Source organism: Pseudomonas sp. LB1P83 (assembly GCF_054897885.1).
The window spans coordinates 3,481,737-3,525,000 of the sequence record NZ_CM142709.1 but is presented as its reverse complement, the minus strand read 5'-3'; the positions used below and the strand labels follow the sequence as shown (position 1 = coordinate 3,525,000).

At 58.7% G+C, this 43,264-nt stretch carries 35 protein-coding genes, 2 rRNA genes and 1 pseudogene (2 of these 38 only partly in view); 13 read left to right on the top strand and 25 right to left on the bottom strand.

Translation table 11 applies throughout. The annotated features are described in order from the left end of the window. Positions 1 to 1,428, top strand: a 23S ribosomal RNA gene (locus ACYZTY_RS16140) (it extends 1,464 nt beyond the left edge of the window). Between the two features lie 154 nt (positions 1,429 to 1,582). After that, positions 1,583 to 1,698 (top strand): 5S ribosomal RNA (gene rrf, locus ACYZTY_RS16135). Between the two features lie 132 nt (positions 1,699 to 1,830). Here rrf and ACYZTY_RS16130 read toward each other — a convergent pair. The 13 genes from ACYZTY_RS16130 to ACYZTY_RS16070 form a co-directional block, all read right to left on the bottom strand. Then, positions 1,831 to 2,646: a DUF1206 domain-containing protein gene (locus ACYZTY_RS16130; protein WP_461954545.1), complete on the bottom strand. Its 816-nt coding sequence runs from the start codon at positions 2,644 to 2,646 to the stop codon at positions 1,831 to 1,833. A 143-nt stretch (positions 2,647 to 2,789) separates the two neighbouring features. Continuing rightward, positions 2,790 to 3,545, bottom strand: coding sequence for an ABC transporter ATP-binding protein (locus tag ACYZTY_RS16125; RefSeq protein ID WP_461954544.1), 756 nt, complete (start codon positions 3,543 to 3,545; stop codon positions 2,790 to 2,792). Continuing rightward, entirely contained in the window at positions 3,539 to 4,600 is a 1,062-nt protein-coding gene (locus ACYZTY_RS16120; protein WP_461954543.1) for a FecCD family ABC transporter permease, read from the bottom strand. The genes ACYZTY_RS16125 and ACYZTY_RS16120 overlap by 7 nt, the downstream gene beginning before the upstream one ends. Further along, positions 4,597 to 5,784, bottom strand: a complete 1,188-nt coding sequence (locus ACYZTY_RS16115; protein WP_461954542.1) for an ABC transporter substrate-binding protein — start codon at positions 5,782 to 5,784, stop codon at positions 4,597 to 4,599. The genes ACYZTY_RS16120 and ACYZTY_RS16115 overlap by 4 nt, the downstream gene beginning before the upstream one ends. A gap of 64 nt (positions 5,785 to 5,848) precedes the next feature. After that, positions 5,849 to 8,263 carry a TonB-dependent siderophore receptor gene (locus tag ACYZTY_RS16110; protein ID WP_461954541.1) on the bottom strand — a complete coding sequence of 805 codons (2,415 nt, stop codon included), beginning with the start codon at positions 8,261 to 8,263 and terminating at the stop codon, positions 5,849 to 5,851. Between the two features lie 99 nt (positions 8,264 to 8,362). Then, positions 8,363 to 9,340, bottom strand: coding sequence for a FecR domain-containing protein (locus ACYZTY_RS16105; protein WP_461954540.1), 978 nt, complete (start codon positions 9,338 to 9,340; stop codon positions 8,363 to 8,365). Next, positions 9,341 to 9,856, bottom strand: coding sequence for a sigma-70 family RNA polymerase sigma factor (locus ACYZTY_RS16100; RefSeq protein WP_461954539.1), 516 nt, complete (start codon positions 9,854 to 9,856; stop codon positions 9,341 to 9,343). Positions 9,857 to 9,941: 85 nt separating this feature from the next. Next, positions 9,942 to 11,126 (bottom strand): aminotransferase class V-fold PLP-dependent enzyme, encoded by a 1,185-nt coding sequence (locus ACYZTY_RS16095; protein WP_461954538.1) that lies wholly within the window; start codon positions 11,124 to 11,126, stop codon positions 9,942 to 9,944. Positions 11,127 to 11,141: 15 nt separating this feature from the next. Further along, positions 11,142 to 12,386, bottom strand: a complete 1,245-nt coding sequence (locus ACYZTY_RS16090) for an MFS transporter (protein ID WP_461954537.1) — start codon at positions 12,384 to 12,386, stop codon at positions 11,142 to 11,144. Positions 12,387 to 12,402: 16 nt separating this feature from the next. After that, positions 12,403 to 14,253: an IucA/IucC family protein gene (locus ACYZTY_RS16085; protein ID WP_461954536.1), complete on the bottom strand. Its 1,851-nt coding sequence runs from the start codon at positions 14,251 to 14,253 to the stop codon at positions 12,403 to 12,405. 48 nt (positions 14,254 to 14,301) lie between these two features. Further along, the gene (locus ACYZTY_RS16080) at positions 14,302 to 15,450 is read right to left on the bottom strand and encodes an NAD/NADP octopine/nopaline dehydrogenase family protein (RefSeq protein ID WP_461954535.1); all 1,149 of its coding nucleotides are present in this window, start codon (positions 15,448 to 15,450) and stop codon (positions 14,302 to 14,304) included. Between the two features lie 28 nt (positions 15,451 to 15,478). Continuing rightward, on the bottom strand, positions 15,479 to 16,522 hold the full coding sequence (locus ACYZTY_RS16075) for a PLP-dependent cysteine synthase family protein (RefSeq protein ID WP_461954534.1): 1,044 nt from the start codon (positions 16,520 to 16,522) through the stop codon (positions 15,479 to 15,481). Between the two features lie 14 nt (positions 16,523 to 16,536). Beyond that, the gene (locus ACYZTY_RS16070; protein WP_461954533.1) at positions 16,537 to 17,931 is read right to left on the bottom strand and encodes a Y4yA family PLP-dependent enzyme; all 1,395 of its coding nucleotides are present in this window, start codon (positions 17,929 to 17,931) and stop codon (positions 16,537 to 16,539) included. Between the two features lie 610 nt (positions 17,932 to 18,541). Here ACYZTY_RS16070 and ACYZTY_RS16065 point away from each other — a divergent pair. The 4 genes from ACYZTY_RS16065 (at position 18,542) to ACYZTY_RS16050 (ending at position 22,723) form a co-directional block, all read left to right on the top strand. Then, positions 18,542 to 19,432 carry an HpcH/HpaI aldolase/citrate lyase family protein gene (locus ACYZTY_RS16065; protein WP_461954532.1) on the top strand — a complete coding sequence of 297 codons (891 nt, stop codon included), beginning with the start codon at positions 18,542 to 18,544 and terminating at the stop codon, positions 19,430 to 19,432. A gap of 25 nt (positions 19,433 to 19,457) precedes the next feature. Continuing rightward, positions 19,458 to 19,859 (top strand): transcriptional regulator, encoded by a 402-nt coding sequence (locus ACYZTY_RS16060; RefSeq protein ID WP_461954531.1) that lies wholly within the window; start codon positions 19,458 to 19,460, stop codon positions 19,857 to 19,859. A 135-nt stretch (positions 19,860 to 19,994) separates the two neighbouring features. Beyond that, on the top strand, positions 19,995 to 22,223 hold the full coding sequence (locus tag ACYZTY_RS16055) for a TonB-dependent receptor (protein ID WP_461954530.1): 2,229 nt from the start codon (positions 19,995 to 19,997) through the stop codon (positions 22,221 to 22,223). Positions 22,224 to 22,348: 125 nt separating this feature from the next. Next, on the top strand, positions 22,349 to 22,723 hold the full coding sequence (locus ACYZTY_RS16050) for a fe2+ zn2+ uptake regulation protein (RefSeq protein WP_461954529.1): 375 nt from the start codon (positions 22,349 to 22,351) through the stop codon (positions 22,721 to 22,723). An 81-nt stretch (positions 22,724 to 22,804) separates the two neighbouring features. On the opposite strand, the gene katG is transcribed toward ACYZTY_RS16050, so the two are convergent. From katG to ACYZTY_RS16025, 5 genes are all read right to left on the bottom strand, one after another. Next, the gene (gene katG / locus ACYZTY_RS16045; protein WP_461954528.1) at positions 22,805 to 25,060 is read right to left on the bottom strand and encodes a catalase/peroxidase HPI; all 2,256 of its coding nucleotides are present in this window, start codon (positions 25,058 to 25,060) and stop codon (positions 22,805 to 22,807) included. A 391-nt stretch (positions 25,061 to 25,451) separates the two neighbouring features. Then, positions 25,452 to 27,488 (bottom strand): LTA synthase family protein, encoded by a 2,037-nt coding sequence (locus ACYZTY_RS16040; RefSeq protein WP_461954527.1) that lies wholly within the window; start codon positions 27,486 to 27,488, stop codon positions 25,452 to 25,454. A gap of 31 nt (positions 27,489 to 27,519) precedes the next feature. Continuing rightward, entirely contained in the window at positions 27,520 to 28,134 is a 615-nt protein-coding gene (locus tag ACYZTY_RS16035; RefSeq protein WP_461954526.1) for a hypothetical protein, read from the bottom strand. After that, positions 28,131 to 29,429: a sialidase family protein gene (locus ACYZTY_RS16030; RefSeq protein ID WP_461954525.1), complete on the bottom strand. Its 1,299-nt coding sequence runs from the start codon at positions 29,427 to 29,429 to the stop codon at positions 28,131 to 28,133. The genes ACYZTY_RS16035 and ACYZTY_RS16030 overlap by 4 nt, the downstream gene beginning before the upstream one ends. A 367-nt stretch (positions 29,430 to 29,796) precedes the next feature. Continuing rightward, positions 29,797 to 30,033 (bottom strand): hypothetical protein, encoded by a 237-nt coding sequence (locus tag ACYZTY_RS16025; protein WP_131061723.1) that lies wholly within the window; start codon positions 30,031 to 30,033, stop codon positions 29,797 to 29,799. A gap of 383 nt (positions 30,034 to 30,416) precedes the next feature. On the opposite strand from ACYZTY_RS16025, the gene ACYZTY_RS16020 reads away from it, so the two are divergent. Beyond that, positions 30,417 to 30,737, top strand: a complete 321-nt coding sequence (locus tag ACYZTY_RS16020) for a hypothetical protein (protein WP_461954524.1) — start codon at positions 30,417 to 30,419, stop codon at positions 30,735 to 30,737. On the opposite strand, the gene ACYZTY_RS16015 is transcribed toward ACYZTY_RS16020, so the two are convergent. Together ACYZTY_RS16015 and ACYZTY_RS16010 are read right to left on the bottom strand one after the other, a co-directional pair. Further along, the gene (locus ACYZTY_RS16015) at positions 30,670 to 30,948 is read right to left on the bottom strand and encodes a Rho-binding antiterminator (protein WP_461954523.1); all 279 of its coding nucleotides are present in this window, start codon (positions 30,946 to 30,948) and stop codon (positions 30,670 to 30,672) included. The two genes, ACYZTY_RS16020 and ACYZTY_RS16015, sit on opposite strands and share 68 nt — an antisense overlap. A 4-nt stretch (positions 30,949 to 30,952) precedes the next feature. Continuing rightward, complete coding sequence (locus ACYZTY_RS16010) at positions 30,953 to 31,213, bottom strand: DUF2024 family protein (RefSeq protein ID WP_461954522.1); 261 nt, start codon at positions 31,211 to 31,213, stop codon at positions 30,953 to 30,955. A gap of 143 nt (positions 31,214 to 31,356) precedes the next feature. Between ACYZTY_RS16010 and ACYZTY_RS16005 the strand changes: the two genes are divergently transcribed. Beyond that, positions 31,357 to 31,917 (top strand): MarR family winged helix-turn-helix transcriptional regulator, encoded by a 561-nt coding sequence (locus ACYZTY_RS16005; RefSeq protein WP_461954521.1) that lies wholly within the window; start codon positions 31,357 to 31,359, stop codon positions 31,915 to 31,917. 35 nt (positions 31,918 to 31,952) lie between these two features. After that, positions 31,953 to 32,312, top strand: a complete 360-nt coding sequence (locus ACYZTY_RS16000; protein ID WP_461954520.1) for a hypothetical protein — start codon at positions 31,953 to 31,955, stop codon at positions 32,310 to 32,312. A gap of 67 nt (positions 32,313 to 32,379) precedes the next feature. Here ACYZTY_RS16000 and ACYZTY_RS15995 read toward each other — a convergent pair whose 3' ends face one another. Continuing rightward, entirely contained in the window at positions 32,380 to 33,240 is an 861-nt protein-coding gene (locus ACYZTY_RS15995; RefSeq protein WP_461954519.1) for a CAP domain-containing protein, read from the bottom strand. 227 nt (positions 33,241 to 33,467) lie between these two features. Between ACYZTY_RS15995 and ACYZTY_RS15990 the strand changes: the two are divergent. Further along, a pseudogene (locus ACYZTY_RS15990) lies at positions 33,468 to 34,175 on the top strand (MCP four helix bundle domain-containing protein); the annotation flags it as partial. A gap of 42 nt (positions 34,176 to 34,217) precedes the next feature. Beyond that, positions 34,218 to 35,081, top strand: a complete 864-nt coding sequence (locus ACYZTY_RS15985; protein WP_461959331.1) for a methyl-accepting chemotaxis protein — start codon at positions 34,218 to 34,220, stop codon at positions 35,079 to 35,081. 184 nt (positions 35,082 to 35,265) lie between these two features. On the opposite strand, the gene ilvD is transcribed toward ACYZTY_RS15985, so the two are convergent. Together ilvD and ACYZTY_RS15975 are read right to left on the bottom strand one after the other, a co-directional pair. After that, a complete protein-coding gene (gene ilvD / locus ACYZTY_RS15980) occupies positions 35,266 to 36,948 on the bottom strand; it encodes a dihydroxy-acid dehydratase (RefSeq protein ID WP_461954518.1) in 1,683 nt (560 codons plus the stop codon). A gap of 119 nt (positions 36,949 to 37,067) precedes the next feature. Further along, entirely contained in the window at positions 37,068 to 37,967 is a 900-nt protein-coding gene (locus tag ACYZTY_RS15975; protein WP_461954517.1) for a LysR family transcriptional regulator, read from the bottom strand. Positions 37,968 to 38,096: 129 nt separating this feature from the next. Here ACYZTY_RS15975 and ACYZTY_RS15970 point away from each other — a divergent pair, with 129 nt between their 5' ends. Further along, positions 38,097 to 39,500, top strand: coding sequence for an MFS transporter (locus ACYZTY_RS15970; protein ID WP_461954516.1), 1,404 nt, complete (start codon positions 38,097 to 38,099; stop codon positions 39,498 to 39,500). Positions 39,501 to 39,655: 155 nt separating this feature from the next. Then, positions 39,656 to 41,722, top strand: coding sequence for a maltose alpha-D-glucosyltransferase (gene treS, locus ACYZTY_RS15965; protein WP_461954515.1), 2,067 nt, complete (start codon positions 39,656 to 39,658; stop codon positions 41,720 to 41,722). A gap of 148 nt (positions 41,723 to 41,870) precedes the next feature. On the opposite strand, the gene ACYZTY_RS15960 is transcribed toward treS, so the two are convergent. Beyond that, positions 41,871 to 42,926, bottom strand: coding sequence for an acyltransferase family protein (locus tag ACYZTY_RS15960; protein WP_461954514.1), 1,056 nt, complete (start codon positions 42,924 to 42,926; stop codon positions 41,871 to 41,873). Between the two features lie 92 nt (positions 42,927 to 43,018). Then, on the bottom strand, positions 43,019 to 43,264 hold the 3' portion of the coding sequence (locus tag ACYZTY_RS15955; RefSeq protein WP_461954513.1) for a family 16 glycosylhydrolase. 1,224 nt of this gene lie beyond the right edge of the window; only the last 246 of its 1,470 coding nucleotides appear in the window; the start codon falls outside the window, past its right edge — the gene reads right to left on this strand; its stop codon occupies positions 43,019 to 43,021.

Sequence of the window (43,264 nt, the reverse complement as noted above, 5' to 3'; positions counted from 1 at the left end):
AGGCTGGAATCTTAGGTAAATCCGGGATTCTAAGGCCGAGAGCTGATGACGAGTGTTCTTTTAGAACACGAAGTGGTTGATGCCATGCTTCCAAGAAAAGCTTCTAAGCTTCAGGTAACCAGGAACCGTACCCCAAACCGACACAGGTGGTTGGGTAGAGAATACCAAGGCGCTTGAGAGAACTCGGGTGAAGGAACTAGGCAAAATGGCACCGTAACTTCGGGAGAAGGTGCGCCGGTGAGGGTGAAGCATTTACTGCGTAAGCCCATGCCGGTCGAAGATACCAGGCCGCTGCGACTGTTTATTAAAAACACAGCACTCTGCAAACACGAAAGTGGACGTATAGGGTGTGACGCCTGCCCGGTGCCGGAAGGTTAATTGATGGGGTTAGCTAACGCGAAGCTCTTGATCGAAGCCCCGGTAAACGGCGGCCGTAACTATAACGGTCCTAAGGTAGCGAAATTCCTTGTCGGGTAAGTTCCGACCTGCACGAATGGCGTAACGATGGCGGCGCTGTCTCCACCCGAGACTCAGTGAAATTGAAATCGCTGTGAAGATGCAGTGTATCCGCGGCTAGACGGAAAGACCCCGTGAACCTTTACTATAGCTTTGCACTGGACTTTGAATTTGCTTGTGTAGGATAGGTGGGAGGCTTTGAAGCGTGGACGCCAGTTCGCGTGGAGCCAACCTTGAAATACCACCCTGGCAACTTTGAGGTTCTAACTCAGGTCCGTTATCCGGATCGAGGACAGTGTATGGTGGGTAGTTTGACTGGGGCGGTCTCCTCCTAAAGAGTAACGGAGGAGTACGAAGGTGCGCTCAGACCGGTCGGAAATCGGTCGTAGAGTATAAAGGCAAAAGCGCGCTTGACTGCGAGACAGACACGTCGAGCAGGTACGAAAGTAGGTCTTAGTGATCCGGTGGTTCTGTATGGAAGGGCCATCGCTCAACGGATAAAAGGTACTCCGGGGATAACAGGCTGATACCGCCCAAGAGTTCATATCGACGGCGGTGTTTGGCACCTCGATGTCGGCTCATCACATCCTGGGGCTGAAGCCGGTCCCAAGGGTATGGCTGTTCGCCATTTAAAGTGGTACGCGAGCTGGGTTTAGAACGTCGTGAGACAGTTCGGTCCCTATCTGCCGTGGACGTTTGAGATTTGAGAGGGGCTGCTCCTAGTACGAGAGGACCGGAGTGGACGAACCTCTGGTGTTCCGGTTGTCACGCCAGTGGCATTGCCGGGTAGCTATGTTCGGAATAGATAACCGCTGAAAGCATCTAAGCGGGAAACTAGCCTCAAGATGAGATCTCACTGGGACCTTGAGTCCCCTGAAGGGCCGTCGAAGACTACGACGTTGATAGGTTGGGTGTGTAAGCGCTGTGAGGCGTTGAGCTAACCAATACTAATTGCCCGTGAGGCTTGACCATATAACACCCAAGCAATTTGTGCGTAAAAGCCAGATTGCGGTGTGTGAAGACGAAACGAACCGAAAGTTCGAGATACTCGCAAAACACCAAACTATCGCATACCCATTCGCTGGAGCGTGACCTCGCAAGAGAGAACGACCCGGCTACCGAATTTCTTGACGACCATAGAGCATTGGAACCACCTGATCCCATCCCGAACTCAGCAGTGAAACGATGCATCGCCGATGGTAGTGTGGGGTTTCCCCATGTGAGAGTAGGTCATCGTCAAGATTAAATTCCGAAACCCCAATTGCGCAAGCAGTTGGGGTTTTGTTTTGTCCGCAGGAAAGTGACGTGACAAAAAAAGGGATAGTCCAGCGGCTATCCCAAGTTCCAGCAGCACCGTCAGTGAAACTTATACCGCTATGCTTTCTGTACTCCAGGCACATCCATGTTTATCTTGCGCCAAGCCGCTTCGGACAAGCTGTAAACCGAAAATGCGATCAACCCCAAGGCCATCACCATCAAAATCACGCCTCCGGCCGGCAGGTTCTGGAGAGCATCGAGAGCCTCCTTCATGCCTGGCGGATCCAAGGCTTTATAGCGGGAGCCACTGAATATCAGCAACACTGCGATCTCAATAAAGACAACTCCACGGGCTATAAGACCGAACCGAGACACCGGACGGACGTACCGCATGACGTCTTCGTCAGCTTCAAAATATTTCTCGAACGACGACTTCCACCCCTTGATGATGTGAGCAATGCCTACGCCGAGTGGGACGAGTGCGACGAGGTACACTAATACATTCGAGTGTTCCCAGGACAACAGATGCGCCAGTAAATCCTCGGTTTGTCCACCCCCGGACTTGCCCGAGGTTCTGATGCCGCTAATGAGTAAGCCCAACGCAAAAAACGCCAGCGCGCCGTTGACTACAGCTCCCGCCAACAACCCTGTCCGAATGACCAAACCCTTCATTTTGTTACCGTGATGATCCACATCGCGTATGGCTTGCAACACTCGCCAACCGGCGAAGGCAAACAGGCCCGCCACCACTAAACCGACTAAAACATAACCGAATGGCTGGCTTAACAAGGCTTCAAGGCTCCTGTGACCGTCCTTCGGTTTTGTCGAATCTTGAGCCGCCAGCAGCGCGAAGATACCAATGATCAGGTAAAGAACGCCTCGAGCGGCATAACCTCCCCGAGCGAGTACAACAAGGCTGTTGTGCGCAGACATGGCAGCTAATTCCGCAGAAGTAATAATAGAGCAGACCTTTTGAGTCGGGAGGGGTTCGATTGAAGGCAGGGTTGATCAACTCAATTTACGCTCACTTGAGGATTCCCTCTTCCGGCTACCCATCGGTTAGAGGGCTCCCGCGATCAAACGATATCGTCAATCAGGATATGGTGCTGTCCCCGACTGCAGGTTTCGATCCGCGCCTCGACCTTGTAGACGTTGCGCAGCATCAATTCGGTAATCACCTCGTTGCTCGGTCCGCTGCCTTGAGCTGTCCCATCGGCTATCACCAACACCTGGTCGGCAAAGCGCAACGCCTGGTTCAGATCGTGGATCGCGATGAACACGATAACCTCGCGTCTACGAGCGAGTGCCCTCATGAAATTCAGCACTTGCACCTGCCGGTGCATGTCCAGCGCGCTGGTCGGCTCATCCATCAGCAGGATCTCGGGTTCGCGCACCAGTGTTTGTGCGATGGACACCAGCTGTTGCTGGCCGCCGCTGAGTTCACCGAGGTTACGAAAGGACAATTCGGTAATCCCGAGCGCACCGAGGATCTCGTCGACCAGTTTCAATTCATCGTCGTGGACGACCCAGCCCGGTGTCAGTTGTTTACGCGCCAGCAGCACTGATTCGTAGACCGTCAGGCGCGCACTGGCATTCAGGCCTTGAGGCATATAGCTGATACCCTGATGGCCCTTTTTCGAGTCCTGCAGGATGACCTGGCCCGGCCCGTCAATCAGCCCGGCCATGCGTTTGAATAAGGTGGATTTACCCGCTGCGTTCGGCCCGACCACGGCAACCACCTGGCCCCCCTTGAAAGAGGCTGTGGTGACGCCTGAAATGATCTCGCGCTGCCCATAACGAGCGCCGAGGTTATCAAGCTGGATCTTCACCATGAGTTTTTCTTCCCGCTGAGAATCAGAGATATGAAGAACGGCACGCCGATCAGAGAGGTGACGACGCCGATGGGGAAAATCGCGCCCGGGATCAGGGTTTTGCTCACGACCGAACTGGCGGAAAGTATCAGCGAGCCCGTCAGTAAAGAGGCTGGCAGGAAGAACCGTTGATCCTCGCCAATCAGCATCCGTGCGATGTGCGGGCCGACCAGTCCGATAAACCCGATGGTGCCGACAAAGGCGACCGGGAACGAAGCGAGCAGGCTGACCATGATCAGCGTCTGAAAACGCAGGCTGCGTACGTTGATCCCGAAACTTGCGGCCTTGTCATCGCCCAGCCGCAGGGCCGTCAGTGCCCAGGCGCGTTTGGCAAAGATCGGCACGGTGATCAGGATGACCAGGCAAATGACCCCGAGTTTCGGCCACGTGGCTTTGGTCAGGCTGCCCATGGTCCAGAACACCACGGCCGCCACGGCTTGTTCGGTGGCAAAAAACTGCACCAGGGCCAACAGCGCATTAAAGGTAAACACCAAGGCAATACCGAGCAGCACGATGGTCTCGGCGGTGACCCCACGGCGCATGCTCAGGAAGTGGATCAGCAGCGCTGACAGCATGGCCATGATGAACGCATTCACCGGCACCATGTACTGCGCCGCCAGCGGGAATAGCGCCACGCCAAATGCCAGGCCCATGGCGGCGCCGAAACTGGCGGCGGCGGAAATGCCCAGCGTGAACGGACTGGCCAGCGGGTTGTTGAGGATCGTCTGCATCTGCGCGCCCGCCAACGACAACGCGGCACCCACTGCGACGGCCATCAGCGCCACGGGCAGACGGATTTCCCACATCACCACCCGTACTTGCGCTGAAGCGGTGTCCGGCGAGAACAGCGCGCCGAGCACTTCAGTGAGGCTGTAGCTCGCCGGCCCGAGGGCCAGATCAAGCAGCACGCTGCAAATCAGTAACACCATGAGCCCGCCAAGGATCAGGCGTTTGCGCAGCACCAATCGACGGTAGGTGTCGCGCTGAACGACCATTGCTTCGTTCAGTGAGCTCATTGCTTGACCTCAGGCTTGTCCAGACTGACGAAATAGCCGGGCTCGTAAGGCACCGGCAGAAATCGCTCATGCAGTTCGCGCAACGACGCGTCCGGATCCAGATCGGTAAACAGCGTCGGATGAAACCATTTCGCCAATTGCTGGATGGCCGCGAACTGGTAGGGACTGTTGTAGAACTGGTGCCAGATGGCATGAAAGGCTTGATCCTTCTGAGCCTTGATGCCCGCGTAGGCCGGGCGTTGTGTGTACCACGCCAGTTTGCGTCTGGCTTGATTCATGTCCGCACCCGGGCCGACGCCGACCCAATGGCCACCGGGTGCAAAGGCTTCCCAGTTGGCGCTGGTGACAACGACCTGGTCCGGGTCGGCGACGATGACTTGCTCAGGGTTCAGCTGGCCAAAGGTGCTGGGAATGATGCTTCGGGCAATGTTGTTGCCACCGGCCATGTCGACAAAAAGGCCGAAATTTTCATTGCCGAAACTCAGGCAGCAATCATCGGTATAGCCACCGATGCGTTCGATAAACACGCTGGGGCGCGAAGGATGGCGCGCCTCGATGACGTCGGTGACGCGATGGATCTGCTGGTTGCGAAAGTCGATAAAGGCTTCGGCGCGCTGTTCCTTGCCAAACAGCTGGCCGAACAGGCGCATGGTCGGCTCGGTGTTTTGCATCGGGTTGTTGCGAAAATCGACGTAAACCACGGGAATTCCCAGGGCGTCGAGTTTCTCGATGTAACGCGCATCTTCGGTGGCGTGCTGCGCCTCGATGTTGAGGATGATCACATCGGGTCGCTGGGAGATCGCTTGCTCGATGTCGAAGGTGCCGTCTTCAAACCCGCCAAACGTCGGGATCTTTGCGATGGCGGGAAACTTGCGCAGGTAGGCGCCGTAGGTGTCCGGGTCTGACTGGATCAAGTCCTTGCGCCAGCCGACGATGCGTTCAATGGGGTTTTGCGTATCCAGCGCAGCGACCAGGTACAACTGGCGCCCCTCACCGAGAATGACGCGCCTGACCGGGAGGTGCACCTTGACCTTGCGCCCCAGCAAATCGGTCACCGTGCCGAGCGCGGGGTCCGGATTCGCGGCGTGTGCGTTGCGTGGCGTCAGAGAACACAGCGACAGGCCCAGCAGTCCTGCGAACAGCAACGCAGCGAAGTCTTGGGGTCGTCGAAAAAAGGTAACCATGATGTATTCCTTTGCAGTAGCCAGACCGGACAACGGCTCAAGTCGCCGCGCCGGGGCGGACGTTTCAGAAATCGACGGTGGCCGACAGCAGCAGGGTGCGTGGTGAGCCTTGGGAGAACGCCCCGTAGGACGCGACGCCCGACCAATACTCGCGGTCGAACACGTTCTGCACGGTGGCGCGCAAGGTGGTCGGATGTTCCGCAATGCGGGTAGTAAAGCGTGCCCCGGCATCGAAGCGGGTCCAGGCATCGAGTTCCTGGGTGTTGGCCTGGTTCACGTACTGGCTGGCGGTGTAGATCGCGCCACTGGTCAGCGTCAGCCCCTTGACCCACGGGGTGTCCCATTCCGCCCAGAGGTTGGCTTGAACGTTCGGAACGCCGACCGGTTTATTGCCACGGTTGGCAGCAACACCGGTCTTGGTCAGCTCCCCATCGAGGAGGGTCACGCCACCGAGCAAACGCGTGCCTTGGGCAATTTCGCCAAACAGGCTCAACTCGATGCCACGATTGCGCTGCTCGCCCTGTACCGAGAACCTCCCGGACGACAGCTCGCCGCTGGGCTTCTGGATCTGGAACAGGGCCAGTGTGGACATGAAGCTGCCGTAGTCGACCTTGACGCCGACCTCCTGTTGCCGGGAGATGTAAGGTGAAAAAATCTCCCCTGCGTTCGAGGCGGAGGACGGTGCGATGTCTCCCTTGCTCAGGCCTTCGATGTAGTTGTAGTAGAACGACACGTGGTCCCAGGGTTTGGCAACGACGCCGAACAGCGGCGTGGTATCGCTTTTGTCGTAGGAGGTCGTGACCGTCCCGGCCGCGTTGTAGTTATCGGATTTGATGTTCTGTTTGCGCAAACCGACGGTGACTTGCAAACGCTCGTCCAGCACCGAAAGGGTATCGGCCAGGGCCACGCCTGACAGTTCGCTCTCGGAGATTTTCGGCGTATCCGGTTTGGCGATGGAGGGTTCCGGACGGTCGATCGGGTGGTAAATGTTCGACAGTATCGCCTGGCCGGAAATGATGCCTCGGGACAACTCATCGCGATAACGGGTGGCCTGCAGGACGGTGCTGTGACTCACCGGCCCGGTGTCGAAACGCAGGCGGGCTCCGGCGTCGACCGTGTAACGCTGGACTTCGAATTTGTAGTAACCGGGGATTGAAGACGTGTCACCCGCAGCGTTGATGATGGTCGGGGTCTGATCGGACATGCGCGCCACATCCGATTTGCCGCCACCGGCGTGGGCAAATACGGTCAGGGTATCGTCAACGTCGTATTCGCCACCGAACAACGCCGACTGGTCACGGGTTTCTGACCAACCCCAGTCCTGGCTCACGCTGGTACGGCCGTTGGCCGCAGAGGGAATCGGTACGCCCGGTGCGATGAGGAACGGTCGAGACGCGGCGTCGAATTGTTCTTTCTGGCTGATCAGATCCAGGGTGGTCCGCAGGCGATCACCCTCATAATCCAGGGAGATGGCGCCGATGTCGACGTCCCGGGATTGCTTGTCGATGACCGTGTCGCCTTGCTGGACACTGCCGTTGATCCGTACACCGAACCGGCGTTCCTCACCAAACCGGCGACTGACGTCGATGTGGCCACCGAGCTGCGAATCCATGCCGTAACTGGCGGTGAACCGGGTCAAGTCCTTGTCAAGGGAGCGTTTGGGTACGACGTTGATCACGCCGCCAACGGCGCTGTTGGGCGACATGCCGTAGAGCAGGGCGCCGGGGCCTTTCACCACTTCGATGCGTTCGACGTACTCGGTGAACACCCGGTAGTTGGATGCGACACCGTACACGCCGTCGAACGCCAGCTCACCGAGATTGCCTTCGCCGACGGGAAATCCACGGATGAAAAACGAATCGACGATACCGCCGGTCTGGCCCGTGGAGCGCACCGAGGAGTCACGCTCCAGCACATCGCCCACGGTGACCGCCTGCTGATCCTTGATCAACGTCGAGGTGTAGGTGCTGATGCTGAAAGGCGCGTCCATCACATCGGTATTGCCCAGTATGCCGAGGCGTCCGCCGCTGGCGACCTGGCCCCCCGGGTACACGGGGGGCAGGTTGTCGGTACGTCGGTCGGTGCCATTGATCGCGGTTTCGTCCAGGGTCAACTGGCGTACTACCAAGGTGTAACTGCCGTCGTCGCGTAACACCATTTCCAGGCCACTTCCGGCCAGCAAGCGTGTGATTGCGTCCTGCGTGGAGTAAGTGCCGGACAACCCTGGACTGATCAAGCCTTCGGTGATCGAAGGCTGGAATGACAAGGCAATATCGGCATCCACGGCAAAGCTCGACAGGGTTGCGCCGAGCGGCCCGGGGGCAATGGTGTAAGCACGGACCACGGAAGCGTCCTGTTGCGCGGGTACGGCGGCCAAGGCAAGCGGACAGGCGGCTGCAGCCAGGGCAAGGCTGAGCAACACACTGCAAATCATTGGCTTGAGCGGACGATCCGGGCGCAGGGGTCGTGCAACGAGCATTAATGGATGACCCTAAAGACGAGAGGGAAAGGTTCTTCCTCTCCTTGCCAGTTGAAATCAAAAAAAGTATCACCCTGCGGCCACTTTTTTTGCACGAGGTCAGGCGGGAGAGAGCGTCACCCAGTAACCGCTCAAGTGACCGGTGACGAGTACCGGGTAGGTTTGCACCAGCATGTTCAGCGTGCGCTGGGTATCGCTGATGGGGAAGGCGCCAGAAATGAGCAGGTCGGCAATGGCCGGATCACACCGCACGAAGCCTTTGCGATAACGCGCCAGCTCGGCGACGAAATCCGCAAGCCGCATCTTGTCGGCCATGAGCATGCCTCGGGTCCAGGCACCGACGTAGCGGTCTGTCGGGTTCACCGGGCCAAACGTGCGGGATGAAAAATCGGTGCGCTGTCCGGCGTTGATGATCAGCGGGGCGGATTGACTGCTATCCGCCAATTCGACCCTCACCGCGCCGTCCAGTACCGCGAGATGGGTGCGGGGCTGCAGTTCGCGAACAGTGAATCGCGTGCCCAATGCCTGCATCCGTCCCTGGCGTGTGCCGACCAGAAAGGGGCGTGCCAGCGGCGAAATATCGGGCGCGGTCTGCACCAGTATTTCGCCTTCGCGCAGGTTGATGAGCCGCTGATTGGCGTCGAAGATCACATCGATGGCGGTGTCGGTATTCAGAGTGATGTGCGAGCCGTCGGCCAGGGTCAACTCGCGACGCTGGCCCACAGCCGTCCGGTAGTCGGCGGACCATTGCTGCGACTCAACCAGTTTCCAGCTACCCCAACCGGCCGGTAGCACAGCCAGCAGCATGGCCAGTTTGCCCAGGGCCATGCGACGTTCGGGATTGCTCGGGCGATCCAGTGCCGACATCGCCAATGACGATGGCAACCCGCCGAGCTTGCTCTGCAGTAACTGTGCGCGAGACCAGGCACGATCACGTTCGGGAGTGCTGGCCTTCCAGCATTCCCATTCGGCACGTTCGGTATCGCTGAGCTCACTTTCACTCAAGCGCATCAGCCACTCGGCGGCTTCTTCGAGCACCTTGCTGTCGAGTTGCGGGTCATTGCGACGAGTGAGCATTCATTCCACCAGCATCAGGCACTGCACGAAGGCCTGCTTCATGTAGCGCTTGACGGTGATCAGCGAGACGTTCAGCTGCGCGGCGATATCGTCGTATTTCAGGCCGCCGATCTGCGACAGCAAAAACGCGCGTTTGACCAGTGGTGGGAGCGTGTCGAGCATCGCGTCGATCTCGTGCAGGGTTTCCAGCACCATGAAACGCAATTCCGGCGAAGGCACTTCGGGTGCGGGCAGGTGCGTGAGGGCATCAAGGTAGGCGCGTTCGAGCGCCTTGCGCTGATACCAATTGATGAGAATGCCCTTGGCCACGCAGCTCAGGTAGGCCCGGGGCTGCTCGATGACCGTGACCTGGGAGGCCAGTATGCGAGTGAAGGTGTCCTGCGCCAGATCCGCCGCATCCATGGCGTTGCCCAGTTTTTTTCGCAGCGTGGCGTACAGCCAGCCGTGATGGCCGCTGTACAGGGCCTCGATCGCGCGCAGGTGATTGCTGTTGTTCGCGGGAAGGGAATCGCTCATGGCGGCAGTTTTTTGCAATTGAGAAGTATTCCCAATGCTAATTGACAAAGACGCTCCGACGCAAGGGTGATTCTGAATCCTGTTTTCAGATTTTCGGCAGGTGCATCAGCGCTTCAATCAGGGTGTCGATTTCGCCTTCGGTGTTGTAGGCGTGGACCGAGGCACGGCTGACTTCTTGTAAACCTCGTTGTTGCATGTCGAGCAGGGTTGAGCGGAATGTCGAGGTGGAGACGTTGATTCGCTTGGCTTGTCCCGCCAGCCAATGCTGTACGTCCGCGGCGCTGCTGCCCTGGCGCGTAAACGTCACGATGCCTGACGTGAGGGCGCCCCTGTCCCGAAGTGTGACGCCAGGCACTTCGGCCAGCCGCAGACGCAAGTGGTTCGCCAGTTGCTGAATGCGCTGCCACATCGGCTCGATGCCTTGCGCCAGTGCGTATTCAACCGCTGCACCCAGGCCAAGTTTCGCGGCCACGTTGCACTCCCAGTTTTCGAAGCGTCGTGCATCGTCACGGATCTTGAACGTGTCTGGCGTCAGCAACGACGCGGCATGCAGGTCGAGAAACGCCGGCTCGAGGTTTTGGCACAGGGACTTTTCAACATATAGAAAGCCCATGCCCCTGGGGCCTCGAAGGTATTTTCGGCTGGTCGCGGCGAGAAGGTGACAGCCGATTTTTCGCACATCGATCGGCATTTGCCCGACACCCTGGCACGCGTCGAGCAAATACAGCACGCCCGCGTCCCGGGCCAGCGCACCGATCTGCTCGATGGGCTGAACAGGTCCGCCGTTGGTCGCGATCACCGGCAACGACACCAACGCCACGCGATCATCGCCCAACATGTCCTGCAAGGCGGGAAGCGAAACCTGGCCCTGTTCATCGTTGGGGATGATCCGGATCTCAATGCCTCGCTGCTTTTTCAGTTGCAGATAGGGAATGAAGTTGCCAGCGTATTCGGTGGTGGAGGTCAGCACCACATCACCGGGTCGCAGCGGCAATGAGTAAAAGGCCATGTCCCAGGCGCGGGTGGCGTTTTCGATGACGGCGATTTCGTCGGGATCAGCGTTGATCAGGCGGCCGATGGCGCCGTAGACATTCTCCAGTTCAGCCGCGCGCAGGCTGGCCGCTTCGTAGCCACCGAGGCGCGCTTCGAGTTGCAGGTGGCGCGTCATGACGTCGATCACCGGGTCAGGCATCAAAGCCGCGCCGGCGTTGTTGAAGTGAATCAGCTGCTCGACACCGGGTGTGTCGGCGCGCAGTTGTGCAATGTTCAAAAGCAAACTCCTTGATCAGTCGCCGGGCGGTGCCTGGCTCGGCTGCATGACCACTGGCCAATAGCGCAGGGCAACAATGGGGATCAGCGCGACCCCATAGGCCAGGCAAACGAACAGGTAGGTGTACTGCAAACCATAGACCTGGCTGAGTAAACCACCGGCCGAGATGCCTGCAATCGAGGCGAATTGCGCGGTGCTTTGCGCGATCCCCAGCACGTAGCCCTGTTGTGAGCTGTCGGCGGTTTTCGAGATCAGGGCCATCAGTACCGGGGTGGTGGCGCCCAGCAGGACGCCCCATATGAAGTACGCGATGACAAATACAGCGGGGTTGCGTGTGACACCGGCGATGGCGGTCAGGACGACGCAACCGATGACAATGTAGGTGATGCGGTGCAGCGTTTCCTGTTGGGTGCGGTGCTCAAAGTAGCGCGACCACGCCGTGGCCGAGAGGATGAAACCTAGCGCCAGCAAGCCGTAGCACAGGCCGACGACCGAGTTACTGACCTCGAATACCGAGCTGACATACAGCGAGAACGATGTCTGCGGCAGCATCCGCGCCAGCAGCAAAATACCCATGACGCCCAGCAGCGACAACAGCGGCGAACCTTGCCAGACGCTGCCTGAACGGCTGACCGGCGTCGCCGTGTCCACCACCGGCGCTTTCTTCACGGGTGGAACATCCGGCAACGTCACGGCCGCCACCACGGTGCAAATGGCGCACAGTGCCGAGGCGATGATGTTGATCCAGAAGAAGGTCGCATAATCGAGGATCAGCCCGCCAACGACCGCGCCGAGCAACGAGCCGACATTGGTCGATATCTGCAGGATCGCGAACAACCGCGCCCGCCGCGAAGGTGCTTCGATACTGACCCCATAAGCTTGTGCCGGGGCGATGTACCCGGCAAATGCTCCCTGCAAAAAGCGCAGGACCAGGATCACCCAGATGTCGCTGAACAGGGCCAGCCCAAGCTGGGTCAACGATAAACCGGCGAGGGCGCGGATCATCATCAACTTGTGGCCGTAGCGGTCGCCGATACGGCCCCAGAAGGCGCTGGTCAGAATAATGCCCAGCATCGGACCGACGTAGACGGCGATGCTGGCGAAGCTGAATACCGATTCTGAAGCGGTCAGCCCACGCAGGTGGACGGGCCAGAACGGCCCGCTCATTTCCATCGCGCCCATGGAGATGAGCTGGATCGCGAACAGAAGATAAATCAGGATTCTTACTCGTGAACCCTGGATGGGACCTGCATGGGACATGAGTCAGCCTCGGTGGTTAAACGGCATCAAGCGGGTTGGTCAGCGTGTGCTGCAAACGGTAGTTGGAGTACTGCATCAAGTGCATGCGCAACAACGAGCGGGTTGGCCACGGGTCCTGAACGAACGCTTTGCGCTCGACTTCCCACAGCGCTGGCGAGACACGATCACGGACGGCCGCGAAGGCGCTCTCGGTTTCCTCACGCAATACTTCCCACATCCGCGTGCTGTCCAATGCGTACTCCTTCGTCAGCCACAGGGCCATTTCGTGAAGGTGCGTGAGGAACGCCGCGTCCAGCACGAACATGCGCACCGGCTCGATATCCTCGACAAACACCGTCGGCAAGATGCCAGGCTGTACATGCGGTTGCAGGGTATAACCGCGTTCCTCCAGCAACGGAGCATAGGTCCTGCCATCGCCGAAATCGCGGATCAGCAGACTACGTGCTTTGCCGTCGGGGGAAAACAGCACCATGGTGTTTTGCTGATGCGCTTCGAGCCCGATGCCGTACAGCAGATAGATCGCCACCACCGGATGGGTGACCACGCTGGCGTATTGGCGGAACCAGTTCTCGACCGTGTCGGCGCTGGCCCGAACGCCGTCGCGCTCAATCAGGTCGGTAAACAGCGGACGACCGCTGCCGGGCAAACGGGTGAACAACGACGCCACGGTAATCGGCAGGCAATCGTCGCTGCGTTCAAACGCCTGCTGACTGGCGCGATAGACCACCGAAAGATGACGCCCCGGCGCATCGTCCTGGGTGATCGCGTTTTTGTAACGCACGCCGATCTCTTCCGGGAAGATCTCCAGCTGCCGGTCGAAGCCGTTTTCGGCGGCGAGAATTTTTGTGATCACCGTGCTGATGCGCGGCCCCATGTGAATCGACTTGGCTTGCAGGCTGCGCAGCTCGCTGGTCATCCAGAGCGCGATCGGCAACTTGATCAGCGGCGCTGACTCGTTCAGCACTGGCATCATCGTCCGGTACGACATGGTCGGCAGGGTTTGAATGTCCGGCCCCTCAGTGATCAGGATGCCTTCTTCAATTTCCGCGGCAAACGTATTTAGGACGTAGGCCTGCAAATGCCAGGCGTGAATCGGCAACGGCAGCCACTGGGTTTCATCCAGGCCTTTGTCATTGAGTGAAGACTTCCACTGTTCCCATTGCACCGGGAAGTTCGTGGCAAACCAGGCGTGGTAGCTGGTCACGTGCGGCATGCTTTCGCTTTTGGCCATGTCGGCGCGCAACGCTGCAATACGCAGCGGCACCTGAGCGTTGAACTCGGGCGACAGTTGCTCGACTTCGGCATCGGTCAGGCCCGGACGGGATTTCCACGTCGGGTAATACGGGTGACCTTCCAGCGAACCCCATTGGTCCAGCAGGATGGCCGCGTCCTTGGTGCTGGCGTGTTGGCGAAGGTAGTCGGTGAGGCTGTCGAGGCCATGGCTTTTGGCGGCCTCGGCCAGGCGCGCGTTCCACTTCTGACGATACTGGCGGGCATGCGCATCGTTCAGCAGGCTGTTTTCCATGTCCGACTTGAGCCCGGCCATGCCTTCGTCGGTCGGTTCGAAGTCGAAGCTGTCACGCAGCACGTTCAGCAGGTCCTGGTGACTGTGAATCACTTGGCGTACGCCTTCATCGGTCACCAGCACCACATCACCGTCGTTGACCAGGGTGTCGGCCGGTCCCATGGCAATGTCGGTGAAAAAGACGTGCGCACGGGCGTTCTTCAGTGGGTACGTGGCCTGGTTGCCCTCGGCGGAAAAAACCAGGGCCGAACGGTCCAGAATGTTTTCGGCAAACAGGCAACGAAGCAACCGTCGCAGGGCGTTTTTGCGGGAGTAGGCGATCAGTGTCTTGAGGTCATCCATATCAGCTATCTGCTCGTCGATAAGTAAATGAAGAGGTGAGGGCGCGATTCATGCCGTGCGCGGCCAGTGGCTTGGAAAGTAATCCAGCGCCGAGTCGCGCAGGCCTTGCATGTAGGAAACGCTCCAGTGCAGGACTTCCTCGATGTAAGGGACTTTCAGTTCGAAACGCTTGGCCATTTCCACCAACAGCACCAGGCCGTAGGCGACGTCTTCGTTGAAAGCGCGGCTCTCGCGCTCGATCACGTAACCGGCGCGGTTGTCATCGGCGGGCACCATCGGCGCGAGGATGTCGTTGTAGGCCTGATTGGTGCGCAGAATCGAAAGCATGCTGCTCTGGTCGCGAATCTGTTCGCCGTACGCTTCGACAATTTCCTGCTTCAGGGATTTGACCGAAGACAGGTCGACCCCCATTCGCTGGCTGATGACGGCGCACAAGTCCTGGCTTTCCTGATCCATGCGCTCAAGGAAATAGGCGCCCAATTCCGGGCATTCGGTCCACCAGCACATGCGCTGGGGAAAGATCTTGCGATGCCATTGACCGTAGGACCCGATCAGCCCGTAAATAACCGAGCTGTGCATGATCGGGTTGCCCGGGGTGAGGGTGATTTCGAGGTAGTTGTCGAGCATCGTCACGCAAGGCCCGTACAGAACGGTGAGCATCGCTTGCAGGTGCTGGCGGGACGCTTGCGACTCGCGGGCGTGGGTCGCCACATAGAGCTGGCTTTTGCCGCCGCCCATTTTGATCGACAGCCCGGGCTTGAGATCGAACGCCGTGTGCGGGACATCCTTCATCCCCCAAATGACCAGGTTCGGCCGGTCGGCCAGCGTGGCTTCGGCCAGCCAGTCGAAACCGCAGAAACCGGGAATGGCGCCGATGTAAACCGGTTTGCTCGAACTCAGATGCGGTGTGATGGCTTGCAGGGTTTGCGGCCGGGCATGCGCCGGCACGGTGATGATGACGATGTCGGCATCCTCGACCGCGGCGCGTGCATCCGTGGTCACCCGATCAAGCCGTGCGCTCAGCGTCGAGCCATCCGGCATCAACGCCTGCATCGGCGTGTGGCGAGCGTGTTGGTCGACGATCTCCAGGTTGCTGGTGAGCATCGAGACCTGAACATTGGGCAGCTGTTTGAACAGGATGGCGTTGAGGTGACCGGTCCTGCCACCGCCACAGATGGCGACTTTCAGCGGTTTCATTGAGAGGCGTTCCTGTGTGGGAGAGGCGTCATGCGACGCTCAATTGCAGAGGCGTGGAGACGGAGTCCAGCCATTGGGTTTTGCCCAGCCAGATATCCAGCTGCGGCGCGACGTTCGGATCCAGCAGGTCGCGCTCTTCCAGCCACTTATCGTCAAACACCGTGTGCAGGTACTTTTCGCCGCCATCGGCTATCGGCACCACGACGTTGCCGGTCAGCACGCCTTTGTGGATCAGCTCCAGTGCCTTGAAAATCGCACCACCGGTTGATCCGCCGACCAGCAATGCCAGGTTGCGGGCGATATAGCGTGCCGTTTCGAAGGCTTGAGAGTCGGTGACTTGCACACCCAGGTCGATGCAGCTGTAGTCGAGCACCAGGCCCACGGTGTCCCCAGCCGGGGTGCCGGTTCCCGACTGATAGTACGGATAGCCGGGATGGCCAAAGACGATGGAGCCGGCAGGTTCGACAGCGACAGTCACGGTGTCGGGGTTGTGCAGCTTCAGCCCGCGAGCGATCCCTGTCATCGAGCCGCCAGTGCCGACGCAACCGACGTAGGCACCGACACGACCTTCGGCCTGCGCAATGGTCTCGCGCACGAAATCGCTATACCCGCCCGCGTTGGCGGCGTTGTCGGATTGGTTCATGAATACGGCGCCCGGAATTTGCGAGGCGAGTTCGGCGGCTAACCGTTGGCGCTCGACCACGGCGACCTCATCTTCGCGATAGGTCCCCGCGACAAATCGGACTTCAGCGCCCAGTGCCTTCATCACCGCGATTTTGTCCTGAGCCGCGTGGTGATCGACCACGGCGATGAAATGCAGGCCGAACTCGACGGCCGCCATGGCCAGGCCGATGCCGGTGTTGCCGGAAGACGATTCGACGACCACGCCACCAGGCTTTAGTCGTCCGGACTTGAGCGCAGCCAGCACCATGTTGCGTGCCATGCGGTCTTTTATGCTGCCGCCGGGATTGTTCTTTTCAATCTTGAGCAGCAGTCTGGCGTTTGTATCGGGGACATCAATACCCAATATTGGCGTATTGCCAATAAGGTCCGAGACTTTATTCAATATCATTTGAAGTATTCCCTCTAATAGTCCGGTGAAAACGCGTAGTTACCTTCCGTACAACAGGTCGCCATCAATCGCCGGGGCAGGGGATGGCGATGAAACTCGTTCTCCAGCAAGTCCATCTGATAACCGGCGGTATTGGCGTAAATCAATAAATCGCCTGCTTGCGGTGAAGTACTGAAATTGATCAAACGGTGAGTGATGACATCGTCATCCAGACAACTGTGGCCAGCGATGTAGGCGTTTACCGGGTTGTGCGGTAGTTGTCGGGTGCTGACCAGTATCGGATCAACGAGGTATTCGGAGGAGAACCAGGTTTCGCAGGCGCTGAAACTACTGCCTTCTACAAAGATGACGGTTTTATTGTCGGCCAGCTGTTTGGTGCGTGTAATGCGGAACACCGATATGGCGGCCTGATCCACCAGGCTTCGACCGGGCTCAAGTGCCAGCGTCATGTTCTGAGCTTTCAAGTAACCGGCAATGGACAGTCCTGCTGAATGATCAGCTTCGAGAAATAAGGCCAGCCACTGGCAGGCCGTCAGGCTGCTGCCATAAGGGTAAAAAGAGTCAGGGACAACGTGGTTGTAATAGTTGCTCGGCTTATTGTCGTTCTGTAAAAAACTGGTAAAGGCCTGTGGTTCGACATAACGCATTGGCAAGCCTCCGCCAATGTCGATCATGGTTGGGTTCAAACCCATTTCCCGCGCCGCTTCGACGAATCCGCTCACCTCGCGAAAGGCCTGTGCCCGGGTTTCGAATCCATAGCCGCCGAGATGAAAATGGAAACCTTCAAAGTGGAAGGTCTCTCGTTGTTCCGTGAGGTGTTGTAGACATTCAAGCACCTCGTTCGCACCCATTCCGAATCGGCTCGCCGGGCAGCTCTGCGGTCTGTAACGCAGTAAAACCTTGGCCTTGACGGGTTCAGGCAGGGATTCGATCAGCGCTCTGAGGTGACCGAACTCTTCCAGTGAGTCCACGCAAATGAGTGAGCCGGCCTGCACCAATGCCCGATGAAACACCGTGGTTTTGGCCGGTCCCGTCGCACACAAACGTTCGGCTGGCATGCCGGATCGCAGCGCCGCGTCCATTTCGTGGATGCTTGAAACGTCGACACCGATGCCAGTATTTGATGCCGCACCAAGCACGCATTGGGACTTGTTGGCTTTGGCGCCATAAAAAATAACGTGTTGCACATCGTGCTGTTTCAACACCGCTTGCAGGGCGCGGGTATTGAGTTCAAAGGCATGCGGCCATACCAGATTCAAGGGTGATCCGTATTGAGACACGAGTTCCAAAAGTGTTTGCGGATAATGGTCAATCAATCGAGCCGCTACAGGGTCAAGCAGCGGTTTAAGCAGTTCTGGTTGATGAACTTCTATTCGCTCATCTAATGACGGCGCAATTGTAATAGGCATAATTAACCCCTGGCATCGAAAACGTCGCCATTCATTGTTCGATAACTAAGCGTTATCGACAGATGTGATTTTCTGCTCGTCAGAGGCGAGTAATTAACGGTTCAGGAGGCGGATGCCATACAAAACCTGATGATAAATCAGGGGCAATAAGCGTAATAAATACTTCACAAAATAATGGCATGAGAACCCCATTCCATAAGGTTTATACGGACAGATTGTTGGGCCATTAGTTGATGGCCCAATCCTCTGTAAAGTGCCAGCAGCTGACATTCAAATGACATCACTGCGCTGTACTTCCCGTGAACATGAACGCTTGCTTTGATACGTGAATTGTTTCTCTTGGCGGCGAGAACCATATTGCTAACGCGAACGATTATCAAGTAAGGTTTTCAAATATTTTGAATAAACACCCGTTCAGCGAGAGTGCAGAAGCGTTTATTTGCCCACTCTTGCAAGCACTCGTTTGCGCATAAAAAAAACCCTTAATACCTTGATGAACAAGGCGTTAAGGGTTGATGCAACACGCCGGTTCCGGGCTCGAAAATCTCACTCCCCGGATACCCAAAAATTTTTGAAAACCCACGACTGATGCACGCCACGGAGAGATTCAATGACAACTGATCATCTCAGCACCCAAGCCACGCTTCCCATCAGCTACCTGTTCGTTCCGGGCAATCGCCCCGAGCGCTTCTCCAAAGCGGTCGATGCCGCACCGGACGCAATCATTCTGGACCTCGAGGATGCCGTTCATCCCGCCAGCAAAGCCGCCGCGCGCGCCGCTATCTGGGCCTGGCAGGAGAGCACGCCGACTGCCTGCTGCCAGCGTTACATCCGTCTGAACAGCGTCGGCAGTACGCTGTTTCGCCAGGACCTGACCTGGCTCAGGGACATGCGTTACCCCGAGCGCTGCGCGGGCATTTTCCTGCCCAAGGCGCAATGCCCCGAGGACCTGTCACGGGTCGTCGAGAGCCTGTTGGCATGGAATCCCGAACTGAAGATCGTCGCCATCATCGAGACCGCCAAAGGCTTGCAACAGGTCGAGGCGATTGCCGCAATACCCGGGCTGGCGCGCCTGGCATTTGGCTCGCTGGATTTTTCCCTGGATATCAATTGCAGCCAGATCCCCGAGGCCTTTCTGTTCGCTCGGAACCGCATTGTGCTGGCCTCGCGTACCGCCGATTTGCCGGCACCGATCGATGGCGTAACGCCGGCGATCAGTGATCTGACGGTGGTTGCGCAGGAGTCGCATTACGCCCGGTCTTTGGGCTTTGGCGCCAAGCTCTGTATCCATCCCGCGCAGCTGGACACGGTCCAGCGTGCCTTCCTGCCCGATGCGCGCCAGTTGGCTTGGGCGGATCGAGTCCTGAGTGCCGTGTCCGGAGGCAGTCATGCGGTGCAAGTGGATGGCGAGATGGTCGATCGGCCCCTCATCGAACACGCGCAGCGCCTGCTCGACGTGGCCAGCCGATACGCGTTGGTCGCCAAGGCAGATGCCTGCTGAACCGTCGTCGAACAGGAGATAAACCATGGGGCACGGTTATCAGATTGCACTGCGGCCATTGTGCGATGTGTTGCAGTCGGAGCAGGTCGATCCAGCCAATGTGGCGTTGCTTCGCGAGGCCATCATCCGCGCCGGGCATTGGTTGGAGCCGATCATCGTCGAGCGCTCCAAAGGCATCGTGATGGACGGCAATCACCGGTTCAACGCGGCGCTGCAACTGGGGTTGAAAAGGGTGCCGTGCATCCAGCTCGATTACGCCGACCCGCGAGTCTGTGTGCGGCATTGGCAGACCGGGCAAACATTCGAGGTGGCGCGGATTTTCACCACGATCGCACGCGGTGAGATGTTTCCGTACAAGACCACGCGGCACGCATTTGACCCGGCCCTGCCGGTGATCGCGATACCGCTGGACTGCCTGTACGCGTGATTGACCGGGCGTGCCCCTCGGCTTTGCGGCCGAGGGGCACAAAAAATTTTCCAGGAGAGGGTGATACTTTTTCGCGGGTCGACTGGCAATAGGAGTGATTACCATTTTCTCTTGCCCAAAAAGGATCCTTACGTCATGTCCGTTGCCAGTCGACCATGCGGTGAGCGCGCGTTAACGCAGGCCATTCGTACCGCCATGCTGAGTTTTGCCCTGGTCGCAGGAAGCGCCAATACCTGGGCTGCCGCCCCAAAGCAACAGGATGCTGATGTCGCCAAGACACCTGACGCTTCGGCGAGCCCGAGTGTGGATGGGCTGACGCTCGGCGCTACCAACATCACTGCCGATTACAACAACCCGACCGCACTGCCGGGAGTCCTTGCCGGTGGCCAGGTTGCTCGCGGTGCTCGCCTGGGAATGATGGGCAACAAGGATGTGATGGACACCCCTTTCAGCGTGACCAGCTACACCGCCAAGACCCTGGCCGATCTGCAGACGGTGACCGTCGCCGATGCCCTGGAGCGCGACCCTTCGGTCCGCTCTACGGGGCAGACGGGGGGCATCGTCGATTCCTTTTTCATACGCGGTTTCGCGGTTGGCGAAGGCAACCTGGGCGAACTGGCCTTCGACGGCGTGTATGGCGTGGCGCCCAACTATCGGGTGTTCACCGACTACGCCGAACGCGTCGAAGTGCTCAAGGGGCCGGGTGCCTTGATGTACGGGATCTCGCCGAACAGCGGTGTCGGCGGCGTGATCAATATCGTTCCCAAGCGGCCACTGGCAGAAGACCTGACGCGCTTTACCGCGAGCTACGCGTCGGACTCGCAAGCAGGCGGACATCTGGATATCAGCCGTCGCTTCGGCGACGAGAATCAGTTCGGGGTACGCTTCAACGGCAGCCTCCAGGGTGGCGATACTGCCGTTGACGATCAGGAAAGATCGGTCGATATCGGTGCGATTGCGCTCGATTACCAAGGGGAGCGCCTGCGTCTGAACCTTGACTTCATCAGCCAGAAAGAAAGCTTCGAGGCACCCTCGCGCCCCTTTACGGTGGCGCCGGGTATCGAGGTTCCCTCTGCGCCCAATGGTCGTACCAACCTGCCGCAGGCTTGGGGATGGTCCGACACCAAGGAGCAGTCGGCGTTGCTGGGCGGAGAATATGATCTGACTGACGCGGTCACCGTGTTCGCCCATGCGGGTGGTGGCAAGGCAGACGTCAAGCGCAAGTCCGATCAGGTGCCGAGAATCCTCAACGATGCAGGCGATACCAGCAACATTCCCGGTTACTACAAATTCAACGTCGATCGCTCGACGGCCGACGTGGGTATCCGTGGCGTGTTCGCCACCGGGCCCGTCACCCACACGACCACGCTGATGGCGACCCGGTATCAGGACGAACTGTCCCGAGGGATCAACAACGGGACGGCGATCAATTCGAACATCTACCACCCGGTGGAGGTGCCCGAGCAATTCATCAGGGCGCCAAAGGTGCTGCGCATTTCCGAGTCGGAGTTGTCCGGTGTGGCGTTGACCGACACCTTGTCCGTGCTGGACGACCGCATCCAGTTGACCTTGGGTGTACGTAAACAGGACATCGAGTCGCGTAACTACAATGCGACCGGTTCGGTCAGCTCCAAATATGACGACAGCGCCACGACCCCGCTGGTGGGCGTAGTCGTCAAACCCTGGGAGGACGTTTCGCTCTACTACAATTATGTCGAGGGTTTGAGTAAAGGTGATATCGCCCCGGGCACCGCGGCCAACTCCGGCGAAACCTTCGCACCTTACGAGTCGAAGCAACACGAAATCGGCGTCAAATATGAACATGGCACGTTCATGACAACGCTCGCGTTGTTCCAGATTGAAAAGCCCAGCGGCGAAATTGGCGCAGGCAATGTGTTCTCGGTGCAGGCAGAACAACGCAACCGCGGTATTGAGCTGAGCATGTTCGGGGAAATCGCGACGGGCACTCGCTTGATGGGCGGAGTGACCTTCCTCGATGGTGAACTGACTGATTCGGCCACGGCCGCTAACCGGGGCAACGATCCGGTGGGCGTGCCCGATGTACAAGCCAACCTTTGGGCTGAATGGGACACGCCGTGGCTGGAGGGCTTTACCCTTACTGGTGGTGCGATCTATACCGGCAGTCAATACGTCAATCAGGCCAATACCCAGGAGCTGGATGCCTGGACGCGCTTCGATACGGGCGCTCGCTACACCACCAAAATCGAAGGCCGACCTACGACGTTCCGCGCGACGGTTCAGAACGTCTTCGATCGAGAGTACTGGTCAGGCGTGGCCTCGTACGGTGCGTTCTCTCCGGGTTATCCGCGCACGCTGCAGTTGTCGGCTACGGTCGATTTCTGACAGAGGTTCTCGAGCCTTCAAAACGTCTCGATCACGTGTCTGACCGGCGGGTGATCGGGGGGGAGGGGAGGCAACGATCTACGTGCTGTCTTGATGCCTGAACGTTTCTGAAAAGGAGTATTCGCATGTTAAACCACTCAGCGTCGGCGACCTCTGCCCCCTCGAGATTCCAATCTTCAACCGCTCACCAAGCGTTCGTATTCGATCGCAGCATCAATGAGCACATCCGCGAGCTGCTGCGTTTTTACGGGTTGCGCACCAGCCTGATCCGCTTGAAGGTGATCGACGCCTTGCTGGTCGCCGCCAGGGATGGGACCCCTGTCGGTGTGCGCGGCGTGCATTCCTATCTGCAATCCTCTGCCACCGATTTACCGTTTATCAGCGTGCGCGAAGTGCTCAAGCGCCTCTGTGACGAGGGGGTTATCGTGTTTCAGGCAGACAAGAGCTACCGCTTTACTGCCCAGGCATGGGCGATGCTTGAACTGCACTTTGTTCGATGAAACCGGGCAGCGTGAACCACCCCGACCCGTATCACCGGGTCGAGGAGGTCCATTCAAGGCCTCACCGATTCAACAATTGCATCACTTCACGTCGAAGCGATCCAGGTTCATCACCTTGGTCCACGCCGCCACGAAGTCCTTAACAAACTTCTCTTTCGCATCGCTGCTCGCATAAACCTCAGCCAACGCCCTCAACTGCGCATGAGAGCCAAACACCAGATCAACACGCGTCCCGGTCCACTTCACTTCGCCCGTTTTGCGATCGCGTCCTTCAAACTCCTCGTTAGCCTCCGAGGTCGGTTTCCATTCCACACCCATGTCCAGCAGGTTCTTGAAGAAGTCATTGGTCAACGCTTCTGGCTGCTGGGTGAACACGCCGTGTCTGGTTTGCCCGACGTTGGTGTTCAACACGCGCAGGCCACCCACGAGCGCGGTCATTTCTGGCGCGGTCAGGGTCAGCTGTTGCGCCTTGTCGATCAGCAGATGCTCGGCCGACACGCTGTAGCGCGATTTCAGGTAGTTACGGAAGCCATCGGCGATGGGTTCGAGGAAGCCGAAAGACTCGACATCCGTCTGTTCTTGAGAGGCGTCCGCCCGACCCGGTGTGAAAGGCACCGTGACGCTGTGACCGGCATTTTTCGCCGCTTGTTCGACACCCGCATTACCGGCCAGCACGATCAGGTCTGCCAGCGAGATTTTCTTGCCGCTGTTGTTGAACTCGCTCTGGATGCTCTCGAGTTTTGCCAGCACGTTCGCCAGTTGCTCAGGCTGGTTGGCTTGCCAGAATTTCTGCGGCGCCAGACGCAGACGACCGCCGTTGGCACCGCCACGTTTGTCGGAACCACGGAAGGTGGACGCCGCTGCCCAAGCCGTTGATACCAGCTGCGAAACGCTCAGGCCCGAAGCAAGCACTTTGTTTTTGAGCTCTGCGACGTCACTGTCGTTGATCAGGGCATGGTCGACCTCCGGGATCGGGTCTTGCCACAGCAATTCCTCACGTGGCATTTCCGGGCCGAGGTAACGGGAGAGGGGGCCCATGTCACGGTGGAGCAGTTTGAACCAGGCACGGGCGAACGCGTCGGCCAACTGATCCGGATTGGCCAGGAAGCGCCGCGAGATCGGCTCATAGATCGGGTCGAATCGCAGGGCAAGGTCCGAAGTCAGCATGGTGGGATTGCGCCGTTTGGACGGGTCGTGTGCATCCGGAATGGTCCCGGCACCGGCGCCGTTTTTGGTGACCCACTGGTTCGCTCCGGCCGGGCTGTTGCTCAGTTCCCACTCGAAGCCGAACAGGTTTTCCAGGTAGTTGTTGCTCCACCGGGTGGGCGTGGTGGTCCAGGTCACTTCCAGGCCGCTGGTAATGGTGTCCGGGCCTTTGCCGGTGCCGAAGCTGTTCTTCCAGCCAAAACCCTGGGCTTCGAGGCCCGCGGCTTCAGGTTCGGCACCGACGTTGTCGGCAGGTCCGGCGCCGTGGGTCTTGCCGAAGGCGTGGCCGCCAGCGATCAGCGCCACGGTTTCTTCGTCATTCATCGCCATGCGCCCGAAGGTTTCGCGGATGTCCTTGGCCGAAGCGACAGGGTCCGGGTTGCCTTCAGGGCCTTCGGGGTTCACATAAATCAGGCCCATTTGCACGGCGGCGAGCGGGACTTCGAGATTGCGTCCTTGTTCGGTACGACTCTCCTCGTTTTCTCCCGGCTCAGCAACGAGCGGGCCTTCGCCGGGCTCTTGCATGGGTTGGTTGTCCTTGCCGTAGCGGGTGTCGCCGCCCAGCCATTTGTTTTCCGAACCCCAGTAGACGTCTTCATCCGGTTCCCAGACGTCCGGACGGCCGCCGGAAAAACCGAAGGTCTTGAAGCCCATGGACTCCAGTGCGACGTTGCCGGTGAGGACGATCAGGTCCGCCCAGGAGATTTTACGACCGTATTTTTGCTTGATCGGCCAGAGCAGCCGGCGCGCCTTGTCGAGGCTGACGTTATCCGGCCAGCTGTTGAGCGGTGCAAAGCGCTGCTGACCGGAGCCGGCGCCGCCACGACCGTCGCCCGTGCGGTACGTGCCTGCGGCGTGCCAGGCCATGCGAATGAAGAGTGGCCCATAGTGACCGAAGTCCGCCGGCCACCAGTCTTGCGAGTCGGTCATCAGCGCCGTCAGGTCACGCTTGACCGCCTCGAAGTCCAGGGTCTTGAATTCCTCGGCGTAGTTGAAGCCTTCGTCCGTGGGGGCGGACAGGGACGAGTGCTGGTGCAGGATCTTCAGATTCAGTTGGTTCGGCCACCAATCGCGGTTCGTTGTGCCACCGCCAGCGGCGTGATTGAACGGGCATTTCGATTCATTTGCCATGTTGTGAGCTACCTTTGGTCGTGTTCATCCGGCTATCTGCCCGAGGGTGGGCGTTGGATAGCAACGAGCGAAATCAATGACATAGGCTGCAGGGCCAACAGTTGGATCAACTGATTGTCTGGACCACACGGGAATTCTGGACAGCGGCAATCGAGTTGCCTGCGCGGTGGCCCACGGGTGGCCTAGTCAAGCTTCGGACTCATTCCTGTCTCCTTATCAGCACTAAACCGGCCAGCTTGTTCCGCCAGCGCTGGATACAGGTTAGACCCCACTTGGGAAGTCGGCTAATAGGTGGAGTATTGGGGAGTGATAGGCAGATTCTTTTACGGCTGTCGCGGGGAGGACCCGCGTCTATCTGGATTATAGACGCGGGTTTTGCAGGCCGGAGGGGTTACTTTTGCACGTTCTGGTACAGCATCAACCTTGAGGTTTCATGCATGGCGCGGGTCAGCTCCGACAGGCGCTTGAACTCTTCAGGGTTTTTCTCGGCGACGTTGTCCAGCGGCGTCATCGAGGCCAGGTCGTGGAGGGTCGGCGAGCTGCCGTCGTGCTCCATCTGCACCATGTAGTGTTGCGTCACGCCGGCAATCAGCGGGAACGTTCCCTCACGCAATACCAGCGGCACCACGCGTTCACCCTCGGGTGCAGGTTGCTGGATATCACGGCCCATGCCGCTGTTGCGAAACTCAAGGCCGGCCATCCCCGCCACGGTAGGCAGCAAGTCCACCAGGCCGACCGCTTCCTCGACCTTGCGCGTCCCGATCAAACCTGGCGCGTGGATGATCATCGGCACCGCGTTGCTTTCCAGGCCCAGTTGCTCGTAGGCCGGTGCCAGGAACGGGATCTGCGCGATTCGGGTGTTGTGGTCGCCAAACATCACGAAGATGGTGTTTTCGTACCAGCCGCCAGCCTTGGCGATTTCCATCAAGCGTCCGAGGTTGAAATCCAGCAAGCGCACGGCGTTGTACTGCTCGACGCTGCGCGATCCTGCGGCCTGCACTTCGGCCAGGGTAGGGTGCTTGACCTCGAAGCCGTCATTGCTCTTGGGAATCGTAAATGGACGGTGATTGCCGGCCGTCTGAACATAGGCAAAGAACGGTTTGTCCTTGGGCAGTGCCTGCAGGATCTGATCGGTTTCCTTGAACAGGTCCAGATCGGAAATGCCCCAGACATCCACCACCGGGGATTTCCAGTCCCGCTCTTCGAACAAGCGCACGCCGTCGATGCTTTGCCGAATCAGGGCATTCATGTTGGCCCAGCCGGAATTGCCGCCGATGGTGTAGATCTTCTCGTATCCGGTGAAGGCATTGATCAGGGTGTTTTGCTTGGTGATCAGCGGATTACGCGTCGCGGTTTCCTGTCGAGTGACGTCAGGCACCCCGCTGATGCTGGCCCAGACGGTTTTCGCGGTCCCTGTCACGGGCACGTAGAAGTGCTCGAAGAACCAGCTCTGCGTGGCCAGGCGATCGAGATTGGGCGTCGGATTGATCGGGTTGCCGTAGGCCCCGACGGCGCTGGTGCCCAGCGATTCAAGCATGATGAACATGACGTTCGGGGGACGCGAGCCCGGTATTTTGTAGGGTTGTGGCGCCTGGTGCCGCACAAAATCAAGGGTCTGTGGATCAGGCTTGTCGACCCCCAGGTAGTTGGCCATCACCGCGTAATGTTCACGTACCTGCGCTTCGTCGTAGCGAGACTGACCTACCTTGGCCGTATCGTAGAGGAACAACACCGGGTTCAAGCCCAGCGCGGCCATCTGGTTATTACCCGAGAAGAACGCATCGCTCCAGCGCAGCGGGACGGGGTTTTCAAGGTTCATGTTTTCGACACGACCCAAAATGCCCAACAGCACCACAATGACCATCAGCGCGCCGCCCCATGTCGCGGAGAGCGGGTGAATGGCTTTGCGGGGGCGATCCAACGTGACGCGTTCCAGGCGCACCAGGGCCAGAGTCACCAGCGCGACCGTTGCCAGCCAACCCAGTGAAATCCAGATCACCGGGTAAGTCTGCCAGACCATGTCGCGGGAAATTTGCGCATCCTCGATGAAGCGCAGGACTGTGGCGTTGATCCTCACGCCCAGGTAGGCGTAATGGCCAAAGTCGATGATGTAGATCAGCAGCATTACGCTCAGGACGGCGACCAGATAGACGCGTGCGATCCGGCGCAGCAGGCGGCTGCGGAGCAGGTTCCAGCGAGGAATCCAGGCCAGCAACGCCAACGGCAGCATCGTCAGGATGGCCAGGCGCAGATCGAAACGAAAGCCGATGTTCAGGGTTTCCCAGACGCCCTTTGTGTCCATCAGGGCTTTGGGTTCGAACCCGGAAAAGCCGAAGAAGAACACCACCCTCAGCAGTGCAAACAGCACAAACGCAATCGCTGTAGCGCCTAGCCAGTAATGTAAACGTCTCGAGTGCAGCCAACCCATCCCTGTTCCCCTGTTAAAAAGTCGTTGAATCTCAAGCGGATTTGAATTCGTCGCCCACTGCACCACGGCGCTTGCTTGAGCGGCGATACGTCCAGCGTATGGCAAGCACCAGCAACGCCACGCAGCAATACAGACCCAGCAGCGGATCGACCAGGTAATCCCAATAGTTTTGCGAAGGTTTGATCCCGGCGATGAAGGCCAGGGTCGCGCTGGCCAGCATCAACACGGCGAGGCCATTGCGCAGGTAAAACAGGCCCAGTGTGAGCACTGCGAAGAAAATCAGCATGGGGCGCGGGCTGTAGCCGAACCGATAGGGGTCCAGATCACTCATGCCCAAGGTGGCCGGGTACAGCACCACGGCCATCGCGGCAAAGAGGATCAACACGCCGGTTTTGCCCTGCGCCGGAGGCAGCATGTCCAGCCGACGCAAACAGCCCCACACCATGAACACCAGAGTGGTGATCGCAAGGTCATCAATATAACTGCGCAAATACGCGGCCAGGGACAACCCTTCCAGCGATATGAAACTGGCTGCCAGCAACGCAGCCAGCAGCGCGATCCGCCAGGCCCTGGACAAACCGAACGAAGGCAGCACCAGGAAAAGGATCATTGCGAAGCTGACATGGGCTTGCCACAGGCTGATCATTTGAGACGCTCGTTGAGCCACGCATCGTTAAAGGTAACGTGCTTGATGAAGGTGTTGTTCCAGGAATAAACCAAGTGATACATGCCGTCAGGACTGCGGATGAAGTACGGGTACTCGTATTCGAATTCACACCCTTGGTTTTTACAGACACGGTTGTCGAGGTTATCCAGAAACTCCGCTTCCAGCGGTTGGCGGCGTGCGCCGCTGGACCCGCGGAACTCTTTGCCGATGATCTCCTTGTAGGCCTCGGGAGAAAACGGAGCGCCCAGTGGATCGGGTGATTTGTCCAGGTCCCGCAACGAGCGCCAATCGTCCATCTTGGCGTCGGTCCCATACAGACTGAGCTTGAAGCGCCCCTCCTGCAGGTCGTTGAGCGCCACCAGCAACCCGTGTTCGGGCGTCGCGACGGCGGCCAACGAAGAATTCGGATTCGAAGGGTCGAGCGGGTAAGGCTCACTCCAGGTTTGCCCGGCGTCTTCAGTGCGGGTCGCCAGGACACGGTGGTGGGTGTTGCCGGCATAACGCAGCAAGGCAATGCCGCGCTGTCCGTCCAACGGAACCACCGTGGGTTGCAGAGAATTCATACCGTGGCTGATGCGGAATTTGTCGATCACATCGCCGTCTGCGCTCAAGTAGAGGTACTCGGCAAACTTGCCCAGAAACTCGTGATAGACCGGCAAGCCGATTGAGCCGTCGGCATGAAACACCGGTGCCGATCGGACCAGGGTGCTGATGTTCAGAAAGGGCGACGTGATCAACTGACGAGGTGCGGACCAATGTTCACCGAAGTCGTCTGACACCATCACATTGACCGCGCTGCCAGCCCAGCCACCCATGGACACTGACACGTAGAACAACCACAGGCGATTATCCGGGGCGAGGGCGACCACCGGATTGCCCAGTTTGCGAATGTATTTTCGAGTGCCCTGCTGGGTCGAATCCCGAGTCGCCAATACGTGCTCAGCCCCCCATTCGCCGGTTTTCGAATCGAACCGGGCGGAGCGCACCTGCACATCGGCCGCGCCTTCGCGGGAGCCGGCGAACCAGACCGTCATCAGGCTGCCGTCGGGCAGGGCGGTGACCGCCGAGGAATGCACGAAATCCACCAGCCCGGAGGAGGCGAAACGGCTGGTATAAATGGGCTTGGCTACGTTGCCGGCCACTGCCATCACTGGACTTATAAGGGCAAAGGATGAGTGCTTATTGGCTGGGTTGATGACCCAAGCGGTCACAAAAAGGCAGGACAGTGCGAGGTAGGCACAGAAGGCAGGAATACTGGGAAGTTTGATGCGCATGACTACGTTGGCATCTCATGGCCCGAAAAGGCGCTTAACGTAACACTCCGTAGTACACGATCGGGTTTTATGATTTGCTAAATTGTAAGCAGGTATTTGTAGCGTGCTTGCATGTCGACGCGCGCAGCTGGCTTTAGCGTCTGAGACTGCCGTACTAGAGGGATTATGCTGGGCTGTGGAGCATTTCCGCCTTTGGTCGCAAAAGTCGGGCCTGTCACAGTTGAGTCATCGAGATTTGTGTTTTTTGTTCGGGCCTCTTCGTCGGAACGCCGCCCGGGGCCACGCTCCCACAGGTAATCGGCGTCGCTCACATGATGGGTGATCGACCCCAAAAACTCTGGGAGCGTGGCATGCCGGGGAGGTCGGCTCAACGGGATTGATCGACGATCTCAATCTGCGTCAACCCTATCAGCTCCGCCTGCTTTAAAATTTCCTCCGGCGTCGCGTCCGCAGTGGGCATGATCAGGCTGTTCTCTCCATCCCCAAAATGCAGCTGCAGCAAGTGCATCGCCGCCTCATGGACGGATAGCTGCGGCTGCTTCAGTTCGAACAAGTGTGTGCGGGGCTCGCCTTTGAACAGGTAACGCAGCGTGTACTTGTGCATGGTGGACTCCTTGTTATGGGAGAAGTGTCGCTGATTATCCCGCCTTGGTTGTCAGTTGTTAGTTCAACTGCTCGACGTTGCCCTTTCTCCGCAGATCCCGACAAGGTCATCGAGGAGCCATAGATGCTCATCGGCACGTCGTCCTGAACTACTCCAGGCTAAAGCACCATCACGTACCGCCCAATGGGTAAGAACTCCTCGTACAAGGGCGTTTAGTTACGGAGCGGAGCCTTGCGCCTCGCGCTGCTCGACAGCTGCTACAAAGTTCCAATGCCCGGTTGCGGCGGCAATGCTGCATTGAAAAACCTGCCTTTGGTCGGTGTGCCTGAACCGGATTCACGCCGTATTGATCCATTCTGAAAGAACTTTCGAGGGGCGTTGCCATGCACTCGTTTGCCAATCTGCTGACTCCGGCGCAAGAGCACAAACTGCGTGCGCTCAACACCTGGCACCTCGTGCTGGATGACTTGAGGCTGCGCATGGAGTGTCCCGACGCCTATCACGAGGAACTGATTCGTCAGTCAGACGAGATGGATCGCCTGGGAATGGTGAGTTGGCAAGAATGGCGCGACCTCAGGATTGAGGCGGATCAAGCGTACCTGCGCGCCATCGCGGGTGAGGACTATCACCAAGCGCTCAAAAACTGCAAACCGCACCCTGGAACACCACCCGCCCAAACTCCGCGCCGGCGTCCAGTGGCGTGACAGCCAGCAGTTGATCCAAACGGATTTCCTGAGGGCCGTCAGCCGTTTCAAGGCATAGAAACTCTTCCTTGTCGCTGGAGGTTCGCGTCGTCAGCGCTTTGGCGATCAGGCGTGCACCATCGTTCAGTTCGATATCCAGTCGATAACCGCGCAGGCAAGCGATCTCCAGATAGTCGTGCAGATCGCAGTTCAAAGGCTGATACGCGTTCATCTCGTTACTTCTGGCAACCTTGCAGTTTTAGGATGAAGTGACCTTGTTTGCTGATCGCCTCAGCGACGACCGGATTCGTCGGTTCAACATGGCAGAAGCGGCATTCATTCTGGGAAATGTCTTCGTCCTGAATGCCCTGTTCATCAAGGAAACGGCGGGCGTACGACTTCGCCAGATCAGCGTCGTTGCTGTCGATCAGCACATCGAAATGCAAGTAGCGGCCATCTTTGGTGCGCACGTGGGTATCGAACACTTTAACGTTCATCAGATTCTCTCCTTCAGTTACCAGATGTCGGGTGATGAGTGGTTGTTTCGAATCGATACCAAAGCCTACGGCAAGAGTGCTTTTTGTCAACATGGTTTTTATCCGATACTATTTATCAACACTCTTGATCTGGAAATTGCCACGTGTTGTTCGATCTGCTGGAAAGACTGTCGAGCCTGACCCGTGTCTGGTTTCGCGAGCACCCGAAGCTGACGGATTTGCAGCCGATCCAGTTGAGCGCGCTGATGTATCTGGGCCGCTGTAATCGTTACTCCAACACGCCGTTGGCGGTAACCGAGTATCTGGGGCTGACGAAGGGCACGGTGTCGCAATCGCTCAAGGCGCTGGAAACTAATGGGCTGCTGATAAAGACCCCGGATGCCAAGGACAAACGCAGCGTGCACCTGGAACTGACCGCGCCTGCAAGAGCCCTGTTGGACGCCGTGATGCCACCGGATTTTCTGGTCGCTGCCGCCAAGCGCATGGGCGCTCGTTCGCAGGACCTCGAAGGGCTGCTGTTGGAACTGTTGAGGAATATTCAGCAAGGGGAAAATGTACCGAGCTTCGGGCTTTGCCGAAGCTGCCGCTTCCATCAGACAGTGGCTGACGGCGCCTTTTGTGGGCTGACTCAGGAACCCCTGGAATCCGGCGAAATCAATTTGATTTGCAGGGAGCATCGAGTGCCCGAAGGCGTGCACGATTGAGCGGTCTACATTTTTGATAATCACAAGGATTCCCCATGGGTTTAAGCAAACGCGATCAGACGCACATCGAGCGTCGCCTGGTTGCCACCCTGACCGAGGCGTGTGAAACGGCCAAAGCGCAAATCGTCGGCTTTGAATGGCTGACCCACGAAGTCGATTTCGACGAATTTCCTTCCAGCCTGAAGGTTACCTGGGTCTTCGACACCCAAACCAGCAAGGATCAGGCGTTGGCGAGCGGGCAGGGCGAGCGCATGGTCGAACTGACGGCTATCGCGTTAAACGAAGCGGATGTGCTCGTCAGCCCGGTCTCGGCCCATGTGCAGTTTGGTTCTGAAGAGCAATTCCAGCGTGACAATGGCGGCAATTGGCAGAAGCGTTTGGCGCGCAAGCGCTAACTCTGTAGCGGTCTGGCGCATGGTTTGGCCATGACCGGGCTCAGAAAGCGACTGCGCTCAATCAAGATCACGGCGCACCAAACAGCATCGTCCAGTAAACCCCTTCATCACTGCGCGCATCCGCCGCAAACGCTGCGCCCACCTGGGTGAACATCGGGTTCATCAAGTTGGCGCAATGCCCGGGGCTGGCCAGCCAGCCGGCCATCGCCTTGCCCGGTGAGCTCTGCCCGGCGGCGATGTTCTCGCCGATCTGTCGGCCACGGTAGCCGGCAGCCCTGGCGCGATCCGCCGGCAAGTCGCCGTCGGGGTCACGGTGCGCGAAGTAATTGCCGTAGGCCATGGCCTTGCTGTGCCCTTGCGCCGCCGCGCCGAGTGCGGCGTTCCAGCTCAGCGGCCGTGCAGCGGGAAAGCGCTGACGACCACACAGGCGTGGTTTGGCCCGCGCCGCATTGACCTCTGCCAACAACGCCTTGCTCGCCGCGCGTGCATCACCCACGCGGCTATCGAGTACGGGCTGCGCCAGCACGATCTGCCACTCACTTCTGGCGCGACTGACACCAATGTCGGCGTACTGGTTATCCAGCAGGGCCCCGCAGTACTCGTCCTGAAACAGCTCAAACGCTTCGTCGGCATCCTGCGCTCCGACCACGCGCAGGGTTCGCACCGTCACCGCCGAATAGCCGGAAGCCTTCAACCGGTCGCGCAAGCCGCCGCCATAACCAATCGGCAACGCCAGGTTCGACTTCAATGACAGCGGCGACAAGCGTTGTGCCGGGCGCCTGTCGCAGCGTTGCGGGTGGGCGCGGTAGTCGTTGATGGCTTCCACCAGTTGCCGTTCCCCGCTGGCATGGGCGGGACTGCTAAACAAGGGAAGCAAAGGCATGAAACAGAGCGAGACAAAACGCAAGGCAAGGCGGGTTTGGCGCATGAGACGGGCAGCTCTGATGAGATGACAGCGGTAATGGGAATTCACGACTGCGCTATGACTTGCGTTTGGGCACTAGGTTCAGGAGGGAAGGGAGCAAATGTGCGGCGCAATCGCGGCCGTTACTACCGCATGTCGCAAAATACCGAAAGTCCTGCGTCAGGCTTAAAAAACCACCGGAGGCAGCCGATAACGTGTTCATAAAAGCGACGTACCAAGAGGGCTATCCCATGTCTATAAAATTACGTTTACTGCTGCTGATTGGTACGAGTTTGCTAACCGCGTTGATCGTGAGCCTGGTCAGTTACGTGGGAAACACCCGAATGGCTGAAGCGGTGCAGGACAACGAGGTCAGCATGACCGCGCTGCGCAATCACCTCGAAGGCGACATGATGCACGATGCACTGCGCGCCGATGTGCTGTCCGCAATGGTGGTCGGGCTGGGCAAAAGCACCAGCAGCAAAGCCGAGGTGCGCAGCTCCATCGAGGAACATGCGGCGCATTTTCGTGAATTACTCGGTGAAAACCTCAAGCTGCCGGTCAACGACACCATCAAGGCGGGCCTGAACAAGCTCAAGCCGAGCCTCGATACCTACATCAGTGCGGCCGAGCGCATCGTCGGGCTGGCGCTGGAAAATCCGGACTCCGCACAAAAGGAACTGAGCACGTTCAATACCGCATTCAGCCAACTGGAAGACCAGATGGCAGCCCTCAGCGAGTTGATCGAAACCAATACCCAACAGACCAGCAAGGGCACCGAGCAGGCCATCAGCAGCGCGAATTTCACGCTGGGTGTCGTGCTGATCGCCAGCCTGCTGTTGCTGCTGATCCAGGGACGCTGGGTGATTTCGAGCATCATGGGGCCGTTGCAGACCGCCAGTCGTATTGCCCAAAGCATCGCCCATGGCAACCTGAGCGAGCCTATCGTCGAACCGACCCACAAGGATGAAGCCAGCGCATTGATTCGCAGCCTGGCAACCATGCAGCGTGACTTGCGCGGCATGATCGAGGTGGTTCGCAGCAATGCGCATGGTGTGAGTGGCATGAGCGTGCAGTTGAGCAGCGGCTGCCATCAGGTCGCCGACAGCAGCCAGCAGCAAAGCGTCGCCGCCAGCACCATGGCCGCTGCCGCGAGTGAAATGACCGCGAGCATCGAGGAAATCACCCGCCACGCAGAGCGCGCATTGAACATGGCCAATCAGGCCGAGGCACTGGCCAAGGATGGCGGTCGCGTGATTCATCAGGTGGTCAACGACATGGACGGCATTGCGCGTTCGGCGCAGCAATCGGCCCAGGTGATCCGCACGCTGGACAAGGAGTCCGAAGGGATTTTCAGCATCATTCAGGTGATCAAGGGCATCGCCGATCAAACCAACCTGCTGGCACTCAACGCCGCCATCGAGGCCGCTCGCGCCGGTGAGCAAGGTCGTGGATTCGCGGTGGTGGCCGACGAAGTCCGCAGCCTCGCCGGACGCACCAGCGCTTCCACGCAGGAAATTGCCAGCATGGTCTCGCGCATCCAGCTAAGTACCCGCGAGGCGGTGACCAGCATGGAGGCGGGCGTTGCGCAGGTCGACAAAGGCATGGCCGTGACCGCCGACGTCGAGCGCGCCATCCGCGAAATCCTCCAGGCCACGCTCAATACCACTGAGCTGGTGAATGACATCACCCGCACGATCGGTGAACAGAGCCTGGCCAGTAACGAAATCGCCCATCAGGTGGATATGATTGCCGGCATGTCGGAAGGCAACAGCAAGGTGATTGGGCAGACTGCTTCGACGACTGATGAGTTGTCGACTTTGGCGGGCAAGCTGTCGCAGTCGGTTGACCGGTTTCGGCTTTGAGGCTTGTGTGTTGATCAATTGATTTTCGGTGATTGTCAGGGCCTCATCGCGAGCAGGCTCACTCCCACATGTGATCTGCGTCGAACACAAATCCTGTGCTCAATGAAGATCCAATGTGGGAGTGAGCCTGCTCGCGATGGCGTCAGTTCAGACAACACAGAACCGCAGGCCTTGCGCCCATCCCCTAAAGATACTTATCCGTAACCGCACCCTCCGAGGCGCTGGACACGGTCTTGGCATACTTGGCCAGCACCCCGCGTTTGTACCTGGATTCCGGACGCACCCAGCGGGTCTTGCGCTCGGTCAGTTCAGCGTCGGAGACATCGACTGTGATCTGCCGGGTTTCAGCATCGATGGTGATCTTGTCACCGTCTTCGATCAGCGCAATCGGCCCGCCTTCAAAGGCCTCCGGCGTGATATGCCCCACCACAAAACCATGGGAGCCGCCGGAGAAGCGGCCATCGGTGATCAACGCGACTTCCTTGCCCAGCCCTTTGCCCATGACCGCCGAAGTCGGCGAGAGCATTTCGCGCATGCCGGGTCCACCCTTGGGCCCTTCGTAGCGAATCACGATGACGTCGCCGGCTTTGACTTCGCCATTGAGAATCCCGGCCAGCGCGCCTTCCTCACCGTGGTACACGCGCGCCGTGCCTTCAAAGCGCAAACCTTCCTTGCCGGTGATCTTGGCCACCGCGCCAGTCGGCGAGAGGTTGCCGCGCAACACCACCAGGTGCGAATCCTTTTTGACGGGGCGGTCGAACGGCAGAATCACGTCCTGGCCTTCGGGGTAATCGGGCACGTTTTCCAGGTTTTCGGCCAGGGTTTTGCCGGTCACTGTCAGCACATCGCCGTGCAGCATGCCGGCGGCGAGCATGCGTTTCATCAGCGGCTGGATGCCGCCAATGGCGACCAGCTCGCTCATCATGTATTTACCGCTGGGACGCAGGTCGGCCACCACTGGGGACACCTTGCCCAGTTCGACAAAATCATCCAGCGTCAACTCGACATCCACCGCATGGGCCATGGCTAAAAGGTGCAGCACGGCGTTGGTCGAGCCAGCGAGGGCGATCACCACGCGGATGGCGTTTTCAAAGGCTTTGCGGGTCATGATGTCGCGGGGTTTGAGGTCCAGCTTCAACAGCTCCATGACCTGCTGACCGGCGCGGAAGCTGTCTGATGCCTTATCGCTGCCGACGGCGTCCTGAGAACTGGAACCGGGCAGGCTCATGCCCAATGCCTCAATGGCGGAGGCCATGGTGTTGGCCGTGTACATGCCGCCGCAGGAGCCGGGGCCGGGAATCGCCACTTCCTCGATCTGCTTGACCTGAATCTCGCTGATATCGCCGCGAGCGTGCTGCCCCACGGCCTCGAACACGGAAATGATGTCGGTGTGGCCAGCGCCCGGGCGGATGGTGCCGCCATAGACGAAGATCGACGGGCGATTCAGCCGCGCCATACCGATCAGGCACCCCGGCATGTTCTTGTCACAACCGCCCACGGTCACCAGACCGTCAAAACCTTCGCAACCGGCCACCACTTCGATGGAGTCGGCAATCACCTCCCGCGACACCAGCGAATACTTCATGCCTTCGGTGCCGTTGGCGATGCCGTCGGAAATGGTGATGGTGTTGAAAATGACGCCCTTGGCGCCTGCGGCATTCGCGCCTTTTTCCGCTTCAACGGCGAGCTTGTCGATGTGCATGTTGCACGGCGTGACCATGGCCCATGTCGAGGCGATGCCAATCTGCGGCTTTTTGAAGTCTTCATCCGTAAAGCCCACGGCACGCAGCATCGAACGGCCGGGCGCGCGCTCCACGCCGTCGACCACTTGAGAGGAATACTTACGCAAATTGTCTTTGTCGCTCATGACGTTCCCTCATTTCCAGATCGCTGGCCCGACCGGTGTGGCCTGAAGCAACGGATTGAGTCTAGTCCCGGTTCGCCAACTTGGCCGCTCCCACCGGGTGCGAAAGCATTCAATAAGCGCTAATCCAGGAACCCCGCACACACCCCTCGAATACAGCCGCGCAACCACTGGTGCGCGGCATCGGCATCCATTCTCGGGTGCCAGAGCATTGAGATGGTGATCACTGGCGTGGCCACCGGAAGGGGGAAACTGTGCAGGCCAGCGCGCAGATTGTGGGTGTGGCGTTCGGGCACCGTGGCGATCAGGTCCGAAGCCCGGGCTAGCGCCAGCGCTGCGGAGAAGCCGCCGACGATGGTGACGATCTCCCGCGTCAGTCCAAGCGGTTTCAGGGCTTCATCCATCGGCCCTTTGTCCCGTCCACGCCGCGAGACCAGCACATGCCTGCCGGACGCATACCGGGCGGGTGTGATCTTGCCCTTGCTCAGCGCATGACCCGGGCGTACGACGCCAATGAAGCGATCCTGATACAACGCGCGGGTGCGCACTTCCGGGCTGGTGGTGTCGGCGACAACGCCGGTCTCCAGATCGACCGTCCCGTCGCGCAGCAGCGTGCTGTCCTGGTTCAGTTTCTGCAAAAAATGCAGCCGTACGCCGGGTGCTTCTTCGCTGAGGCGAGCAATCAGCGCCGGCCCGAAATTCTCTACAAAGCCGTCGCTGGTGCGCAGCGTGAAGGTGCGCACCAGTTGCTTGAGGTCGAGCTGCTCGGCGGGGCGCAGCACCGCTTCGGCGTGCTGCACCAGTTGGCTGACCTGCTCGCGCAGCTCCAGCGCCCTGGGTGTCGGCACCAGGCCGCGTCCGGCGCGGACCAGCAATGGATCGCCGGTGGTTTCACGCAATCGCGCCAGCGCCCGGCTCATTGCCGATGGGCTCAGGCGCAATCGTTGGGCGGCACGCGCAACGCTGCCTTCAGCGAGCAGCGCATCGAGGGTAATCAGCAGATTCAGATCGGGAGTCGTCATGTTTCAACGGTAGCACGGCTGAGTGATGACATGGCGCCGCGTGCAGGTATCAAGTGCAAGTGGTGCGTCTTCCGCCATGTCAGGCGCGGGCATACGCTGAAGGTCAACTCTTCATCAAGTGGCCAAACCATGAAACTCACCATGCAACCCGGCTCGGTCCGCTGGGCGCTCGCCAGCCTTTCGCTGTCGATGTTGATGCCTTCACTCGACACCAGCATCGCCAATGCAGGCTTGCCGACCCTGTCCCAGGCACTCGACGCTTCCTTTCAGCACGTGCAGTGGGTCGTCCTGGCGTATTTACTTGCGATCACGACGTTGATCGTCAGCGTTGGACGCTTGGGCGACATCGTCGGCCGCCGTCGCTTGCTGCTGGCCGGCATCGCCATATTCACCCTGGCTTCGCTGGCGTGTGGTGTGGCGCCTTCGCTGGGGTGGCTGGTCAGCGCGCGGGCGGTGCAAGGCCTCGGCGCGGCGATCATGTTAGCGCTCACCGTTTCGTTTGTCGGTGAGACGGTGCCCAAGGCGCAGACCGGCAGCGCCATGGGATTGCTCGGCACGATGTCGGCGATCGGCACCACGCTGGGGCCATCGCTCGGTGGCGTGTTGATCTCCGGCTTTGGCTGGCAGGCGATTTTTCTGATTAACCTGCCGCTGGGCGTTTTGAACGGTGTGCTTGCGTACCTCTATTTGCCTGCTGATCGCCAAACGCCAAAGGCTCAGCGCGGCGGATTTGACGTCGCAGGCACGTTGGTGTTGGCGCTGACACTCGGTTCTTATGCTTTGGCAATGACGATGGGTGGCGGTGTTTGGGGTTCGCTCAACCTCGCGTTATTGCTGATCGCGGTTGCCGGTACCGGGGTTTTCCTGTTCGTCGAGGCAACGGTTGCATCGCCGTTGATCAAACTGACGCTGTTGCGTGATCGGGGATTGAGCGCAAGTCTGGCCATGAGCACGCTGGTCTCGACGGTGATGATGTCGACGTTAGTGGTCGGGCCGTTCTATCTCTCGGGCGCGCTCGGGTTGAATGCAGCGCTGGTCGGGCTCACGTTGTCAGTCGGCCCGCTGGTTGCCGCGTTGGCTGGCGTGCCCGCCGGGCGCCTGGTGGACCGTTTTGGCGCGCAGCGCATGAGCGTTTCCGGGCTTGTTGCAATGGCGCTCGGTGCATGCGTTCTGTCCATGATGCCGACGCGTGTCGGCGTCCTCGGCTACCTCGCGCCCATTGCTGTGATCACCGCCAGTTATGCGCTGTTTCAGGCGGCCAACAACACATTGATCATGACCGGCGTCAGTGCGGATCAGCGAGGCGTCATCGCCGGCCTGCTCAGCCTGTCGCGCAACCTCGGGCTCATCACCGGGGCCTCGGTCATGGGCGCAGTGTTTGCATTGGCTTCATCGGCGACCGACGTCACCCATGCGGCGCCAGAAGCGGTCGCCCATGGCATGGCAATCACCTTTGCGGTAGCGGCGGGGTTGATTGGCTTGGCGCTCGCCATCGCGTTGCCAGCCCTGAAAGGTGAACGCGTGGTGGTGTAATTCGAAGCAAAACACAGGGCGCGCGTTCTGAGTCCTCAAGCCTCAATGCAACGAATGCCGGCTCAGGGCCTCATATGAAAAGGACGGGGCCACCGGTGCAGGTACGCATGGGATGGCCGAGCGCATATTTATCCCGAAAACAGGTGATTGTTTTTATGACCGCGGCTGACAAAAATCATGTGACCTGGCTGGTTGAACAATCGATGCTGCATGCCGCACGGCAGCGGGCCAAGCTCTACTCTGGGCAAGGTCGGCTGTGGCAACAGCCGTATGCCCACACCCGGCCCCGTGATGCTTCGGCCCTGGCTTCGGTGTGGTTCACCGCTTACCCGGCGTCCATCGTCACCCGCGAAGACGGCAGTGTGCTCGAGGCGTTGGGCGATGAAACCTTATGGCATGCCCTGTCGAAAATCGGCATCCAGGGCATTCACAATGGTCCGCTGAAAATGTCTGGCGGCCTGACGGGCACCCGACGCACACCGACCATTGATGGCAACTTCGACCGCATCAGTTTCGAGATCGACCCGCAACTGGGCACCGAGGCGCAGCTTCAGGCCCTGGTGCGCATGGCCGCCGCGCACAACGCGGTGATCATCGATGACGTTATCCCTTCGCATACCGGCAAAGGCGCGGATTTCCGCTTGGCCGAGATGGCCTATGAAGACTATCCGGGTCTCTACCACATGGTCGAAATCCGCGAAGAGGACTGGCCGTTGCTGCCGGACATCGCCGACGGCCGTGATGCGCAAAACCTCAGTCCGCTGCAGGTCGACGTGCTCCGGGACAAGCACTACATCGTCGGCCAGTTGCAGCGGGTGATTTTCTTCGAGCCAGGGGTCAAGGAAACCGACTGGAGCGCGACACCGATCGTGATCGGCGTCGATGGCAAGCCGCGGCGTTGGGTTTATCTGCATTACTTCAAGGAAGGTCAGCCGTCATTGAACTGGCTGGACCCGACCTTCGCCGCGCAGCAGATGATCATCGGCGATGCCCTGCACGCCATTGACGTCATGGGCGCGAAAATCCTGCGTCTGGACGCCAACGGGTTCCTTGGCGTGGAGCGCAAGCTCGACGGCACCGCCTGGTCTGAAAGCCACCCGTTATCGATCACTGGCAACCAGTTGCTGGGCGGGGCGATCCGCAAGGCCGGCGGTTTCAGTTTTCAGGAGCTCAACCTGACCGTCGACGACATCGCCAGCATGTCCCACGGTGGTGCCGATCTCTCCTACGACTTCATCACCCGGCCGGCCTACCAGCACGCGTTGCTGATGGGCGATACCGAGTTCCTGCGCTTGATGCTGCGCCAGATGCACACCCTCGGCATCGACCCCGGTTCGCTGATCCATGCCTTGCAAAACCACGACGAACTGACCCTGGAACTGGTGCATTTCTGGACGCTGCACGCCCATGACACTTACCTTTATCAGGGCCAGACCTTTCCGGGCAGCATCTTGCGTGAACACATTCGCGAGCAGATGTACGAACGTCTAGCGGGCGAGCACGCGCCTTACAATCTGAAATTCGTCACCAACGGCGTGTCTTGCACCACCGCCAGCATCATCACGGCGGCGTTGGGGATTCGTGATCTCGACACGATCACGACGGCGGATATCCAGCAGATTCGCCAGGTCCATTTGCTGTTGGTGATGTACAACGCCATGCAGCCGGGCGTGTTCGCGCTGTCCGGCTGGGACCTGGTCGGTGCGCTGCCATTGCCGGCCGAACAGGTTGAGCACTTGATGGGCGACGGCGACACACGCTGGATTCATCGCGGCGCCTATGATCTGGTGGACCTCAATCCGCAAGCACCGCTGTCCGCAGGGCAAATGCCACGTCCGAAGACCTTGTATGGCAGCCTGCCCAACCAATTGAAGGACCCGGATTCGTTCGTCTCGCAACTCAGAAGAATCCTCGCCGCACGCCGCGCCTACGACATCGCCGCCAGTCGTCAGATCCTGATTCCGGATGTCCAGCACCCAGGGCTGCTGATCATGGTCCACGAATTACCGGCCGGCAAAGGCACACAAATCACCGCACTGAATTTCGGCTCGACGCCGATCACCGAAACCTTGCACCTGCCCAACATCGCGCCGGGTCCGGTGGTCGACATCATCAACGAGCGGGTCGAAGGTGATCTCACGCCTGAGGGCGACTTCACCATTACGCTGGATGCCTATGAAGGGTTGGCACTGCGGGTGGTGAGTGCTTCGCCGATGATTTAAGAGGGGGGGGGCCGTCGGTGGGCTTTTCACTATCTTGTTGACGCTTGACCCGCCACCGTTTGATTCGGCAGACATGTTCTCCATAGGACATGCTTGCCTCTGTTGATCGGCATGGCCGGACCAGCGATCGGCGACTTTGTACGCTCGGTTACGGCTTATTAACTTCGACACGCTTGAAGGATAGCGAAAGGAGTTTTTTCATTAATCTGGCCATCGGGGTTTCTATTTTTTTATGGATGACATGCGACGCGCCAATCATCAAGGCGATAGTGCCCCAAAGCAGTAGGTGCGGGTTCACAGCCGGATAAGCAATATTAAAGATCATAAAGCCGATCATTTGATGTAATAGATAAAGTGGGTAGGTTAGCGCTCCTAATGCAGTCCAGTTCAATGCCCCTATGGCTGCCATTTTGTTCGTTGCGACCAAAAAGAACGTTATAAAGAAAAGGGTAATTACGCTGCATACGATCAACAGATTGTAGTCGGTTGAATATTTTGTTTCGAGCAATTCGGCCCATACAATTGCGGTGTAGCAGGACAATGCCAATGCACCCGCCAACAGGAGAATTCTTGTTTTTGTGATGCCCCCGGCCCATATCATGTAGAACGTTGCACCCGCTATGAAATAGGCAGCGTAATCGGTGACTAATATCGAGCGCATTTTTTCGAAAGTGAATACTTCAGCTGTGGCGGAGATCAGCAGCCAGAGTATGAGGTATGTCTCTATTTTTTCTATTTTCTTGAAACCCAACACAATGGAGATCATTAGATAAAATTTTATTTCTGCAAACAGAGACCAGTAAACGCCGTCGATCGGCGCGATACCCATCAAGTCGCTGAGGAATGTCATGTTCGCGATGTATTGATAAAGGTCGGCTGTATACCGTGGTTGGCCGATGGCAAGTATGATTAGAAAAGTGAGGGTGCAGCACACCCAGAATGCCGGGCAGATACGAACAACGCGGGATATGAAAAATACTTTGAGATTATTGCTCGAAGCGGTCATCAGAATGACGAATCCACTGATCATGAAAAACAGTTCGACACCCAAGTAACCGTATTTGGCGGGCTCAGCCAATAGCGGGTAGGGCATTGTAGACATGTCGCCCTTTGCATACCCGCGAAAGGCATAGTGAAAAAACACGACTGCGATAGCCGCCAGGAAGCGCAGCAAATCCAGTTCTTTCAGCCGGCGTTTGATCATTTGAATGCGCTCCAGACGTGTTAGCGCTAATTGAAAACTGACCATCTGCCGATTGAGATTTGACCCGGGCGGTTGTCGATCTGGTGTGACGCCTATCGACTGCGTTGCCACACCTTGACGTAGTCGACGCTGAAGGTAGAGGGCAAGTCAGCATCGTCGACCACGCCGAACCACTGCCACATGGCCTCACTGTCAAAGACGATCTGCATCGGGAAGAAGAAATGGCGGTTCTTCGATTCCCTGACCAGCACGCCATCGACGTACCAGCGCAGGGTATCGGGCTGCCAGTCGAAGCCGTAGATATGGAAGCTGTCCGCCAGGCGCCATGGACTGACCCA

Excerpts from the sequence above, each read along its gene's own strand:
- ACYZTY_RS16130 (WP_461954545.1), bottom strand. The coding sequence starts at position 2,646 with ATGTCTGCGCACAACAGCCTTGTTGTACTCGCTCGGGGAGGTTATGCC.
- ACYZTY_RS16125 (WP_461954544.1), bottom strand. The coding sequence starts at position 3,545 with ATGGTGAAGATCCAGCTTGATAACCTCGGCGCTCGTTATGGGCAGCGC.
- ACYZTY_RS16120 (WP_461954543.1), bottom strand. The coding sequence starts at position 4,600 with ATGAGCTCACTGAACGAAGCAATGGTCGTTCAGCGCGACACCTACCGT.
- ACYZTY_RS16115 (WP_461954542.1), bottom strand. The coding sequence starts at position 5,784 with ATGGTTACCTTTTTTCGACGACCCCAAGACTTCGCTGCGTTGCTGTTC.
- ACYZTY_RS16110 (WP_461954541.1), bottom strand. The coding sequence starts at position 8,263 with ATGCTCGTTGCACGACCCCTGCGCCCGGATCGTCCGCTCAAGCCAATG.
- ACYZTY_RS16105 (WP_461954540.1), bottom strand. The coding sequence starts at position 9,340 with ATGCTCACTCGTCGCAATGACCCGCAACTCGACAGCAAGGTGCTCGAA.
- ACYZTY_RS16100 (WP_461954539.1), bottom strand. The coding sequence starts at position 9,856 with ATGAGCGATTCCCTTCCCGCGAACAACAGCAATCACCTGCGCGCGATC.
- ACYZTY_RS16090 (WP_461954537.1), bottom strand. The coding sequence starts at position 12,386 with ATGTCCCATGCAGGTCCCATCCAGGGTTCACGAGTAAGAATCCTGATT.
- ACYZTY_RS16085 (WP_461954536.1), bottom strand. The coding sequence starts at position 14,253 with ATGGATGACCTCAAGACACTGATCGCCTACTCCCGCAAAAACGCCCTG.
- ACYZTY_RS16080 (WP_461954535.1), bottom strand. The coding sequence starts at position 15,450 with ATGAAACCGCTGAAAGTCGCCATCTGTGGCGGTGGCAGGACCGGTCAC.
- ACYZTY_RS16075 (WP_461954534.1), bottom strand. The coding sequence starts at position 16,522 with ATGATATTGAATAAAGTCTCGGACCTTATTGGCAATACGCCAATATTG.
- ACYZTY_RS16070 (WP_461954533.1), bottom strand. The coding sequence starts at position 17,931 with ATGCCTATTACAATTGCGCCGTCATTAGATGAGCGAATAGAAGTTCAT.
- ACYZTY_RS16065 (WP_461954532.1), top strand. The coding sequence starts at position 18,542 with ATGACAACTGATCATCTCAGCACCCAAGCCACGCTTCCCATCAGCTAC.
- ACYZTY_RS16060 (WP_461954531.1), top strand. The coding sequence starts at position 19,458 with ATGGGGCACGGTTATCAGATTGCACTGCGGCCATTGTGCGATGTGTTG.
- ACYZTY_RS16055 (WP_461954530.1), top strand. The coding sequence starts at position 19,995 with ATGTCCGTTGCCAGTCGACCATGCGGTGAGCGCGCGTTAACGCAGGCC.
- ACYZTY_RS16050 (WP_461954529.1), top strand. The coding sequence starts at position 22,349 with ATGTTAAACCACTCAGCGTCGGCGACCTCTGCCCCCTCGAGATTCCAA.
- katG (WP_461954528.1), bottom strand. The coding sequence starts at position 25,060 with ATGGCAAATGAATCGAAATGCCCGTTCAATCACGCCGCTGGCGGTGGC.
- ACYZTY_RS16040 (WP_461954527.1), bottom strand. The coding sequence starts at position 27,488 with ATGGGTTGGCTGCACTCGAGACGTTTACATTACTGGCTAGGCGCTACA.
- ACYZTY_RS16035 (WP_461954526.1), bottom strand. The coding sequence starts at position 28,134 with ATGATCAGCCTGTGGCAAGCCCATGTCAGCTTCGCAATGATCCTTTTC.
- ACYZTY_RS16030 (WP_461954525.1), bottom strand. The coding sequence starts at position 29,429 with ATGCGCATCAAACTTCCCAGTATTCCTGCCTTCTGTGCCTACCTCGCA.
- ACYZTY_RS16025 (WP_131061723.1), bottom strand. The coding sequence starts at position 30,033 with ATGCACAAGTACACGCTGCGTTACCTGTTCAAAGGCGAGCCCCGCACA.
- ACYZTY_RS16020 (WP_461954524.1), top strand. The coding sequence starts at position 30,417 with ATGCACTCGTTTGCCAATCTGCTGACTCCGGCGCAAGAGCACAAACTG.
- ACYZTY_RS16015 (WP_461954523.1), bottom strand. The coding sequence starts at position 30,948 with ATGAACGCGTATCAGCCTTTGAACTGCGATCTGCACGACTATCTGGAG.
- ACYZTY_RS16010 (WP_461954522.1), bottom strand. The coding sequence starts at position 31,213 with ATGAACGTTAAAGTGTTCGATACCCACGTGCGCACCAAAGATGGCCGC.
- ACYZTY_RS16000 (WP_461954520.1), top strand. The coding sequence starts at position 31,953 with ATGGGTTTAAGCAAACGCGATCAGACGCACATCGAGCGTCGCCTGGTT.
- ACYZTY_RS15995 (WP_461954519.1), bottom strand. The coding sequence starts at position 33,240 with ATGCGCCAAACCCGCCTTGCCTTGCGTTTTGTCTCGCTCTGTTTCATG.
- ACYZTY_RS15985 (WP_461959331.1), top strand. The coding sequence starts at position 34,218 with ATGCAGCGTGACTTGCGCGGCATGATCGAGGTGGTTCGCAGCAATGCG.
- ilvD (WP_461954518.1), bottom strand. The coding sequence starts at position 36,948 with ATGAGCGACAAAGACAATTTGCGTAAGTATTCCTCTCAAGTGGTCGAC.
- ACYZTY_RS15975 (WP_461954517.1), bottom strand. The coding sequence starts at position 37,967 with ATGACGACTCCCGATCTGAATCTGCTGATTACCCTCGATGCGCTGCTC.
- ACYZTY_RS15970 (WP_461954516.1), top strand. The coding sequence starts at position 38,097 with ATGAAACTCACCATGCAACCCGGCTCGGTCCGCTGGGCGCTCGCCAGC.
- treS (WP_461954515.1), top strand. The coding sequence starts at position 39,656 with ATGACCGCGGCTGACAAAAATCATGTGACCTGGCTGGTTGAACAATCG.
- ACYZTY_RS15960 (WP_461954514.1), bottom strand. The coding sequence starts at position 42,926 with ATGATCAAACGCCGGCTGAAAGAACTGGATTTGCTGCGCTTCCTGGCG.